This window comes from Paenirhodobacter sp. (genome assembly GCF_041916475.1).
GTDB lineage: Bacteria > Pseudomonadota > Alphaproteobacteria > Rhodobacterales > Rhodobacteraceae > Rhodobacter.
The window spans coordinates 1-53379 of the sequence record NZ_JAYRZN010000023.1 but is presented as its reverse complement, the minus strand read 5'-3'; the positions used below and the strand labels follow the sequence as shown (position 1 = coordinate 53379).

The following is a 53379-nucleotide window of genomic DNA, read 5'->3' as shown; positions in this document are numbered from 1 at the left end:
CGAGCTCGGTCCAGTCCGGCCCGGTGAAGACGTCGGCCTTGAAATTCGCGGGGTTGTCCACGAGGATCACATAGATCCCGGCCTGCTGCGCCTTCTTCATCAGCTTGGAATAGCTGTTCAGATCAGGCGACATCACGATCAGCACATCGGGCTTCTGCGCGGCGGAAATCGCCTCGGTGATGGCCTGGGCGCCCGCCTCCACCGACCAGTTCGGGTCGCGGGTCTCCAGCACACCGCCGAAAGCGTCGATCTCGCGCTTCAGATAGGCCTCCCAGCCCTGCGCCAGATCGAAGCCCATCGCCATCGGCACCAGCATGATGCGCTTGCCCTTCAGCGCCTCGGCATAGGCCTTGGGCGCCGGGTCCTCCAGCGCGAAGGCCGGGTGCAGCGCGCCGAACAGGACGGCGCCGGCCGTGAGCAGGGTCTTCAGTGCGGTCTTCATGGTCGTCCCTCTTTGCTTGATGTGTCAGATATCGCCCTGCTGCGCGGTCTGTTCGTCGCGCGGGTTCAGAAGCCCGTCGACGATGATCGCCGCGAGCAGGATCGCGGATTTGATCAGGTTCTGGTACAGCAGCGGAATATCGAGGATCGTCATGGCATTGAGCAGGATCCCGATGAGCGCGGCGCCGACCAGAACGTTGCGCACGCCGCCCTTCCCCCCCGACAGGCCGATGCCGCCGATGACCGCCACCAGAACGATGTCGTAGAGCTGTGTGGAATTCACCACGCGGGTGTTCATGCTCTGCAGGCTGCCCGCAGTGAGCAGCCCGGCCACGAAGGCGATCAGCGCCGAGAGCACATAGCGCAGCACCATCATCGGCCGCACCGGCATGCCGATGTTGCGCGCCGCGGCCGGATTGTCGCCCGCGTAATAGACGTAGCGGCCCCATTTGCTGAAGCGCAGGAACAGGAAGGTGGCGAAGGCCAAAAGCGCGAAGACATAGACCTCGAGCGGCACATCGGCGAGCCGCGCCCCCGCGAGCCCGGCCAGCCAGTGATCCGCCGGGACCGGCACCGCATCCGAGCCGATCATCTGCGAGCGCACCAGCCCGAAGACGAAGGAGGCGCTGGCCAGCGTCACGAAGATCGCCGGGACTTCGGCATAGGCGATGAGGAAGCCGTTCACGAGCCCGATCGCCAGCACCCCGAGCAGCACCAGCGCCAGCGCCGCCCATGGCGCGGTGCCGTCGTTCAGCATCTGCAGATACCAGGCCACAGACATCGCCATCACCGCGACCATCGACAGATCGATGCCGCGGCCGATGATGATCACCGACATCCCGATCGCGAGGATCCCGAGCACCGAGATCGAGCGCACGATCGCCACCAGGTTCTCCTGTGTCAGGAAGCCGGGCAGCAGAGCCGACGCCAGCACGAAGACCGCCGCCGTGATGATCACGACGATCCGTTCCTGATTGAGGCCTTTCAGCAGGGGCATGGCGAAGATCCGGGGTTGGCCGCGCAGAGCTCAGACGCTAACGGCGCCTGGCAAGCGGCGTCCAATGAATAATTGGTCGCGGAATCAATGCGCAGCCGGAATGGATTTCGGCGCTCAGACGGCGTGCAGCCAGCCCGGCCGCGGCGCCATCTCCGGCTCCGGCAGCGCCTGATCGGCGCGGATATGCGCGCCCAGATCGGCGATGAACCTCTCGGCATAGCCGGGCAGGATCGCGCGGCTGCCCCACATGGCGAAAATGTCGAACCGCACCGGCGTGCCGCGCAGCGCGATCGGACGGCAGCTCAGGCGCTCCGGGTCCGGCCGGGTGCAGGAGGGCACGACGGCGATGCCGTTGCCGCCCTGCGCCATGGCGAAAAGCGTATGCGGCGAATGGCTTTCCAGCGCGATCCGCGGATGGGCGCCAAGCACCCGGCAGGCGGCCTCGAACACCTCGCGCGAGGCGTGGCGGCGGTTCAGCGTGAGGATCGGCTGGTCCAGCAGCGCGCCAAGCTCGATGTGCCGCCCGGCCCCCGGATCTGGCATCAGCGCAGGCACGCCCACCGCGAGGAACCCGAGCACGCCCAGCTGCACCCGGGCGATACTGTCATCGAGCATCGGCGGGGCGGCGCTGACCGTCAGGTGCAGGTGGCCCTCGCGCAGCTTCTGCGCGAGCTCCGGGCCGCCGCCGTCCTCGAGCCGGATCTCCACCCCCGGGTTCTGCCGCTGCCAGGGGCCGAGAAAGCCCGACATGTAACGCTCGATCAGCTGCGAACAGGCCCCCACCTTCAGCAGGCCGGAGCTGCCGCGCGACATGTCCTCGGCCAGGGCATGCAGCTTCTGATCGGCCTGGAGCACCGCATTCACCCGCGCCTGCAGCGCCTCGCCGGCCGGGGTCAGGCGGATGTTGCGTCCGGCCTTCTCGATCAGCCGCACGCCCAGATGCGCCTCCAGCGCCTTGATCTGGCGCGAGAGCGCCGATTGCGTCTGGTTCAGGCGCTCGGCGGCTCGGGTGATGTTCTGCAGGCCCGCCACGGTGGCAAAGGCGGTATAGGTGCGGATGTCCATGCGGTCTCCGGAGCTGGGCGCTCAGGCTAGAGCGCCGGGCGGCGGGCCGTCAATCAGATTGGGAAGCGCCCCGCCCCGGGGCGCCAGCTGCCCGCGAAACAGGCAGATTTGCGGGCGGAAGCGGCGCTCAGCGCCCGCCCGCATCCGGATCGGCCTTGCCGACGCCGCGGAACACCGGGCGCAGCGGCAGCGCCCAAAGCAGCCCCAGCCCGACATAGACCAGAAGCGCCGCCCAGATCGGCAGCGCCCCCCAGCGGGCCTCGGCCCAGTTCACCACGCTCACCGCCACCACGATATAGAGCGGCAGCCCGACAACCAGCGCGAGCAGCGACAGGCGGCGGCGGGCGCGATAACTGAGCATTACTCCGCCCCCCTCAATCGGCGAAGGGATCGGTGACGAGGATGGTGTCGTCGCGTTCGGGGCTGGTCGAGAGCATAGCGACCGGGCACTGGATCAGCTCCTCGATGCGGCGGACGTATTTCACCGCGGCCCCCGGCAGCTCGGCCCAGGAGCGCGCGCCCTGCGTCGAGTCCGACCAGCCTTCCATTTCCTCATAGATGGGCTGCGCCTTGGCCTGCAGCGCCGCCTGCGTGGGCAGGTAGTCGTAATGCACGCCATCGACCTCGTAGCCGACGCAGATCTTGATCGTCTCAAAGCCGTCGAGCACGTCGAGCTTGGTCAGCGCGATGCCTTTCATCCCCGAGAGCGCGCAGGTCTGGCGCACCAGAACCGCGTCGAACCAGCCGCAGCGGCGCTTGCGCCCGGTGACGGTGCCGAATTCATGGCCGCGGGTGCCGAGGCGCTCGCCATCGGCGTCATTCAGCTCCGAGGGGAACGGGCCCATGCCGACGCGGGTGGTATAGGCCTTCACGATGCCCAGCGAGTAATCGACCGCATTCGGCCCGAGGCCGACGCCGGTCGCGGCCTGGCCCGCGATCACGTTCGAGGAGGTCACATAGGGATAGGTGCCGAAGTCGATATCCAGCAGCGAGCCCTGCGCGCCTTCGAACAGGATGCGTTTGCCGGCGCGGCGCATCTCGTTCATCACCTTCCACACCGGGGCGGCATATTTCAGGATCTCGGGGGCGACCGCGCGCAGATCGTGCAGCAGCGCCTCGCGGTCGATCGCTTCGAGCCCGAGGCCCGCGCGCAGCGCATTGTGGTGCACCAGAGCGCGGTCCACCCGGCTTTGCAGCGTTTCCTCATCGGCCAGATCCGCGACCCGGATCACCCGGCGGCCGACCTTGTCCTCATAGGCCGGGCCGATGCCGCGGCCGGTGGTCCCGATCTTGGAGCCGGAATTGGAGCGCGCGGCCTGCTCTTCGCGGGCGCGATCCAGCTCGCCGTGGAACGGCATGATCAGCGGCGTGTTCTCCGCCACCATCAGCGTCTCGGGGGTGATCTCCACGCCCTGCTCGCGGATCGAGGCGATCTCCTTCAGCAGGTGCCAAGGGTCCAGCACGACGCCATTGCCGATGACCGACAGCTTGCCGCCGCGCACCACGCCCGAGGGCAGCGCGTTCAGCTTGTAGACCTTGCCGTTGATGACGAGCGTATGGCCCGCGTTGTGCCCGCCCTGAAAGCGCGCGATCACATCGGCCCGCTCGGACAGCCAGTCGACGATCTTGCCCTTGCCCTCGTCGCCCCATTGGGCGCCGACCACCACGACATTGGCCATTTGCCACTCCTGATAGGTTCGTGAAACCGTGCGTTCTATAGCGGGGCCGGGCGTCCGGGGAAACCGGTTTTTCCCGCAGCCCCGTATATCCGAGGCTTGCGCCCCGGGCGCCATGCGCATAGATAGGCGCGTCGGTTGAAAGAAGGCCCCGCCCCCCTATGGAAAACGTCGTCCTGTCGGTCCACCTGATCCTTGCGCTGCTGTTGATCGGCGTCGTGCTACTGCAGCGCTCCGAAGGCGGCGGCCTCGGCATGGGCGGCTCGGGCACCGGCGTCATGACCGGGCGGCAGGCGGCGAACGCGCTGACCAAGCTGACCTGGGCGCTGGCGGCGGGCTTCATCGTGACCTCGCTCACGCTGACGGCACTGGCCGCGCACAAGGCGGGCGGCAGCTCGATCCTCGACCGGATCCTGCAAGAACAGCCCGCACCGCAATCCACCGGCGTGCCGAATGTGGAACTGCCGCCGCCGTCGGCGGATGCACCCGCCACGCCGCCGGCCGCAGATGCGCCGGTGACGCCGCCTGCGGCAAACTGACACCAGACCTAGCGGCGTCAGCTTTACTTCATCTCAAATTGTAGCGGGGCGGTTGCGGGCGCGCCCCGAATCGGATAGATATCTAGTCCCGTGATCCTGAATCCCTGCGGTTCAGGACATCCATGCTATTTGCTGATTCACGGGGGCTTCCATGGCACGATATGTCTTCATTACCGGCGGTGTCGTCTCGTCGCTGGGAAAGGGCCTCGCCTCCGCGGCGCTCGGGGCGCTTTTGCAGGCGCGCGGCTTTTCGGTCCGGCTGCGCAAGCTCGATCCCTATCTGAACGTCGATCCGGGCACGATGTCGCCCTTCGAGCATGGCGAGGTCTTCGTCACCGATGACGGTGCGGAAACCGACCTGGATCTCGGGCATTACGAGCGCTTCACCGGGGTTTCGGCGCGCAAGACCGATTCCATCTCCTCCGGCCGGATCTATTCGAACGTGCTGGAGAAGGAGCGCAAGGGCGCCTATCTCGGCAAGACGATCCAGGTGATTCCGCATGTCACCAACGAAATCAAGGACTTCCTGACCATCGGCGAGGACGAGGTCGATTTCATGCTTTGCGAGATCGGCGGCACGGTCGGCGATATCGAGGGCCTGCCGTTCTTCGAGGCGATCCGCCAGTTCATCCACGAGCGCCCGCGCGGGCAATGCATCCTGATGCACCTGACGCTGCTGCCCTATCTGGCGGCCTCGGGCGAGCTGAAGACGAAGCCCACGCAGCACTCGGTCAAGGAGTTGCAATCCATCGGCCTTGCGCCCGATGTGCTGGTCTGCCGCTCCGAGCATCCGATCCCGGACAAGGAGCGCGCCAAGATCGCGCTGTTCTGCAACGTGCGCCCGGATGCGGTGATTCCCGCCTATGACCTGAAATCCATCTACGAGGCGCCGCTGGCCTATCACCGGGTCGGCCTCGATCAGGCGGTGCTGGATGCCTTCGGCATTTCGCCCGCGCCCCGCCCCGACATGGGCCGCTGGGAAGACGTGATGGACCGGCTGACCAATGCCGAGGGCGAGGTGAAGGTCGCCATCGTCGGCAAATACGTTCAGCTGGAGGATGCCTACAAATCCATCGCCGAGGCGCTGACCCATGGCGGCATGGCGAACCGGGTCCGGGTGAAGGCCGAATGGATCGATGCCGAGATCTTCGAACACGAGGACCCGGCCCCGCATCTGGAGAATTTCAACGCGATCCTGGTGCCCGGCGGCTTCGGCGAGCGCGGCACCGAGGGCAAGATCCGCGCCGCGCAATTCGCGCGCGAGAAGGGCCTGCCCTATCTGGGGATCTGCCTCGGCATGCAGATGGCGGTAATCGAGGCGGCGCGGAACCTCGCGCGGATCAACGATGCGGGCTCCGAGGAATTCGACCACGAGGCCGGCAAGAAGCGCTTCACCCCCGTGGTCTATCACCTGAAGGAATGGGTGCAGGGCAACCACCGGGTCGAGCGCAAGCTCGAAGACGACAAGGGCGGCACCATGCGGCTTGGCGCCTATTCCGCGGTGCTGAAGGAGGGCTCGAAGGTCGCCGAAGTCTATGGCGGCACCCAGATCGAGGAGCGCCACCGCCACCGCTACGAAGTCGACATCAAGTATCGCGAGCAGCTCGAAGCCTGCGGCCTCGTGTTCTCCGGCATGTCGCCCGATGGCCGCCTGCCCGAAATCGTGGAGCATCAGGGCCATCCGTGGTTCATCGGCGTGCAGTTCCACCCGGAGCTGAAATCGAAGCCCTTCGCGCCGCATCCGCTGTTTGCGGGCTTCGTGAAAGCGGCGAAGGAGCAGAGCCGCCTCGTCTAGGGCTCCAGATAGGCGCGCAGCCGCGGCGTCATGAAATCGAGAAAGGCCCGCACCCGGTGCGGCAGCCTTTCTCCGCCCAGAAACAGCGCGTGGATATCCTCGGTATCGCCCACCACCGCCTCGGGCAGCACCTCCACCAGCCGGCCCGCGCGCAGGTCCTCGCGCGCATGGAATTCGCCAATCCGGCCCAGCCCCATCCCCGCCAGCGCCATCCGCCGCACGGTTTCGCCATTATTGGCCAGCAGCGGCCCGGAAACGCTGCGGTCCACGATCCGGCCGCTGTCGCGCAGGGGCCACATCGGGGCGGAGCGGCGGAAGTTGAAGCCGAGGCAGCTGTGCCGCGCGAGGTCCTCCACCGTCTGCGGCGTGCCGCGCCGGGCCAGATAGGCGGGCGCCGCCACGATCTTGCGCTGCGCCGAGCCGAGCTTGCGCGCTGTCAGGCTGGAGCTTGCGAGCGCGCCCACGCGGAAGGCGATATCGGTGCGGTCCAGATACAGATCGACGATCTCGTCCGACAGCGACAGATCCACCACCACATTCGGATAGGCCTCCCAGAAGGCGGGCAGAAGCGGCTCCAGCCCGTGAATGCCGAAGCCCACCGAGGCATTCACCCGGACCGTGCCGCCCACACGTGCCGCGCCCTGCGACAGCTCGCGCTCGACCTCGTCCAGCTCCGAGAGCAGCGCCTGGCTGCGCTCGTAATAGACCTGCCCCTCGGCCGTGAGCGACAGCCGCCGGGTGGAGCGCTCGAGCAGCCGCACCCCCAGCCGCGCCTCGATCCGCCCGATCAGCTTGCTCACCGTGGAGGGTGTCATCCGCATCTGGCGCGCGGCCTCGGAGAAGCTCTGCGCCTCCACCACCCGCTGGAAGACCTGCATTTCACCCGCGCGATTGTCCATTCCCGGCCCCATCTGTGAATTTTATTCACGGATGATGTGCCCTGCGCGGCAATTATCAACCCCTGCCGTTTGCGCTATCTCTGGCCCCTCGCTGCGCTGCAAGGCCCTCCCCGCCGCGCAGGGCAGGATGTCCGCCCGAAAGGATTTGAGAATGCAGACCGTCAAAGCCCATGGGGCAGAGATACCGGCGCTCGGCCTCGGCGTCTTCCGCATGTCGGAAGCCGAGGTTGAGGCGATTGTGCCCGCAGCCCTCGATGCGGGCTTCGCCCATTTCGACACCGCGCAGATTTACGAGAACGAAGCCGCCCTCGGGCGCGCCCTGGCCGGCGCTCCGCGCGAAAGCCTGTTCCTGACCACGAAGGTCTGGGTCAGCAATTATTCCGATGCGCGCTTCCTGCCCTCGGTGGACGAAAGCCTGGAGAAGCTGCAGGTCGATCAGGTGGACCTGCTGCTCGCGCATTGGCCGGGCGACAGCGTGCCCGTTGCGGATCAGATCGCCTGGCTGAATGCGGCGCAGGCGGCGGGCAAGACCCGCTTCATCGGCGTCAGCAACTACAACCGCACAGAGCTTCGCGCCGCCATCGCGGCCAGCGACGCCCCGCTCATTACCAACCAGATCGAGATCCACCCCTATCTCGATCAAGCCCCTATGGCCGCCCTGGCCGCGCAGACGGGCACCGCCCTCACCGCCTATTACGGCATGGCCAATGGCGCCGTGCCGAAGGACCCCGCGCTGCAGGCCATCGGTCGCAGGCATGGCAAGACCGCCGCGCAGGTTGTGCTGCGCTGGCTGCTGCAGCAGGGCTTCGTGGCTCTGTCGAAAACCGCCCGGCCCGAACGCCTGGCCGAAAATGCGGCGCTGTTCGATTTCGAGCTCCCGCCCGAAGACATGGCGGCCATCTCCGCCCTCGCCCGGCCCGATGGCCGCATCGTGAACCCCGCGGGCCTCGCGCCCGACTGGACCTTGTGAGGCCACATGACACCGCAACCTACCGGCCGGATGAACTGGCCCCTCCTCGCGCTGGCGATCGGCGCCTTCGGAATCGGCGTGACCGAATTCTCGCCGATGGGCCTCCTGCCCGTCATTGCCGAAGGCGTCGATGTCTCGATCCCGACCGCGGGCCTGCTGGTCAGCGCCTATGCGGTGGGGGTTACAATCGGCGCGCCGGTGATGACGCTCCTCTTTGGCCGCTTCGGCCGGCGCGGCGCGCTGATGGCGCTGATGGGCATCTTTACCCTCGGCAATATCCTCTCGGCGCTGGCGCCCGATTACTGGACGCTGCTGCTCTCGCGGATCGTCACCAGCCTGAACCATGGCGCCTTCTTCGGCCTGGGCGCGGTGGTGGCCGCGAGCGTGGTGCGGCCCGAACGGCGCGCGAGCGCCGTCGCCACCATGTTCATGGGGCTGACCATCGCCAATATCGGCGGCGTGCCGCTGGCCACCTGGATCGGCCAGCAGATCGGCTGGCGCATGGCCTTCGCCGGGACGGCGGCTCTGGGGCTGGTGGCCATCGCGGCGCTCGGCCTCGCCCTGCCGAAGGGGCTGAGCGGCACCCGCCCCGAAGTCCGGCGCGAGCTGCGCGTGCTGATCCGCCCGGAGGTGCTTGCCGCCCTCCTGACAACGGTGCTGGGCGCGAGCGCGATGTTCACGCTATACACCTATGTGGCGCCGCTGCTGGAAAGCCTGACCCAGGCATCCGGCCGGTTCGTGACCCTGGCCCTCGTGGTGATCGGCCTTGGCTTCAGCATCGGCAACTGGCTCGGCGGGCGGCTGGCGGACTGGTCACTGGATGGCGCCACGGCGATGTTCCTCGCGCTGCTGGCGGCGATCATGCTGGCCATGCCGTTTGCCATCGGCACGCAGTCGGGCGCCCTGATCGTGCTGTTGCTCTGGGGGGCTGCGGCCTTCGCCATCGTGCCGCCGGTGCAGATGCGGGTCATGCAGGCAGCGCATGAGGCGCCGGGGCTCGCCTCCTCCATCAACATCGGCGCGTTCAACCTTGGCAATGCCATCGGCGCGGCGGCGGGTGGGGCGATGATCGGCCTCGGGCTCGGATATGCGGTAGTGCCGGTCTCTGGCGGGCTTCTGGCTGCCGCGGGGCTGGCGCTCGTTTGGCTCGGCCGGCGCCAGGCCGCGGGCAGCATTGCCTGCAACGCCGGCTGACCGGCGCTGTGGGCTCATGGGGGGCGGGTACGCCCGCCCCCATATCGTCAGTCGCTCAGGCCAAGCGCCGCGCGCACATGGGCCACGGCTTCCGGAACCTTGGCCGGGTCCTTAGCTGCCGCAGCCACTTCGGCTTTCAGCGCCGTCTTGGTATCGAGATCGAGCGCGGATTGCGCGATCAGCGCATCGGCCTTCGCCGCATCGAAATGCTCCACCGTCAGTGCATCGGACGCCTCCTGCAGGGCGTTCACCGCCGCCGATTCCGCATTGGAGGCGGCGCTCTGCGCCGCATCGACCGCGGTCGATGCGGCCGAATCCGCGGCCTTCGCGGCGTCGCGCGCATCGTTCATCGCATCGGTCGCGGCGGCCGAGGTGGATTGGCGCGCGGCATTGGCGGCATCCTTGGCGGCCTGCTTGGCCTGATCGGCCTTGTCCACGGCATTCACCGCCGCGTCGTCGGCCGCATTGGCCGCATCGCGGGCCGCCACGGCCGCAGCATCCTGCGCCTGTTCCGCGGTCGCATTGGCGGCATCAACGGCCTGCGCGGCGGCATCCTGCGCGGCGCCCGCGGCATCCTTCGCCGCATCTGCGGCCTGCTGCGCCTTTCCGCCCGCGCTGTCGAGCGTGGTGCTAACGGCATCTTGCGCCGCCACCGCCGCGCCCTTCGCCGCGTCCGCGGCCTGCCCGGCGGCGGCACTTGCCTTTTCCGCCGCAGAGGAAACCGCCTCGGCGCCTTCCTTCGCGGTCTCAGCGACAGCATCCGCCGCCCGCGCCACCGCCCCCTTCGCAGCCTCGGCGCTCTGGCCTGCGGTCTCGGCCGCGCGCTGCCCATCCGGGGTCCGCGTCAGGTACCATGCCCCGCTCGCAACCAGCGCCGCCGCAACGACCAAACCTGCTACCTTGTTCATTCTGCCGTCCTTCCGTTCGGAATGTTCTTCACCGCGGGAACGTTCGCGCCGGTTTCCGGTTCCGTCACCCGCTCATTTTTAGGGCAGCGCCAGACGCGCCCAAGGGCCAAAGGGCCAATTGCGGCCACCTGCGCTGATTCCGGTTGAATACGGTCCATCCGAAACCTATCTTGCGCGCCACTTCCTACTGGCCATACAAGGATCACAGCCATAGCCCGCAGACCGCACAATGCACCGCCGCAACGCGAAACCGGCCCCCGGATCAACGATCGGATCCGTGCGCCCGAAATCCGCCTGATCGGCGCGGATGGGGAAAATGTCGGGGTGGTCACCCCCGCACGCGCGATGGCAATGGCCGAGGAAGCCGGCCTGGACCTGGTCGAGATCTCGCCCACCGCGGTCCCGCCGGTCTGCAAGATCATGGACTTCGGCAAGTTCAAGTATGAGCAGCAGAAGCGCGAGGCCGAAGCGCGCAAGAAGCAGAAGATCATCGAGATCAAGGAAATCAAGTTCCGCCCCGGCACCGACACGCATGACTATGACGTGAAGATGCGCTCGGTGATGAAGTTCCTGACCGAGGGCGACAAGGTCAAGGTCACGCTGCGCTTCCGCGGCCGCGAAATGGCGCACCAGCAGCTCGGGCTGGAGCTGCTCAACCGCGTGGCCGGCGATGTCGGCGAGGCGGGCAAGATCGAAAGCATGCCGAAGCTGGAAGGCCGGCAGATGGTGATGATGATCGCGCCGAAATAGGCGCGGCCGGATCCGACCCGAAGGCCCCTGCCCGCGCGGGGGCCTTTTCACATGTGCTCACCCGTTCGTGAGACCCTGTGAGTTGCCAGCCCTGCCCCATATGCGACATTGAAGGCCAGCCAAAGACAGGAGCGCCCCGCATGACCATCCGCCTGACCCGCCGCGCCGCAGTCACCACAGCAGCCGCCGCCGTTTTTGCCCCCGGCCTGGCCCGCGCCGCGACCCAGGACATTCCGATGGCCGAGCAGGAGGCGCTGATCCCGCCGGCCGAGCGGCGCAACACGTCATCCTACCGCGAAATTTCGTGGGAAGAGCATTTCACGCGGCTGGACCGGGTGACGCTGATCGCAGATACGCGCTCCAAGGCGCTGCATTACTGGTCCGTGGGCGGGACGGATTACCGGCTCTACCCCACTTCGGTGCCGATGAACGAAGAGCTCACCAAGCGCGGCTATACCGAGATCGTGCGCAAGAAGATCGGGCCGAGCTGGACGCCGACGCCGTCGATGATCGCGAACGATCCTTCGCTGCATCCGATGCCGCCCGGGCCCGACAACCCGCTCGGCACCCATGCGATGTATCTGAGCTGGCCCGCCTATATCATTCACGGCACGCATGACACCCGCAAGATCGGCCGCCGCAGCTCCTCCGGCTGTATCGGGACCTTCAACGAGAAGATCGCTGAGCTGTATGAACTCTGCCCGATCGGCACGCAGGTCCTGATCCTGTGAAGAATAAAGCGCTGCGGGTGGGAGGACCCGCAGCGCATTCTGGATGAGACGAGGGAGAACGTCCGATCCTGCCACGGATCGCCGGGCTGATGCCCTTTCAGGGAGAAACAATCCGTAAGCCCTTGTTAGCAGGCGCAGCGCTGCGCGCGTTTGATCCATGTCAAAACCGGATGCAGCTGCGGCATCCCGCCGCAACCCGGCCTCAGGCGTTGGAGCCGCGCGCCGCAGGATCGCTCGGCGCATAATCATCCGGATCATGCGACACATGGGTATGGACGCCCCGGCGCGGCGCGGAGGCTTCGGGCGGGAAGAACGGCACCGGCGTGAACGGCGCCTCGACCGGATCCACCTTCAGACCCAGGGTTTGCAGCACCTGTCGCAGCGGCCCGTCGGCCTGCACCAGCAGGCGCTCCGCCTCGATCTGGCAAGGCGCATGGAACTGGCCCACACAGAGCGCCGCCAGCACCAGGTCGCCCTGCACCGCGATCAGCTGTCTGTCTTGCGTTGTTTCGTGCTCGGACATGGCCCTACTCCGACCGGTTGCACGCCCTTTATCGGGCGCGGCCGGTACGGACGCAAGATCTCAGTAACAGAACCGGTTGCCCAGCACGCTGCCGGCGATCCCGCCGCGGCGCAGCCCCCTGGCGGCGAGTTCGGCATCGCTGAGTGCCGACAGCCGGTCAATCTCGGCGAATTGCGGCTCTCGGTCGAGCTTGCGCAGGAGCGCACCGGAAACCTGGGCAACGAAGGGCAGGCGCTTGTCAGTTGTCACAATGGCGAGTGTCATGGAAACCTCCTGAAAGTTGCAGTCAGGTGTCTCCTCCCATGCGGCAATGATGCGTCAAATATACTGACTTACCTAGCGCGGGCTTTGCATGGCTGCCATGCAGCGAGCAGAATGGCATGGCCGCGCCGCCGGGCTGCGGCACAGCCCTCTGGGGCCGGGCCGGCCGCCAAAGAGGCAAGCGTTTCATGCGCGGCGCAGGCCCGGGCGTACTCCCGCGCCAAGCCGATGTGCCGCCCATCCGCCGCGATGGCCCTGCGCGCGCCAGCCTGCGCCGCCCGGACGGCTTCGGGCCGAGACATGGACAGCCCCACGGGAGCTGCTGCGCCAGATGAGGGCCGCAGATCGCAGCAATGTGCCAACATTGGCGCCGCGGGGGGATTGTCCCCGCCGCAGTGCTTTGGCACTTTGGGCGCACCTGACCGGAGAAGTTCCATGCGCCTGATCGCCGCCCTTGTTCCTCTGTCCCTGCTGGCGAGCTGCAGCGACCCCGGCTTTCGCGGAGTTCCGAGCGTACGCACGGCCGAGGCGAGCGAAGTGGGCGCCTGCCGCTTCGTGACCAATATCAACATGAAGCCCGGCGTATATGGCCCGGTTCTGGGCGATCAGGGCGTCAAATACGCCCGCAACAAGGTGCTGGAGAGCGCGCGCGACGATGGCGCCAATACGGTCGTCTTCGCCCCGGTCGAACCCGGCGGGGACGTCTATGTGCTGAAGGCGCAGGCCTACGCCTGCTAGGCGAGCAAACCGCGGCGTGCGGGCGGGAATACCGCGAAACTTCGAGGGCAGCCCTCCCCCGGCGCTATACCGCCCGATCGCATCGGAGCGCGGGCCCGCCTCTCACTCCTGCGGCGCGCTTGCGGGGCTGGGCTGCGGTTTCACCCCCTGGGTGCCCCAGGCGAGCGCGAGCTGATAGAGCACCGACATCAGCGCCGGGCCGAGATAGGCCCCGATCAGCCCCCAGGACAGGATCCCGCCAATGCCGCCGAGAAAGGCGAGAAGCCCCGGCAGCGCGGCGCCACGCTGGGTGAAATAGGGCTTGATGAAATTGTCGCATGTGATCGCCGCTCAGGATCAGGATGCAATCGGCCACCACCAGGGTCACGATCGGACCGATCTGGATCAGCGAGGCGAGGAATGTCAGGCCCATGAACAGGATGATGTTCGGCAGCCCGACGAGCCATAGCGCGACCGAGGCCAGGATCGCCTGCGCCGTGGCCGAGACGATCACGCCGAGGAAGGCCGTCCGCATCGTGTTGAACGCATTCGCCGCCACGCCGCGGGCAAAATCGCCGCCCACACGCTCCAGAACACCCGAGATATAGCCGCGGATATGAGACCGGTGCGCGAGCAGGAACAGCGCAATCACGGCGCCGAGCGCGAACTGGACGACGAAGGCGCCGAAGGTGCCGATCTGGGCCGCGGCCCAGCCCGCGACCTGGCCGAGATGGCGCACGCCGGTCTGCTCCAGCAGGCTGACATCCGTCGTCGCCGTGGCCCACCAGAGCGCCAGATCCGGCCCGACCAGCGGCACATCGGCGAGCCAGGGCAGCTGCAGGCTTTCGGGATGCTCGGAGAAGGATTGCAACATGTGCAGAAGCGAGGGCGCCGTGCGCAAGAGCTCCCAGGCGAAGAATATCGCCGGGCAGATCAGGGCGAACAGGTAGATCAGGCCGAAGAGCAGCACAGCCAGAGACCGGCGCGCGCCGAGCCGGTTCGTCACCGCCTCGAACGGGCGCGCGCAGATGACGGCCAGCGCCCCGCCCCAGAGGATCGACGGCATCAGCGGGACCAGGATCCGGTAGCCGACGACGATGGCCCCGATGATGAGCGCGAGCCCGATGATGTCATCGAGGCTCCGGCTTCGGACACGTTCGCTCACTCTGGCTTCCTCCTGGATCGCCCTTTTTCGGTGCCCCTGCGGGCGCGGCAGCCTCGCCACCGCAGGAAATCATGCCTGGCGGATGCCACTGGCGCAATATCGGCCTTCCGCATCATAGCCCTGTGCGGGCCGGCCCCATGGCGCTGGCGCCACGGCAGGGGATCAGTTGCAGGCCGGGTATTTGTACCGATCGGCCTGCGAGACATCCGCCGGGCAGCCGCCCTCCACATTGCGCCAGAAATGCGCGACGCCCTTGCCGTTGGAGTGGAAGTTGCACTGGAAGGTGGTTTTCGGATTGGTCTCGGTATCGCCGTTGACCGCGAAGGTGCCATCGGTGCGCTGGCCCTCGAACTTGACGTTCACGACGCCCGGGGGCACGTGCATATGTTGGACCACATAGGCTTGGCGCTGCTCCATCATGCTATTGGCGTTCGCTTCGGCGAAGGCCGCACTCGCCGAACAGCCGATCGCCAGGGTGGCGCACAGGATCAGGGTCTTCATCTTGGTCTCCTCGTGAAATCGGGGTGACGCCCCTAGGGAACGTGATGACGGCCCCGGAGCCACCGGCACAGGGCAGCACACAGGGTAAGGTTCACCGCAGGGGCCAGCACCCCGGCGGCCAGCGGCCATGGGTCCGGCAGCGGCGGCACCCACAAGGTCCAGGGGAGCCCCAGCAGGATGACATAGGCCCCGGAGAGCGGATCGCGCTCCTGCCCGAACAGGCCGAAGGTCCCGATCGCCAGCACGGCCAGCGCAGCCGCATAGGCCAGGGCGAAGAGCGCTGTCGCGATACGGCAGAGCATCAGCCACCCGTCATGATGGCCTCGACCAGCTCGAAGCGGTCCTCGCCGATGGTGACGACGAAGATATCGCCGTGCTGCGCCACGCGCATTTCGCCATCGGCCTGGCTCGCATCGGACCAGGCTGGCCGGTTATTCTCATAGCCGATCACCCGGCGCAGGCCGCCGTCCGGCCCGAAGAGGGTGATCGTCCCGCGCCCGGGCGCCTCCCGGCGCACGCCGAATTTGCAGGTGCCCGTCGGTGCTCCGCCGAGCGCGCAGGTCACCATGCCCGTCGCATGGAAATCCGTCCCCGGAACCAGCGCATCCCCTGCCTCAGGCGGCGCGCCCTCGACGAGGAAATCTCCCGCAGCCCAGCCTTCGAGCCCCGGATCGGCCAGCGTGGCAACGTGGCACCAGCGCCGCCCCTCGCTTATCCGGCAGCCGAGGTTGCGCACTGTGGCGCGCGGCTCCAGCCGCCCAATGGAGGCCGCAGCGACGCCCGGGCCCGCGCGCAGGGCAAGCGGGCCGCCGGAGGTGTCTACCCGGAAATAATCCGGTCCCCCTTCGAGCCCATCGGCATAATCCCCCTGCACCGGCGCCGCCGCACTCCCGAGAGCCGAGACCGAGACATCGAGCGTGAAGGCCGCATGCTCTCCCCGGCGCGCGGCCGCACGATAGAGGAACACATTGATGGTATAGGTTCCCGAAGCCGGCAGCACGCCGGAGACGAGGTTCATCTCCGGCACCATCTCCGTTCCGGCCATCTCGCTCACGGCCAGCGCCTCATCGCCCGGCCCCCGGCCCGGCCCATACAGGTTGAAATAAAGCGAATCGCTCGGCGATTTCAGCCGCACGGTGATCTTCTGGCCCGCCTGCGCACCGACCGTATACGAGACCGACTCGCGCCCCCTGATCTCGCCTTTCAGCGTCGCTCCGGTCGCCCCGGCGGCGAAATGCACCGGCACCTTGCGGGTGCCGCCATCTTGCGCCACAGCTGGCCCCCCGGCCGCGAGGCCGAGCAGCGCGCATATAATCCAGTGTTTCATCGCAGCCTCCGGCGATCGCCTCGGCACTCGTCTGCGGCGCGCATCTGAACCGAGGAATACCGCCCGTTCGACGTGGTGATCTCGGCGCAGGCGCCGGTCGAGCGGTTGAACCACCAGGTCGTCAGCCCGCTGCTGCGGACGGGTTCATAGCCGAGGTTGCGGATGCCCATCTCGGCCTGCCCGGCCTTCGCGCCTTCGAAGGAGGCGAGGCTGTATTCGCTGCCGGTCGCGGGGCGGCCAGCGCTGGAGGCCATCTCATCCTCAGCCTCCACACAGCCGCCCAGAAGGCCGAGGGCTGCGAGAACGACAACAGAAACGCGGGTCATGAGGGTATCCTTCCGGGAAATTCATTCAACAGGCGGCCGCGGGCACAGCAGGCTCCGGCCGAATTTTCATGCGCCGCAAAGGCGGCCAAACCACAGCCTCCCGACGCAGCAGGATTTCTGGAAATGGGCAGTCTGAACGGCCCGCGCCGACCTTGGCGCGGCGCTTACCCGCGCGAGCCTCCACACTGCCTCGAGCCGTGACGCAGCCTCGCCCCCCCCTTTTCACAACGCCGCCCCCACCCTGCGAAAGCGCAATATAATAAGCAAGATCAATATTTTACAGGAAAAGCTCCTCCGCAGCCTAGGCTCAGGTAAAACGAATTATTCACGCTGACATGAGCACTGCTCATGTCTTGGCACCTGCCCTGCATTCCTCTGCCGATGCCGCTTCGCGGCGCAGCCAGCCGATCAGCTTGCGCAGCGGGGCCTCGCCCGAGCGCGCCTCCTTGAAGCAGGCCCGTTAGATCCGCGCGGAGGCGACCGCCCCGGGAAAGCAGATCTGCAGCGCCCCGGATTGCAGATGCTCCGCCGCGAGGAAATCCGGCACGAGCGCCACCCCCGCCCCGCTCCGCGCCAGGCTGAGCGCCAGCACATAATGCGTGCAATACACCAGCGGCGAGGTCAGAACCCGCTCCATCCCGACCCGGCCCGCTTCGGCAAAGCCGCACCAGTCCCCGGCCTCCCTGCCGGGCTCGGGATGCGCGGTGATCAGGGGCACAGTGCCCGCCGCGGCCCGGCGGCACAGCTCCGGGCTGGCCACGGCCAGAAGCCGCTCCTCGAACAGATCGCAGGCGCTGAAGCCGGTCTTCACCCCGCGGGCGGTAATGATGCAATCGGCAATGGCCTCGCTATGCTCTGGGTCGCGCGCATAGAGCCGCAGCTCCACCTCTACGCCTGGGTTTTCCGCATGGAACCCGGCCAGCCGCGGCGCAAGCCATCCGGGCCCGAAGGCCGAGCACACCGCCACCCGCAGCCGCGGACGGGCTTTGCCGATCACCAGGCCGAGACAGGAATCGAGCACCGAAAACCCCGTGGCCAGCTGCGCGGCCAGGTGCTGCCCGGTTTCGGTGAGGGTGATCCCCTTGCCGCGGCGCACGATCAGGTCTTCGCCGACCACCTTGCCCAGTTCGCGCAACTGGTGGCTGACGGCACTCGGCGTCACCCCGAGCTCTTCGGCGGCGGCGATCATCGAGCCGCGCCGGGCGACCGCGTCGAAATACTGCAGGCTGCGCAGCAGCTTCGGATCACGGCTTCTGAAGTGCATGGGCTGGCTCCGAGACTTTGGCGGGATGCGCTGGCGGCTTCAGGATCGCACGGGAGGGGGCAAAAGCGCCGCAGGGATCGTGAACGCGCGTCTTGCGGGCTTTGGGCGCCGCAGCCGCAGGACCCGCGAGCCGGCATCCGCTCCGGGCCGCAGCGCTCCACGGCGCATTTCTGCGCGGCCTTTCGCGGCGACTCTCCGGCCCTGGCCGCCGGCGCCCGCTCCCGGCGCTGGAGGGGCCGGATCGTGCGAAAGAGACACGGCCGCTCCGGTCCCGGCGCAGGCTGCCCGCGGCGCGAAGCGCGCGGCGCGGCTGCGATGGCTGCGCTAGCCGCCGCGCCGCGGTCCCAGCCGCGCCCGAACATGCTCCAGCCGCGCCGTGCCAAACATGACCGACGCGCCCCAAGAACGAGGGCTGCGCGAAAGGCCGCGCGCCCGAATCCACACTGGATTCGCGCGCGGGGCCGGTGTAGGCGAAACCCATGACTCAGATCACCATTCCCCGCCCCGACGACTGGCACCTGCATCTGCGCGACGGCGCGATGCTGCAAGGCATCGTGCCGGAAACCACGCGCCACTTCGCGCGCGCGATCATCATGCCCAATCTGGTGCCGCCGGTGGTGACCGGCGCCCAGGCCGCCGCCTACCGCGACCGCATTCTGGCCGCCCTGCCCGAGGGCGCAGAGTTCGAGCCGCTGATGACGCTTTATCTGACCGAAGACACCGATCCGGCCGATGTGGCCGCCGCGGCCGCTTCGGGGCTGGTGAAGGCGGTGAAGCTCTATCCCGCCGGGGCCACCACGAATTCGGCCTCGGGTGTGCGCGATTTCGGCAAGGTCCGCCCGGTGCTGGAGAAGATGGCCGAGATCGGCCTGCCGCTCTGCGTGCATGGCGAAGTCACCGATCCGGCGGTCGATATCTTCGACCGCGAGGCGGTGTTCATCGACCGCGTGCTCGATCCGGTGCGGCGCGCAACGCCGGGGCTGCGGGTGGTGATGGAGCATATCACCACGAAAAACGGCGTCGATTACGCCCGCGCGCAGGGCGATGACCTCGGCGCCACCATCACCACGCATCACCTGATCATCAACCGCAACCATATCCTGGTGGGCGGGATCAAGCCGCATTACTATTGCCTGCCGGTCGCCAAGCGCGAGGAACACCGGCTTGCGCTGGTGGAGGCTGCGACCTCGGGCGATGCGCGTTTCTTCCTCGGCACCGATTCCGCGCCGCATGCGGATCCGGCGAAGGAATGCGGCTGCGGCTGCGCGGGCTGCTTCACCGCGACGAATACGATGGCGCTGCTCGCGCATGTATTCGAGGCCGAGGGCAAGCTCGGCAATCTGGCGAAATTCGCCTCCGTCAACGGGCCTGCCTTCTACCGGCTTGCGGTGAATGCGGACACGCTGACGCTGGAGAAGACCGAGGCCGCCGCCACCTGGCCCGCCAAGATCCTCACCGGCGCCGGCCCCGTCACCGTTTTCGACCCGGGTTTCCCGGTCTACTGGCATGTGAAAGGCTGAACCATGATCCCGAGCTCCTACCCCGCCAAGGAAGAGATCGCGCGGCTGACCGCGCGGATGCTGCTGGAAATCAAGGCGGTGCATTTCAACGCCGAGGAGCCCTTCATCCTGGCCTCCGGCCTGCCCTCGCCCACCTATATCGACTGCCGCAAGCTGATCTCCTATCCGCGGATCCGCTCCACGCTGATGGATTTCATGGCGGTGACGGTGCTGCGCGATGCGGGCTTCGAGGCCTTCGACAATATCGCGGGCGGCGAGACGGCGGGCATTCCCTTCGCGGCGATGGTGGCGGAGCGGCTCGCCCTGCCGATGACCTATGTGCGCAAGAAGCCGAAGGGCTACGGCCGCAACGCCCGCATTGAGGGCGCGATGACCGAGGGCCAGCGCGTGCTGTTGGTGGAGGACCTGACCACCGACGGCGGCTCCAAGCTCTCCTTCGTCGATGCGATCCGCGAGGCCGGCGCCAGCTGCGCCCATACGGCGGTGATCTTCTACTACGGCATCTTCCCGGAGACGGTGGGCAAGCTCGCCGATCACGGCGTGAACCTGCATTACCTCTGCACCTGGTGGGACGTGCTGGCCGAGGCCCGCGCGCAGGGCGCCTTCGATGCCAAGACCCTCGACGAGGTCGAGAAGTTCCTGCAGGCGCCGCGGCCCTGGCAGGAAGCGCGCCAGAAATAATCTGGGGATAACCCTGTGGGCAGGATGTGGGCGGGCTGTGGAGTGGCCTGCCCCGACTCAGGCGCCCCTCGCCTGCCTGTGCCATCCGTGGTAGGCTGCGGGCAGGCAGCCACAAGAAGAACCCGAAATGCGGCGCCCGCAGGCCGGTTATCCCCAGAGTTATCCCGATTGGGATTTGCGGGCGGATCGGCTATGTGGGCGGCCCATGCACGAGGCCGAGATGAACGAGACCACCGCGATCCGCAATGCCGAGGCCGACCCCGCCACGGCAGAGACCGATGCCCTGCCGCACAATATCGAGGCCGAGCAGCAGCTGCTCGGCGCGATCCTGACGAACAACGACATTTTCGACCGGATTGCCTCGGTGGTGAAGCCCGAGCATTTCTTCGAGCCGGTGCACCGCACCATCTATGAGACCGCGATCGCGCGGATCCAGAAGAATGCGCTGGCCTCCCCGGTCACGCTCAAGGCCTATCTGGAGGACGACCTGGGCCTGCAGGCGCTTGGCGGGGCGGCCTATCTTGCGCGGCTCGCGGGGGCGGCGATCTCGGCCTATGCGGCGCGCGATCTGGCGCAGATGATCCACGACCTCGCGCTGCGGCGCGAGCTGATCCGGCTCGGCAAGGACCTCTCGGCTTCGGCGCAGAAGGTGGAGGTGGGCATCGAGCCCGAAGAGCTGATCGTGCGCACCGAAGGCGCGCTCTACAAGCTCGCCGAAACCGGCACCGCCGAAAAGGGCTTCGTCAGCTTCCTGAAAGCGGTGACGGAGGCCGTGCATTCCGCCAATGCCGCCTATCAGCGCGACGGCGGCATGGCCGGTGTCTCCACCGGGCTGCGCGACCTCGACAAGAAGCTCGGGGGCCTGCATCCCTCCGACCTTCTGATCCTCGCCGGGCGCCCCTCGATGGGGAAGACCTCGCTCGCCACCAACATCGCCTTCAACATCGCCAAGGCCTACAAGCGCGGCCAGCGCCCCGATGGCTCCGAAGGCGCGGTCGAGGGCGGCGTGGTGGGCTTCTTCTCGCTCGAAATGTCGGCCGAGCAGCTGGCGGCGCGGGTGCTTTCGGAGGCCTCCGAAGTCCCTTCCGAGCAGATCCGCCGCGGCGACATGACCGAATCCGAATTCCGCCGCTTCGTGGAGGCGGCGAAGGCGCTCGAGACCTGCCCGCTCTATATCGACGACACCCCCGCCCTGCCGATCAGCCAGGTGGCGGCGCGCTGCCGCCGGCTGAAGCGCACGCATGGGCTTGATGTGGTGATCGTGGACTATCTGCAGCTGCTGCGCGGCACCGGGCGCACCGACAACCGCGTGCAGGAAATCGGCGAGATTTCCATGGGCCTGAAGGCCATCGCCAAGGAGCTGAACATCCCGGTCATCGCACTGTCGCAGCTGAGCCGGACGGTGGAAAGCCGCGAGGACAAACGCCCGCAGCTCTCGGACCTGCGGGAATCGGGCTCCATCGAGCAGGACGCCGACGTGGTGATGTTCGTCTATCGCGACGAATACTACCACGAGCGCATGAAGCCGCCGGAGGACGACCCGAAATTCGCTGAATGGCTGCAGAAGGCAGAGCGCGTCCATGGCAAGGCCGAGGTGATCCTCGGCAAGCAGCGCCACGGGCCGATCGGCACCGTGGAGGTCGCCTTCGAGAGCCGCTTCACCCGGTTCTCGGACCTCGCGAAGCCCTGGCAGGGCGAAGGCGGCGAGAGCTACTGACGCAGCACGGCCCCGGGGTTCAGGATCCCCTCGGGGTCGAAGGCCGCCTTCAGCGCCCGCATCAGCGCCATCTTGGCCGGGTCGGCGTAGCGTTCCAGATCACCGACCTTCAGCCGCCCGATACCATGTTCGGCCGAAACCGAGCCGCCGAAGCGCACCACCAGGTCGTGGATATCGTGCTTCACCGCCGCCGCATCATAGCCGTCGCGGGCGCGGCCCTCGGCCGGGAAGACGTTGTAGTGCAGGTTGCCATCGCCCACATGGCCGAAGCAGTTCACCCGCACATCGCGCCCTGCCAGAACGGCATCCGCCTCGGCGATGAAGCCGGGCAGGTCTGCCACTGGCACCGAAATGTCGTGGCTGCTGATCGCGCCGATGCGCCGGTTCGCATCCGGGATGCTCTCGCGCAGGGCCCACATCGCGCGCGCCTGCCCCACGGATTGCGCGATCACCGCATCGGTGACCAGATCCTCCGCCGCCTCGAACAGCCCGGCGAAGGCCTCCTCGATGTCCATGCCCGCAGGCAGGCCGAGCTCCACCAGAACGATCCAGGGCGGATCTTCGGCGAAGGGGAACTGCACCTCGGGCCCGACCGCACGCAGGAACGCAAGCCCCTGCGCCGCGATGAGCTCGAACGCCGAAACGCAGCCCGCGAACAGCCCCTGCGCGAGCCCCAGCAGCGCCACCGCCGCCGCAGGCGATGGCACCGCGAACATCGCCACCCCCTCCACCGCAGGCGGCTCGAAGAGCCGCAGCGCCGCCGCCGTGATCACGCCCAGGGTGCCCTCGGCGCCGATCATGAGGTCGCGCAGGTCGTAGCCCGTATTGTCCTTGCGCAGCCGGGTCAGCCCGTTCCACACCGTGCCATCGGCCAGCACCGCCTCCAGCCCGAGGCAGAGCGCGCGCGCATTGCCATAGCGGATCACATTGACCCCGCCCGCATTGGTGGCAAGGCAGCCGCCGATCTGCGCCGTGCCCTGCGAGGCGAGGCTCAGCGGAAACCGCCGCCCAACGCCTTCGGCCGCATGGTGCACCGCCTCCAGCGTGGCGCCCGCCTCGATCACCAGGCTCTGGCTGTCCACGGCGCGCACCGCCGTCATCCGCTCCAGGCTCAGCAGAAGCCGCCCCGGCTCGGGTGTGACCTGCCCGCCCACGAGCCCGGTGCCGCCGCCATAGGGCACCACGCCCACCCGCGCCGCATGGGCCGCGCGCAGCACCTGCGCCACCTCCGCCGTGCTGCGCGGGCGCGCCACCGCGGCCGCCTGCCCGGGCCAGCGGCCGCGCGGCTCCTCCAGGTAGCGCGGCTCGGGCGGAGCCACGTCGATTCCCTGCCCCCGCAGCCCCTCCAGAAATGCCGTATCCGCCGTATTCATCATCCCACATCCGTCTTGCCGCGCCGATCCGCCCGCAGGTTCGAATACAGCACATGATTGCGCCAGCGGCCATTGATCTGCAGATAGGCCTGGGCCACGCCCTCGTATTTGAAGCCGGATTTCTCCAGCGCCCCGCGCGAGGCGAGGTTCTCCGGCAGGCAGGCCGCCTCGATCCGGCTCAGGTCGAGCTGGTGGAAGGCATAATGCACCACCGCCCCGATCGCTTCGCGCATATAGCCCTGCCGGGCATGGCGCGCGCCGATCCAGTAGCCCAGCGTGCCCGCCTGGGCCGGGCCTCGGCGCACATTGTCGAGCGTGATCGCCCCCAGCACCCGGCCATCCTCGCGCCGGATCATGAAGAACGGCACCGCCGTACCCGCGGTTTCCGCCCGCTGCGCCCAATAGACGCGGTTGGTAAAGGCCTTGCGGGTCAGATGGTCGGAAGACCACGACGGCTCCCAGGGCGCCAGGAACTCCCGGCTTTCCTCGCGCAGGAGCGACCAGTCCCGGAAATCGCCATGCTGCGGCAGACGCAGGGTCATCCGCTCGGTCTCGACCACCGCTTTGCGACGGCGCCCCAGCAGCATCAGGCGGCGAGCCTGCGCCGCAGCCCCTCCAGATCGGGCGCCGCCTGCGCCGGGCCATAGAGCGCCAGCGCTGCGCGGTCCTGCACGATCATCTTCTCGGCATAGGCCCGGACATCGGCGGTGGAGACCGCGTCGATCTGCTGCGAAATCTCGTCGAGCCCCGGCACCCGGCCCCAGACGGCCAGATTGCGCGCCAGCCGCTCGGCCCGGCTCGACGGGCTTTCCAGCCCCATCAGCAGCCCCGCCTTCATCTGCGCCCGCGCCCGGGCGACCTCGGCATCGGTCATGTCCTCGGTGGCGCGCTTCAGCTCGTCGATGGTCAGGTTTTCCAGCTGTGCCACCTCCTCCTCGGAGGTGCCGGCATAGATGGTGATCATGCCGGTATCGTCATAGGCCCCGGCCTGGGCGAAGATCGAATAGCACAGGCCGCGCTCCTCGCGGATCTTCTGGAACAGGCGCGAAGACATGCCCCCGCCCATCGCCGTCGCATAGACCTGCGCGGTGTAGAGATCGGCATCGGTATAGCACGGCCCCTCGAAGGCCAGCGCGAAATGCACCTGCTCGAGCGCCTTCAGCTCCCGCCGCTCGCTGCCCTGCCAGCGCGCGCCCTGCGGCGCGGCCTGGCGCACCGGCGCCAGCGTCCCGAAAATCGTCTCGGCCTGTTTCACGATGGCATCGTGGTCCACCGCGCCGGCCGCCGCCAGGATCATCTGGTCGGGCCCGTAATGCCCGCAGACGAACCGCTGCAGGTCTTCGCGCCCGAAGGCCGCCACCTTTTCCGAAGGGCCGAGGATCGTGCGCCCCATCGCCTGGTCCGGATAGGCCGCCTCCTGCAGCCAGTCGAAGATGATGTCGTCGGGCGTGTCCAGCGCCTGGCCGATTTCCTGCAGGATCACGTTGCGCTCGACCTCGATCTCGCGCTGGTCGAAAACCGGGTTGAGCACGATATCGGACACCACATCGAGCGCGAGCGGCACATCGTCCTTCAGCACGCGGGCGTAATAGGCCGTCATCTCGCGTGAGGTATAGGCGTTGATATAGCCGCCCACATCCTCGATCGCCTCGGCGATCTGCAGGGCGCTGCGCGTATTCGTGCCCTTGAACGCCATATGTTCAAGGAAATGCGCAATGCCGTTCTGCTCGGGCGCCTCGTGCCGGCCCCCCGCCATCACCCAGATGCCCACCGAGACCGAGGCGAGGCTCGGCATCTTCTCGGTGATGATCCGCAGGCCGTTCGGCAGGGTGGTGGTCCGGATCATAGGCGGCGTTCCTTGCGGATCAGGGTTTCGAGCGCGGCCAGATCATTGGCCACACGGGTCACGCGTTCGGGGCGCTCGAACAGGTCCGCCATGCGCGGCGGCAGCCCCGGGCGGATGCCCGTCGCCTCCTCCACCGCATCGGGGAATTTCGCCGGATGTGCGGTGGCAAGCGTGATCATCGGCGTGGCCGGATCGCGCGCGAGCGCCCCGGCCGCGACCCCGATCGCCACGGCGCTGTGCGGGCAGACGAGCTCGCCCGTGGCCTTCAGCGTCTCGCCGATCACCTCGAGGGTGCGCCCCTCCCCGACCGCGCCGCTGTCATAGACGGCGCGCAGCGCCCCGATGGCATTGGGCGAGACGGTGAAGCTGCCCGTCGTCTTCAGCTCTTCCATCAGCGCGGAAATGGCGGCGCCGTCGCGGCCATAGGCCCAGTAGAGCGCGCGCTCGAAATTCGAGCTGACTTCGATATCCATGGAAGGCGAGATCGAGGGTTTCACCCCGTGCTTGGTGTAATCGCCGCCGCGGATGCAGCGGTCCAGAATGTCGTTCTGGTTGGTGGCGATCACCAGCCGCTCGACCGGCAGGCCCATCTCCTTCGCGAGGAAGCCTGCGAAAATATCGCCGAAATTGCCGGTGGGTACGGTGAAGCTCACCTTGCGCGCGGGCGCGCCGAGCGCCACGGCGGAGGCGAAGAAATACACGATCTGCGCCAGAACCCGGGCGAAGTTGATCGAATTCACGCCCGCCAGCCCGACTTCGTCGCGGAAGGTGAAATCGTTGAACATTTCCTTCAGGCGGGCCTGGCACTCGTCGAAATCGCCATCCATGGCGAGGGCATGGACATTGCCCTCCACCGGCGTGGTCATCTGCCGGCGCTGCACCTCGGAGACCCGGCCATGCGGGAACAGGATGAACACATCGACATTGTCGAGCCCGCGGAAGGCCTCGATCGCGGCCGAGCCGGTATCGCCCGAGGTCGCGCCCACGATGGTGATGCGCTGGCCACGCTTCGCGAGCTCAATCTGGAACAGCTGCCCGATCACCTGCATCGCGAAGTCCTTGAAGGCCAGCGTCGGCCCGTGGAACAGCTCCAGCAGGAAATGGTTCGGCCCCAGCTGCACCATCGGCGCGCGCGCGGCATGGCCGAAGCCCGCATAGGCGCGCTGGATCGCGCCTTTCAGCTCAGCATCGGTGAAGGTCTCGCCAGTGAAGGGCTTCATCACCCGGAAGGCGATCTCCTCGTAGCTCAGCCCGGCCAGCGCCGCGATTTCGGCCTCGGTGAAGGTCGGCACCGTTTCGGGCACATAAAGCCCGCCGTCACGCGCAAGGCCGGTCAGCATCGCGTCGCCGAAGCTCAGGGCCGGGGCCTGCCCCCGGGTAGAAACGTATCGCATCCGTGATCCTTCAGGTCTGTTGCCGCCTGATACGCCAGAACAGGAAGGCTGTCATCCCCGCCCATACCGCCGCCAGCGAAAACCAGGTCAGCGCATAGCCCAGATGGTCGTTCGGGATGCCCTCCGTGCCCAGCGGCACCGGCTCCACGCCCTGCATCTCGCCCTCGACGCGGCGCGCGACGATGAGGATCGGCTCCGCCTGCAACGCCGCGGCCATGGCGGGCACGTCGCGGGCGAACCAGATCCCGGTCTTGCTGTCGGGGGGCGGGGTATAGAGGTCCGCCTCCTCCGGCCAGTGCAGGTTCCCCGTCACCTTCAGCGCCACGCCCGGGCGCGGCGTGGTGCGCTCCGGATCCGGCACGAAGCCGCGGTCGATCAGGATCCGCCGGCCCTCCGCCTCGAAGGCCGAGATCACCTCATAGCCCGGCCCCTGCCCCTTGCGCCCGGTGAGCACCAGCACCTCCTGGCCGGTGGTGCGGCCCTCCACCTTCACCGGCGTATACTTGCGCTCGGGCGTGCCGCGCTCGGGCAGGCCCTCGGGCGCGGCTGCCAGCCGCGCCTCGATCCGCGCCAGCATCGCCTGCTTCCAGTGCAGCCGCTGCATCTGCCAGAGCCCGAGCCCGATCAGGATCGAACAGCCCGCAAGCCCCAGGATCAGCGGAAACAGGTAGCGCCGCAATTCCGCTTAACGCCCCCAGATGTAGATCGAGGTGAACAGGAACAGCCAGACCACATCGACGAAGTGCCAGTACCAGGCCGCCGCCTCGAAGCCGATATGCTGCTCCGTCGTCATCTGCCCGCGGATCAGCCGGATCATGCACACGAGCAGGAAGATCGTGCCGATGATCACATGCGCACCGTGAAAGCCCGTGGCCATGAAGAAGCTGTCCCAATACAGGTTGCCGGTGCCGATCGCCTGCTGCGCATGGGTGTATTCATAGAACTGCAGCACCGAGAAGAACACCCCGAGCACCACCGTGAGCGCGAGCCCGTTGATCGCATCGCGCCGGTTGTTCTCATGGACCAGCGCATGGTGCGCCCAGGTCAGCGTGCAGCCCGACAGCAGCAGCACGACCGTGTTGATCAGCGGCAGGTGCCAGGGGTCGAAGGTCTCGGTCCCGGCGGGCGGCCAGATCCCATCCACCAGCGGATAGGCCGGCCCGAGCGGATACATCGCGTTCTTGATGAAGTTCCAGAACCAGACGACGAAGAACATCACCTCGGACATGATGAACAGGATGAAGCCGTAGCGCAGCCCGATCCGGACGACGGGGGTATGCTCGCCCTCCTCACCCTCCTTCACCACATCGGCCCACCAGCCATACATGCAGTAGAGCAGGATGATCAGCCCGCCGAAGAACGGAAAGGGCGAGACTTTGTGGATCCAGAGCACCGCCCCGAACAGCATCACGAACGCGCCGAGCGCGCTGAGAAACGGCCAGATCGAAGGCGGCACGATCTGATAGTCGTGGTTGCGGGCGCCGGACATTGAGCTCCTCCTCTCAGGTGACCGTCAGTTGACCTTCGCTGCCGCATCCTCCTTCGGCAGCTCGGTCTCGAAGAACGTGTAGGACAGCGTGATCGTGTGGATCCGCGCCGTATCCGGGTCGCGGGCCATGCCCGGATCCACGAAGAACGACACCGGCATCTCCACCCACTGCCCCGGCTGCAGCACCTGTTCGGTGAAGCAGAAGCATTCGATCTTGTCGAAATAGGCCCCGGCGGTATCGGGGGCCACGTTGAAGGCCGCGGTGCCGCCGATGGGGCGGTCGGTCGGGTTGTAGGCCTCATAGAGCGCGAGCTGCGGCTCGCCGATGCGCACCGTCATCCGGGTCTGTTTCGGGCGGAACTGCCAGGGCATGTCCTTGGCGACATTGGCATCGAAGCGGATTTCCACCGTCTGATCGAGCACCTCGCCGCCGGCGGCATCGGCGCGCTGCGTGGTGCCGCCATAGCCGGTGGCGCGGCAGAACCAGTCGTAGAACGGCACCGCAGCCCAGGCCGCAGCCCCCATGAACACCACCAGCGCCAAGAGGCGCGCCACGATGCGGCCGTTCGCGCTCATGGCCGCCCCTCCGCCACCGGCTGATGCGGGGGCCGCTGCACCTTGACGATGGTCAGCGCGAAGACCAGCACCACGAAAGCGGCCAGAACCAGGCCAAGGCCGATATTGCGCGAGAGCCGCCGCCGGTGAAGCTCGTGTTCCCGCGCAAGCCCCATGCTACCCCCCAAAGGCCACGATCCCCCGCTCCACCAGCAACGCGGCGAAATGCCCGAAGAGATAGAGCAGGGAGAACCAGAAGAATTTCTTTTCGGCGCGGTAGCCGTCGGCCTGGGCCGCAGCCTCCGGGCGCCGCATCAGATGCCAGGCGCCGCCGATAAACAGCAGGTTCAGCACCGCCGCCGCCGCCAGATAGACCACCCCGCCGATGGACGTGAACCCGAGCCCCACCGCCACCGGCGCCAGCACCAGCGCATAGCCGAAGATATGGCGCCGCGTGGTGCGCCGGCCATGGGTCACGGTCAGCATCGGCACGCCGGCCTTGGACTAATCGTCCTTCATGAACAGCGCGAGCGACCAGAAATGCGGCGGCGTCCACAGGAAGATCAGCAGGAACATCGCGACCGATTCCACGCTGATGCCGCCAGTGGCGCAGGCCCAGCCGATCATCGGCGGGAAGGCCCCGGCCGCGCCGCCGATGACGATGTTCTGCGGCGTGCGCCGCTTCAGCCACATCGTATAGACAACGGCATAGAAGAAGATGGTGAAGGCAAGGAAGGCCCCGGCAAACAGGTTCGCGGCGAGCCCCAGCATCACCACCGAGAGCACCGAGAGCAGCAGCCCGAAGCCGAGAGCATCGCCCTCCGTCACCCGGCCCGCGGGCACCGGGCGATTGGCGGTGCGCCGCATGACCCGGTCGATATCGGCATCGTACCACATGTTCAGCGCACCCGAGGCGCCGCCGCCGAGCGCGATGAACAGGATCGCGGCGAAGCCTACCAGCGGATGCACAGGTACCGGCGCAACCGCCAGCCCGACAAAGGCCGTGAACACGACAAGCGACATCACGCGCGGCTTCAGTAGGGCGAAGAAATCGCCGAAGCCGGCCTCGCCCTGGCTTTCCCGCTGGGTGAAGGTAATGTCGCTCATCGCAGTCCTCAGTTCGCCGCCGTCCTGACGGTGCTGCGCAGATCCGCGTTGATCGTCTCACCGTCCGGGAAGCCCGCTTTGGCCCGTTCGAGCCAGCGCGCATAGACTTCCTGCGGCACGACCTTCACGACGATGGGCATGTAGGCATGCCCCTGACCGCAAAGTTCCGAACACTGGCCGAAGAAGACGCCTTCCCGCTCGGTGTCGAACCACAGCTGCGCGATCCGCCCCGGCACCGCGTCCTGCTTAACCGCGAAGGCGGGTATCGTCCAGCTATGGATCACGTCGAGCGCCGTCGCCTGCATCACAATCGTCTTGCCCACCGGCAGCACCACGGCATTGTCGGTCGCGAGCAGGTATTGATCGGGGGTGTAGCCGTGGCTCTCCAGATCGGCCTTCTCCAGCGGCAGCGCATCGAAGCTCACGCCCTCATCGGGGTATTCATAGCTCCAGAACCACTGGTTGCCGGTGACCTTCACCACGATGTCGCCCTTCGGGATCTCCTGCTGCTTCCACAGCGTCGGCAGCGAGAACGCCCCGATCACCACCAGGATCAGGATCGGCACCAGCGTCCAGGCGATTTCGAGCGGCGTGTTGTGGGTGAAGCGCGCGGGCTTCGGATTGGCCTTCGCATTGAAGCGGATCATCACATAGATCAGCAGCGCAAACACGAACAGGCAGATCGCGGTGACGATAATGAGCAGCATGTGGTCGAGCCACTGCTGATCCTGCGCGATGCCTGAGGAGGCAGGCTGGAAGCCGATCCCCTGCGCATGCGGCTGGCCCACCGTCGGCAGCCCGAGGATCATGTCCTGCGCCTGCACCGCCGTGGCGGCGATGAACGCGGCAGCAGTTACCGCACCGGCGCGGCACAGTCTTTTCAGTCCCATTTTTCCTCCCTCGGACGGTTCTCCCTGCCGTCAGCCTCCTGCACCGCTTCCCTTCGGCGCAGGGGACTATATGTAAGGGAACAGCATTCGCCCCGATCCGGCAAGAAAAAGCTTTGCTGTGCCGCAGCATGACCCGGGGGCCAAGGAGGATAGGATGGACGACCGCTTCGCGCCCTTCGAAACCAAACTGGACGAGGCCGCTGCGCTGGCCACGCTGCGCGCGGCCACGGCCGGGGCAGAGGATGGCGAATTGTTCCTGGAGCGGCGGCGGTCGGAATCGCTCGTGTTCGACGATGGCCGGGTGAAGAACGCCTCCTACGACGCCTCCGAAGGATTCGGCCTGCGCGCGGTGAAGGGCGAGGTCGCGGGCTATGCCCATTCGACCGAGATTTCCCAGGCTGCGTTGACGCGCGCGGCAGAAACCGCCCGGCTCGCGGTGGGCGATGGCGGCGGCGTTCTGGCCCCGCCGCCCCCCGGCACGAACCTGCGGCTCTATTCCGATGCGGATCCGATGGCCGATGCCTCCTTCGCCGCCAAGATCGACATTCTGGCCGAGATCGACGCCTATGCCCGCGGCCTCGATCCGCGGGTGGTGCAGGTCTCGGCCTCGATGGCCGCATCGCATCAGGAGGTATTCATCCTGCGCCCCGAAGGCGGGCTGGTGAGCGACACCCGCCCGATGGCGCGGCTGAACATCTCGGTCATCGTCGAGGCGAACGGGCGGCGCGAATCGGGCGGCCATGGCGGCGGCGGCCGATTCGGGCTGAGCGGCCTGATCGAGCCCGCGCATTGGCAGCCGGTCGCGCGCGAGGCGCTGCGGATCGCGCTGGTCAATCTGGAGGCCGAGCCCGCCCCGGCCGGGCAGTTCGACGTGGTACTCGGCCCCGGCTGGCCCGGCGTGCTGCTGCACGAGGCGATCGGCCACGGCCTGGAGGGCGATTTCAACCGCAAGAAATCCTCGGCCTTCGCCGGGCTGATGGGCCAGCGCATCGCCGCCCCCGGCGTCACGGTGCTGGACGACGGCACCATTCCGGACCGGCGCGGCTCCATCAGCGTGGACGACGAAGGCACCCCCTCGGGCAAGAACGTGCTGATCGAGGACGGCATCCTCGTGGGCTACATGCAGGACCGCCAGAACGCCCGGCTGATGGGCGTGACGCCCACCGGCAATGGCCGGCGCGAAAGCTACGCCCATGCACCGATGCCGCGGATGACCAATACCTACATGCTCGGCGGCACCGCGGACCCGAAGGCGATCCTCGCGGATCTGAAGGACGGGATCTATGCCGTGGGCTTCGGCGGCGGCCAGGTAGATATCACCAACGGCAAATTCGTGTTCAACTGCACCGAGGCCTACCGGGTGAAGAACGGCATCGTGGGCGCGCCGGTGAAGGGCGCCACGCTGATCGGCGATGGCGCCACCGCGCTGAAGCATATCCGCGCCATCGGCAACGACATGGCGCTCGACCCGGGCATCGGCAATTGCGGCAAGCAGGGCCAGTGGGTGCCGGTGGGGGTGGGCATGCCCACGCTGCTGATCGGCGGGCTGACGGTGGGCGGTTCGGCCGCCTGAGGCCTTGACCCGCGCGGCGCCGCGGGTGAGGCTCCCCGCGATGGCACGCTATTTTCTCAGCCGGACGCTCTCGCTCGTGGCCAGCCTCCTGGCCGCGAGCATGGTGATATTCGCCGCGATCGAGGTGGTCCCGGGCGATCCGGCCGCCTTCATGCTGGGCATGAATGCCGCGCCCGACACGCTGGCCGCGCTGCGCGAGCAGATGGGGCTGAATGCCCCCCTGCCGCTGCGCTACCTGCACTGGCTGCAGGGGCTGCTCAGCGGCGATCTGGGGCTGAGCTATACCTACAAGGCGCCCGTGGCCGGGCTGATCGCGGACCGGCTCGCGGTATCGCTGCCGCTGGCGGGGCTGGCGCTCATGCTGGCGGCGGGTGTGGCGGTGCCGCTCGGGCTCATTGCGGCGGCGCGGCGCGGGCGGGCGGCGGATGCGGCGGTGATGGGGGTGGCGCAGGTGGGCGTGGCGGTGCCGAATTTCTGGTTCGCAATGCTGTTGGTGCTGGTGTTCGCGCTCCGGCTGCGCTGGCTGCCTGCGGGCGGGTTTCCGGGCTGGGCCGATCCCGTAGCCGCGCTGCGCGCGCTGATCCTGCCCGCGGTGGCGCTGGCCCTGCCGCAGGCCGCGATCCTCGCCCGCGTGCTGCGCTCCGCCCTGATCGAGACCCTGGGCCAGGACTATATCCGCACCGCCCGCGCCAAGGGCCTCAGCCGCGGGCAGGCGCTGCGCCGCCATGCCCTGCGCAACGCCCTGATCCCGGTGCTGACGATCCTCGGCATGCAGTTCGCCTTCCTGCTCGCGGGCGCGATCATCATCGAGAACGTGTTCTATCTGCCCGGCCTCGGGCGGCTGATCTTCCAGGCGATCACGCAGCGGGACCTGATCGTGGTGGAATCTGCGGTGATGGTGCTGGTGGTGGCGGTGATCCTGGTGAGCTTCCTGACCGACCTCGCCTATGCGCTGGTCGATCCGCGGCTGCGGAGGCCGGCATGAGGCCCGCGCTGGCCCTGGGCTGCGGGCTTGCGGGCATGGCGCTCGCGGCCGCAGTGGTGTCGCTCGTCTGGACGCCCTGGGACCCGGGCGCGCTCGCCATCGCGCAGAAGCTGCGCCCGCCCTCGGCCCTGCACTGGCTCGGTACCGATCAGCTCGGCCGCGACATCCTCTCCATGCTGATGACCGGGGCGCGCACCTCGCTTGCCGTGGCGGCGCTGGCGGTGATCATTGGCGCCGGGGTGGGCATACCGCTCGGGCTCGCGGCGGCGGCGCGGCACGGCGGCTGGCTCGACGGCGCCATTGCCCGGCTCAACGACCTGATCTTCGCCTTCCCGGCGCTCGTCACCGCGATCCTGATCACCGCGACCTTCGGCCCCTCCGCCACCAATGCGATCCTGGCGATCGGCCTGTTCAACATCCCGGTCTTCGCCCGCGTCGCGCGCGCAGGTGCGCTGAGCCTCTGGAGGCTGGATTATATCCGCGCCGCGCGGGTGGCGGGCAAGGGCACGGCGCGGATCAGCGCCGAACATGTGCTGCCGAATATCGCGAGCCTGCTGATCGTGCAGGCGACGATCCAGTTCAGCCTCGGCATCCTCGCCGAAGCGGGGCTGAGCTATGTGGGCCTCGGCGCGCAGCCGCCCACGCCCAGCTGGGGCCGGATGCTGGCAGAGGCGCAGACGCTGGTGACGCTCGCGCCGCATGTGGCGCTGTTTCCGGGGCTCGCGATCGTGCTCACCGTGCTCGGGCTGAACCTGCTGGGCGACGGGCTGCGCGATGCGCTGGATCCGCGCCTGCGGGAGCGGGTGGCATGAGCCTGCTGTCGCTCGACGGGCTCTGCGTCCGGATCGGGGCGCAGAGCGTGCTGTCCGGGGTGAACCTCGCGCTCGCGCCAGGCGAGATCCTGGCGCTGGTGGGCGAATCCGGCTCCGGAAAATCCATGACCGCGCTCGCGATCATGGGCCTGCTGCCGGAGCGCGCCCGGGCCGAAGGCGCGGTGCGGTTCCAGGGCGATGACCTGCTCAGCCTGCCCGAACGGCGGATGTGCAGGCTGCGCGGCAACCGGATCGGGATGATCTTCCAGGAGCCGATGACGGCACTGAACCCGCTGATGAGCATCGGCGATCAGGTGGCCGAAACGCTCATCATCCACGGCCGCGCGCGCCGCCCCGAGGCCCTGCGGATCGCGCGCGAGCGGCTGAACCGGGTCGGGCTCGGCGCGGAGCGCTTCCCCCTTGGGCTCTATCCGCATGAGCTTTCGGGCGGGCAGCGGCAGCGGGTGGCGATCGCGCTCGCGATTGCGCTGCGCCCCGAGCTTCTGATCGCCGACGAGCCCACCACGGCGCTCGACGTGACCACCCAGGCGGGCGTCCTGCAGCTCCTGCGCGGGCTCGCGCGGGAGGAGGACATGGCGCTGATCCTGATCACCCATGACCTCGCGGTCACCGCGGGCCTCGCCGACCGGGTCGCGGTGATGCAAGACGGCCGGATCGTGGAGGAGCGCCGGACGGCGCGGCTGTTCCGCGCCCCCTCGGAGCCCTATACGCAGGCGCTTCTGGCGGCCTCGGTCCCGCGCCCCGCGCCTCCGCTGCCGGTGCAGGACCGGATCTTGCTGCGGGTGGAGGAGGCCCGGCGCAGCTACACCCTGCCCCGCCCGGGCCCCTTCGCGCCGCATCCGGTGCTGCCGGCGCTGGATGGGGTGAGCTTCACCCTGCGCGCGGGCGAGGCGCTCGGGCTGGTGGGCGCTTCGGGCTGCGGGAAATCCACGCTTACCCGCGCGGTGCTCGGGCTGGAGCCGCTGCAGGCGGGGCGGATCACGCTGGACGACAGGCCGGTGCATCCCCGGATGGCCGCCGCCGCGCGCGCCGCGATGCAGGTGGTGTTTCAGGATCCCTACGGCTCCTTCGATCCGCGCCAGCGGGTGGAGGCCCTGATCGCGGAGCCCTTCCACCTGACCGGCCGCCCGCCCGACTGGCGCACCCGCGTGGCCGATGCCATGGCGGAGGTCGGGCTGAACCCCGATCACCGGCACCGCTACATCCACGAATTCTCCGGCGGCCAGCGGCAGCGGCTGGCCATCGCGCGGGCGCTGATCACCCGGCCCCGGCTGATCGTGCTCGATGAGGCGGTCTCAGCGCTGGATGTGCGGGTGCGCGAACAGGTGCTCGATCTGCTCGCCCGGCTGCGGCGCGCGCATGGCCTCGCCTATCTGTTCATCTCGCATGACCTCTCCGTGGTGCGCGCCGTCACACAGCGCTGCCTGGTGATGGAGGCCGGGCGCATCGTCGAGGAAGGCCCGACCGAGACCCTGTTCACCGCGCCCGCGCACCCGGCAACACAGCGCCTCGTGGCCGCGGTCCCCCGGATCCCCGAAGCCTGGAAGGAGCCCGCATGACCCCCGGCCCGCGCAACCTGATCACCGATGTACCCGGCCTTCTGGTGGGCAATGCGGCCGATACGCGGCTGCGCTCGGGCAGCACGGTGCTGACGGCGGCAGAGCCGTTCACCGCCGCCGTCCATGTGATGGGCGGCGCCCCCGGCACAAGGGAGACGGACCTCCTCGCCCCCGACCGGCTGGTCGCGCAGGTGGATGCGCTGGTGCTCTCGGGCGGCTCCGCCTTCGGGCTCGATGCGGCTTCGGGGGTCGCCTCCGGGCTGCGGGCGGCGGGGCGGGGCTTTGCCGTGGGCGGGATGCGGGTGCCGATCGTGCCCGGCGCGATCCTGTTCGACCTGCTGAACGGCGGCGACAAGGGCTGGAGCACCAATCCCTATGCCGATCTCGGCCGCCGCGCCTTCGAGGCCGCCGCGCCCGAGTTCGAGATCGGCACCGCCGGGGCGGGCTATGGCGCCATGACCGCCACGCTGAAGGGCGGGCTCGGCTCCGCCTCCGCGGTGCTGGCGAACGGGATGACGGTGGGCGCGCTGGTGGCGGTGAATGCGCTCGGCTCCGCCACCGTGGGCGCGGGGCCGCAGTTCTGGGCCGCGCCCTGGGAGATGGGCGCGGAATTCGGCGGCCTGGGCGCGGCGCAGCGCTACCCGCAGGAGGAACCGAAGCCCGCGAAGCGAACGGGCGAGGCCACCACCATCGCCATCGTCGCCACCGATGCCGCGCTGACGAAAGCGCAGGCGCAGCGGATGGCCACGGCCGCGCATGACGGCATGGCCCGCGCGCTGGTGCCCTCGCACACGCCGCTCGATGGCGATCTGGTCTTTGCCGCGGCCACCGGCGCGCGCCCGATGGCCGATCCGGTGGCCGAGAGCTTCGCACTCTGCCATGCAGCGGCCTGCTGCCTCGCGCGAGCCATCGCCCGCGCTGTCCATGCCGCGCGCCCCCTGCCCGGCGATCTGCAGCCCTGCTGGCAGGCGCGCTTCGGCTGACCGCCGCTTTGGCATCTGGCTGCCCTGTCCGGCAAGCGCGGCCACCCTAACTTGCCAATCGGACGGATGGACATCGCCGCCCCCGCATGATTGGCTGGCGCGAAAATCCGAATGCCTCTTCGACCGGGAGAATGCTCATGCTCGACGCGACCACGAACCTGAAATCGCTGCTGAAGGACCCGTCGCTGCTGGCCACGCAGGCCTATGTGGCGGGCGAATGGATCGACGCGGACGACGGCGCGACCTTCGACGTGACCAACCCCGCGCGCGGCGATGTCATCGCCCGTGTGGCCGACCTGGGCCGCACCGAAACCGCCCGCGCCATCGAGGCCGCCCGCATCGCGCAGAAGGAATGGGCCGCGCGCACCGCCAAGGAGCGCGCCATTGTCCTGCGCAAATGGTTCGACCTGATGATGGCGAACCAGGAGGACCTCGCGCTGATCCTCACCGCCGAGATGGGCAAGCCGCTGGCCGAGGCCAAGGGCGAGATCGCCTATGGCGCCTCCTTCATCGAATGGTTCGCCGAAGAGGCGAAGCGCATCAACGGCGAGACCATCCCCGGCCATATGCGCGACAAGCGCATCACCGTGCTGAAGCAGCCGATCGGCGTGGTGGGCTCGATCACGCCGTGGAACTTCCCGAATGCGATGATCACCCGCAAATGCGGCCCGGCGCTGGCGGTGGGCTGCGCCTTCGTCGCGCGCCCGGCGGAGCTGACGCCGCTCTCGGCGCTGGCGCTGGCGGTGCTGGCGGACCGGGCGGGCCTGCCGAAGGGGATCTTCTCGGTGGTGACCTCCTCGCGCGCCTCCGACATCGGCAAGGAGTTCTGCGAGAACCCGACCGTGCGCAAGCTGACCTTCACCGGCTCGACAGAAGTCGGCCGGATCCTGCTGCGTCAGGCCGCCGATCAGGTGATGAAATGCTCGATGGAACTGGGCGGCAATGCCCCCTTCATCGTGTTCGACGACGCCGACCTAGACGAGGCGGTCAAGGGCGCGATGGCCTCGAAATTCCGCAACAACGGCCAGACCTGCGTCTGCGCGAACCGGATCTATGTGCAGTCGGGCGTGTATGATGCCTTCGCCGAAAAGCTCGCGGCCGCGGTGAAGGCGCTGAAGGTCGGCGACGGGCTCGAGGCCGGGGTCGAGGAAGGCCCGCTGATCAACGAAAAAGCCGTGGCCAAGGTGGAAAGCCACATTGCCGACGCGACCGCGAAGGGCGGCAAGATCCTGACCGGGGGCAAGCGCCACGGCCTCGGCGGCACCTTCTTCGAGCCGACCGTCGTCACCGGCGTGACCCAGGAGATGAAGGTCGCGACCGAGGAGACCTTCGGCCCGGTCGCGCCGCTGTTCCGCTTCGATACCGAGGACCAGGCGATCGAGATGGCCAATGCCACGATCTTCGGCCTCGCCTGCTATTTCTATGCGCAGAACGTGGGCCGCATCACCCGCGTGCAGGAAGCGCTGGAATACGGCATCGTCGGCGTGAACACCGGGCTGATCTCCACCGAGGTGGCGCCGTTTGGCGGGGTGAAGCAATCGGGCCTCGGCCGCGAGGGCAGCCATCACGGCACCGAAGATTACCTGGAGCTGAAATATATCTGCCTCTCGATCTGACGTGGCGGCAGGGCCTGACGCAGGTTAAGGCATCATTAACGCGACCATGCTATGGAACGGCGGCCGGAGAGAATGCCGGTCGCCGTTCCATAGGTCATGTATGTCCCTGACGCCTTCCGCAGCACCCTCTGTCCCGCAGGACCGCATCGCCCTGTCGCGCAGGCTCTATGAGCTCGCCGATACGATCAATGCCCGCGGGGCCGATGCCCTGCGCGCCCGGATCGAGCTGCGCGCCCTTCTGGCCATGTTCCGGGACGACATACCGCGGCAGTAGGCCCCGGCGAATTCGCTGGCGCAGCGCCTCCCGGCGCGGCTAGGGTCGCGGCACCCTGCCCCGTGGAGATTGCCGATGCCTGCCCCGCTCAACATCCTGAAACAGCGCCTTGCCGCCGGCACCGTGAGCCACGGGATCTGGCTTGGCCTGGCCGACAGCTATACCGCCGAAATCGCCGCGACGGCGGGGTTCGACTGGCTCCTGATCGACGGGGAGCATGCGCCGAACGACATCCGCTCGCTCTCGGCGCAGCTCGCCGTGGTGCGGGCCTCGGGCAGCGCGGCGATCGTGCGCCTGCCCGATGACGACCCAGCCAAGATCAAGCAGGCGCTCGATATCGGTGCGCAGAGCCTGCTGATCCCGCTGGTCGATTCCGCCGAACAGGCCGCGCGGGCCGCAAAGGCCTGCCGCTACCCGCCCGAAGGGTTCCGCGGCGTGGGGTCTGCCCTGGCCCGGGCTTCGGATTTTTCCGCGATCCCGGATTACCTCACGACCGCGAATGCGGAAATCTGCCTGATCGTGCAGGTGGAGACCCGCGCAGGCCTCGCGGCCCTCGACGAGATCCTGACGGTCGAGGGAGTGGACGGGGTGTTCATCGGGCCGGCCGATCTCGCGGCCGACATGGGCCATCTCGGCGATGCCGAGCACCCCGAGGTACGCGCCGCGATCCTCGACGCGCTGGCCCGCATCCGCGCGGCGGGGAAAGCGCCCGGCATCCTGACGCTGGAGCCCGGCTTCATCGCCGAATGCGAGGCGGCCGGGGCGACCTTCGTCGGCGTCGGCATTGACGTGTTGCTGTTCGCGGGCGCATTGCGGAGCCTGGCCGCGCGGCATGTCCGGCGCGGCTGAGATCAGCGCATCACGAAGGGGTCGGGGATCGGTTCCTCCGAAGTGCGCAGCCAGACGGTCTTGACGGTGGTGTAATCGAGCGCCGCCGCCAGCCCGCCTTCGCGGCCATGCCCCGAAAGCCCATGCCCGCCGAACGGCGCGATCGGGGATACGGCGCGATAGGTATTGACCCAGACGATTCCCGCCCGCAGCGCGCGGATCATGCGGTGCGCCCGGCTCAGGTCGCGGGTGAACAGGCCCGATGCGAGACCATAGGCGGTGTCATTCGCGATCCGCAGCGCCGCCTCCTCATCGGCGAAGCCGACGACAGACAGCACCGGGCCGAACATTTCCTCATGCAGGCAGGGCGCTTCCGGCGCGGCCGAGCAATCGAGGATCGTCGGCGGGTAATAGGTGCCCGGCCCCTCGGGGATCACGCCGCCGCAGACGAGCCGCGCCCCCGCCGCGACCGAGGCGGTGACGATCCCGTGCAGCCGCGCGCGCTGACGCGCGGTGCACAGCGGGCCCATCTCGGTCGTCATCTCGCCCGGGGCGCCGATCACGATCCGGCCTGCGCGCGCGGCCAGCTCTGCCAGCATCCCGGCCTTGATGCTCTCCTGCACCAGCAGCCGCGAGCCCGCGACGCAGCTTTGCCCCGTCGCCGCGAAGATCCCGGCGATCTGGGCATTCACCGCGCTCTCGAGATCCGCATCGGCGAAGACGATGAAGGGCGATTTGCCGCCAAGTTCGAGCGAGGTGGAGGCGAGATTTTCGGCCGAGGCCCGCAGCACATGGCGCGCCGTCTCCGGCCCGCCGGTGAAGGCGATATGGTCGATGCCGGGATGCGCGGTGAGTACCGCCCCGCAATCCGGCGCAAACCCGGTGATCACATTGACGACGCCGGGCGGGAAGCCCGCCTCATGCACCAGCCTCGCAAAGGCCAGAAGCGGCGCCGGGCCGTCCTCCGAGGCCTTCAGAACCACGGTGCATCCTGCCGCGAGCGCCGGGCCGAGCTTCACCGCGCTGAGGAACAGCTGGCTGTTCCAGGGCACGATGGCGGCGACGGTGCCGATCGGCTCGCGCCGCAGCCAGACCTCCATGTCGGGCTTGTCGATCGGCAGATGCGCGCCCTCGATCTTGTCGGCCAGGCCCGCGTAATAGCGATAATAATCGGCCACATAGGCGATCTGGGCCGATGTCTCGCGGAGGATCTTGCCGGTGTCGCGGGTCTCGATCTGCGCCAGCTCAGGCGCCGCCGCCTGCACCAGATCAGCCAGCCGCATCAGCAACTTGCCGCGCTGCGTGGCGCTCATCGCGGGCCAGGGCCCGGTGCGGAACGCCCGCCCCGCCGCCGCGACCGCCCGGTCCACCTCCGCCCGGCGGGCCTCGGCGATCTCGGCCCAAGGGGCGCCGCTGGCCGGATCGAGGCTTTCGAACCAAGCGGCACCGGGCAGGAATTCCCCGTCGATATAAAGTTCGAAACGTTGCATCGCACCCTCAGGCAAAAGCCGGATTTTCAGGAAAAGGCGGGCATCACATCGCGGATGAACCGCTCGAGCGACGCCTTCTTGCGCGCGAAGCTCATGCCGGTGTCGATCCAGAACGAATATTCATCATAGCCCATCTCCTCATAGCGATTCAGCCGGGCGATCACCTCATCGGCCGGGCCGATGACATTATTGGCCCGCATCGCCGCCGGCGAATAGAACGGATGCGCGGCGATCTCGGCCTCGGTCAGCGGCTGGATCAGCCCCATGGAAATCTCCCGCTCGTTTCTGAACCAGGCGCCGAAATAATTGTAGAAGCGGTTCACCTCCTCCGCGCCGCGTTCGGCATCGGCCTCGTCCGCCGCCACATAGGTATGGCGCAGAAGCATGATCTTCGGCCGCGGTACCTCGGCGAATTTCGCGCAGGCGGCGTCGAAATGGCCGATCAGCTTCTCCACTTCTTCATCGCCCAGATGCAGCGGCGTGACCTGCACATTGTAGCCGTGCGACACGGCGAATTCATGGCTGTTCGGATCGCGCGCCGCGACCCAGATCGGCGGATGCGGCGCCTGCACCGGCATCGGCGCCGAGGTGGATTTCGGAAACGTCCAGAACTGGCCATCGTGGGTGTAATCGCCCTGCCACAGCTTCTGCACCGCCGGGATCAGCTCGCGCATCATCTGGCCCGCATTCCAGGCATCCAGCCCCGGAAGCATCCGTTCATATTCGAACATATAGGCGCCGCGCGCCACCCCCAGCTCCAGCCGCCCGTCCATCATGATATCGGCCATCGCCGCCTCGCCCGCGAGCCGGATAGGATGCCACAGCGGCGCCATCACCGTCCCGGTGCCCAGCCGCACGTTCTTCGTGCGCCGCGCCAGATCTACCAGCGTCAGGAAGGGGTTGGGCGCGATGGTGAAGTTCATCGCGTGGTGCTCGCCCGACCAGATCGCATGCATGCCGCCGCGATCCGCGATTTCGCACAGCGCGATCATCTCCTCGTAGAGCTGGCGCTGATCCTCGGTCGGGTCGACGCGCTCCATATGGATGAACAGCGAGAATTTCATTATCTCAACCTTTCGCGAAAGGGCGGACCTGTCCCTGCTCATGCGAGCCGAGATATTGCCCGAAATTGCCAAGCCGGTATTCCCCGGCGAACCGCGCCAGCATCGCGCGCTGCGCCGGGTCGGTCACATCGCTCATGCCCGCCGCGTCCAGCGTGACGAAGGCGCCCCCGGTGCTCTGGCCGCTATCGGCCGGGCAGAGATGGACGATGTACTGCACGCCGCGTTCGGTATCGTCGTAGATGGCATAGACGAGGCCCGGCGCCGCCGAGCAGCCGCTGCGGGCGATCAGGGCCTCCAGCGCCAGGCGCGCGCCGCCGCGCCCCCCCCGTGCCTCCGGCAGGCCGATGCCGCCCGCGCCATCGTCGATCAGCAGCACCCGGCCCTCATGCTCGATCAGCGCGGCGATCACCACATGCGCGCCATGATCGGCGCTGAGCGCGGTGCTGGCGGGGGTCATGTAGGCACCCCGGCAGTAGCCGAGGCCCGGGGCGGTGCCCGCCTCGAAGGCCGCGATCCGGCCGATCAGGATCGTATGGTCGCCCGCGGGCACCGCCTGCTCCAGCCGGCAATCGAACCAGGCCGACACCCCCTCAAGCACCGGCGCGCCGACCGGGCCCGGCTGCCAGGCGATGCCGTCGAAGCGGTTCTCGCTCGGGCGGGCGAAGGTGTTGGAAATGGCTTTCTGCCCCTCCGACAGGATGTTCACCGCGAAGCCCCGCCCCTGCGCGAAGGCCGCAAGATTGGCCGAGCGGTTCGCGATCGAGACGAGCAGCAGCGGCGGATCCAGCGAGACCGAGGCGAAGGAATTCGCGGTGAAGCCCAGCGGCACCCCGCCCTGCACCGTGGTCACGACCGTGACGCCGGTCATGAAACAGCCGAAAGCATCGCGCAAAAGGCGGTTTTCATCGAGGCTCATGCGGCATCTCCCCGTCCACGCGCATCCCCCGGCAGGCCGAGCCAGAGCGCGAGCTCTGCATTCACCGCCTCTGGATGCGTCAGCGACGCCATGTGCCGCGCGCCTGGCACGACGACGGAGCGCCCGCCCGCAAGGCCTGCCGCGATTGCCTGGGCCATCTCCGGGCTGGAGTTCGCATCCTGCGCGCCGGTGAGCACCAGCGCCGGGCAGCGCACGGCGGCGAGGCGGCCTGCATAGACATCGTCCCCGGCCGCGAAGGCCGCATAGGTGCGCGCATAGCCGAGCGGATCCACTGCGCGGAGCCAGCCGCCGACGCGCGCCCGGATATCTGGCGCATCTTCGGGCCCGAACCAGCGCGCCAAAGGCGCCTCCGGGTCGCCACCGCCCGCGGCCAGATCGCGGGCGCGGCCCAGCACCGCCGCCCGCGCCTTCGCATCGCGGCGATGGACCGGGTTCAGCAGCGCCACGCGGTCCAGCAGATCGGGATGCTCCACCGCCACCCCGAGCGCGATCAGCGCGCCCATCGAATGCCCCGCAAGCGCCACCGGGCCCGCGCCGAGTGCGCGGATCGCAGCCGCCGCCCAGGCGACATAGTCGGGCAGAAGCGGCGCGCCCGGCAACATGTCCGTGCCACCATGGCCCGGAAGATCGAGCGCGAAGACATGCCGGGCGGGCGCGAAGGCCTCGATCTGCGGCGCCCAGGCCGCGGCGCACATGCCCACCCCGTGCAGCAAGACGAGCGGCGCCCCCGCCCCCGCCTCGATCAGCCCGAGGCGGCCGCCCTCAGACCCCCGCAGGGTTTTCGAGATCATGGCCCAGATCCTTCAGATCCTGATAACGATCGCCAATGCGGTGATGCGGGCGCCCGCCGATGGAGGCCCCGAGCGCCACAACGATTTCGTCCGCCGCCGGCGCATCCGGGATCGCGAACTGGATCGTGAGGTAATGCGAGCGCCGGCCCTCGTCGTTCTTGTCCATCAGCGGGATCATGACCGGCGCATTCGCCCCGCCCCGGGTGTTGCAGAAGGACAGATAGCTCTTGGCGCCCACTGCCGTGCGGTAATGATTGCCGAAGCGCAGCGTGTGGATGAGCGCGGAGGCATGCTCGACCTCACCGTCGAGCCCGACCACCGCGGCCTTGCCATAGGCCTCCACCTTGTCGCCCCCGCCCGCCGCATCGAGGATCATGCCCGTCAGCAGCGCGCCGAGCTCGGGCGCCACCGCATGGATCTCCGGCTTCAGATTCTCCACGAAGCCCCGCCCGGCCCAGGGGTTCTTCAACACCGCCGCCGCAGCGATCAGCTTCAGCGGAACCGGAGCCGCACGCCCGCCCTCGATCAGGGTCGTCTCGACATGCAGCAGCGTCTTGCGCAGGACGGTGTTCATTTCCGAATCCTCTGTTGACCTTGATGTATGTTGGTATACCATACTATGCTATGTCAAGCAATTCTCACAGCCCCGAGGCCACCATGACCGCCTACTGGATCGCCCATGTTACCGTGACCGAACCGGAGGCCTACGCCCGCTATCAGGCCGCCGCGCAGGGCGTGTTCGCGGCACATGGCGCGCAGATCCTCGCTCGTGGCGCCGGGGAGACGATGGAAGGCGCCGCCTTTGCGCGCCATGTGGTGATCGCCTTCCCGAGCATGGCGGCCGCCCACGCCTGCTACGCATCCGCGCAATATGCCGCCGCACGCGCACTCCGCGCCGGCGCGGCGGAGGTCCAGATCACCTTCGTGGAGGGCGTGTGACCCGGCGCGGTTGTCTTCCCTGCCTGTGCCGCACTACAGTCCGCGCATGACCACAGCTCCCGCCAGCAGCCTCCGCATCGAACAGCCGCCCCAGACCCTGCGCGAAATCGCGACGGAACGGGTGCGGGACGCCATCCTGAACGGCTATTTCAAATCCGGCGAGCGGCTGGTGGAGCGCAACCTGTGCGATCAGCTCGGCGTGTCGCGCACGGTGGTGCGCGAGGTGATCCGCTATCTGGAGGCGGAGGGGCTGGTCGAGTTTCTGGCCAATCGCGGCCCGATCGTGGCGCGGCTGGACTGGCCGCAGGCGCGGCAGATCTACAAGATCCGCATGCTGCTGGAGAGCGATGCCGCGGCCGATTGCGCGCGGGCGGCCGATGCGGCGGTGAAGGCGACGCTGGCCGAGGCGCTGCAGGCGCTCGGCGCGGCCTATGACGGCGGCTCGGCGCATGAGTTGTTCGAGGCCTCGACCGAATTCTACCATCGGATCTTCGTCGCGGCGGGCCATGCGGTGTCGTGGGACGTGGTGAACCGCCTGAACGGCCGGATCAGCCGGCTGCGCGGCATGACCCTGTCCACATCGGACCGGCACCGCACCGGCTTCGCGCGCATGACCCGGATCTACGAGGCCATCGCCGCGAACGACCCGGAGGCCGCGGCCGCGGCCGTGCGCGCCCATATCGAGGAAGTGTCGGAGATCGCCCGGCAGCAGCTGGCCGCGCAGGACTGATCCCCACGAAAAAACCCGGCCGAAGGATCGGCCGGGCCCGGATCGGATGGAGGGCCGCTCAGGCGCGGTGATCCTCGTCGTCTTCTTCGTCATCCTCGCCATGGGGCAGGTTGAAGAAGCTGTCGGCATCCGAGAAGTCCTTGGGTTCCTTGGCCTCTTCGTCATTGCCGAGGGTGAAGCCCGCAAGGCCCGCGATCGAGGACGGCAGGCGCGGCTCGGTATCCATGCCGAGCGATTGCTCGGTGGAGACCAGCTTGCGGCGCTCGTCGTCGCTCATCACGCCTTCGGCCGCGCGCTTCTTCGCCGCCTTCTGCACTTCGCTGTCCAGCTCGGACTGACGGCACAGCCCGAGCGCGACCGGATCGATGGCGGTCATGTTCTGGATGTTCCAGTGGGTCTTGTCGCGGATCGAGGCAATCGTCGGCTTCGTGGTGCCGACGAGGCGGGCGATCTGCGCATCGGCCAGCTCCGGGTGGAACTTGACCAGCCACAGGATCGCATTCGGGCGGTCCTGACGCTTCGAGAGGGGCGTATAACGCGGGCCGCGGCGCTTGTCCTCGCCCAGGGCCGCCGCGTTGTACTTCAGTTTAAGCTTGTAGAGCGGATCCTTCTCGCCCTTGTCGATTTCCTTCTGGTCGAGCTGATTGTGCCCGATCGGGTCGAAACCCTTCACGCCCGTGGCCACATCGCCATCGGCGATGCCCTGCACTTCGAGCTCATGCATGCCACAGAAATCCGCGATCTGCCGAAAGGTCAGCGTCGTGTTGTCCACGAGCCAGACGGCGGTGGCTTTGGCCATCAGGGGCTTGTTCGTCGTCATCGGAACGGTCCTTTGCACAAATCTCTCCCGGGCCGGGAAATCGGCTGCGGCGGGGTCTCCCCCCTTCCGCGGTCCATTTCTGGTGGGGAATTGGTCCGGTATATAGGCCGGAACGGGCAAAAGGGAAAGCACAAATGCGATTCGGCGCAATCACGGCCCTGTTTCTTGCCGCGACACCCTTGCATGCGGAGGGCGAGGCCGCCGGAAACTTCGACTATTACGTCATGGCGCTGAGCTGGTCTCCGGCCTGGTGCGCGGGCGAAGGCGCGGGGCGCGGCGCCGCCCAGTGCGCGGCCGGCGCGCGCTTCGTGCTGCATGGGCTCTGGCCGCAAATCGAACAGGGCTGGCCCAGCTATTGCCGCACCGGCATGCGCGATCCGTCGCGCGCGGAATCGGCGGCGATGGCGGATGTGATGGGTTCGGGCGGCAGCGCCTGGTATCAGTGGAAGAAGCATGGCCGCTGCTCCGGCCTGCCTGCCCGCGGCTACTATGCGCTGGCCCGCGCGGCCTATGGCCGCATCGCCATTCCGGAGGTTTTCACCCGCCTGCAAAAAGAGGTGCGGTTACCTGCGGCGGTCGTCGAGGAGGCCTTCATCGAGGCCAATCCGGGGCTAAAGCCCGATATGGTCACCGTCACCTGCGACCGGCGCCGGATCGACGAGGTGCGGATCTGCCTGAGCAAGGCGCTGGAGCCGCGGCCCTGCGCCCCCGATGCCCGCCGCGACTGTCAGATGACCGACGCGCTGATGGCGCCGCCGCGCTAGCCAACCCGCAGCACGATCTTGCCGATATGGGCCGAGCTTTCCATCCGCGCATGGGCGGCGGCGGCCTCGGTCAGGGCGAATTCGCTGTCATGGATCACCCTCAGCCGCCCCGCTTGCAGCATCGGCCAGACATGCGCGCGGATCTCGCGGGCAATGGCGGCCTTGGCGGCGTCGGATTGCGGGCGCAGCGTCGAGCCGGTCACCGTCAGGCGGCGCATCATCACCTGGGCGAAGTTGATGTCGGCTTTCGGCCCCTCCAGGAAGGCGATGAACACCAGCCGCCCGTCATCGGCGAGGGCGCGCAGATCGCGCCCGATATAGCTGCCGCCGACCATATCGAGGATCAGATCCGCCCCGCCCGCGGCCTTCAGCACCTCGACGAAATCCGCCTCGCGGTAATTGATCGCGGTCGCGCCAAGCTCGGCGCAGGCCGCGCATTTCTCGGCGCTGCCCGCAGTGGCGAACACCCGCGCCCCGAGCCCGCGCGCGATCTGGATCGCGGTGGTGCCAATGCCCGAAGACCCGCCATGCACCAGGAACCGCTCCCCCGCCCTCAGCCCGCCGCGCATCACCACATTGGACCAGACCGTGAAACAGGTCTCCGGCAGGCAGGCCGCGTCTTTCAGGGGCAGCCATTTCGGCACCTTGATCAGATGCGCCGCCGGGCATGTGGCGAATTCGGCATAGCCGCCCCCCGGCAACAGCGCACAGACCGGATCGCCCACCATCCAGCCGCTGACCCCGGGCCCGATCGCCGCGATCCAGCCCGAACATTCCAGCCCCGGCAGATCCGATGCACCCAGCGGCGCGCGGTAGCTGCCCGCGCGCTGCAGCGCATCGGGGCGGTTCACCCCGGCATAGGCCACGCGGATCAGGACCTCGCCCTGCGATGGCAGCGGCACGGCGCGCTCCACGGCGCGCAGCACCCCGGGGCCGCCGGGCTCGGAAATCTCCACGGCCGTCATCTGCACCGGCAGGGGCATCTTCATCGCAGGGGTCCTTTCAGGGCTTCAGGGCGTGGTGCGGCCCGGCGCGGGGCGCGGCTCGGGCGCCTGCAGGCAGCCCAGAAGGGATTTCAGCCCCGGCAGACCGGTGACCCGGCCCTTGATCTTCTCGATCTGCATCACTTCGGCGATCCGCCGGTCGAGGAATTCCCAGCTGGCGGCGCGGCCTTCGCTCTCGTCGCCCATCCAGTAGAGCACGGTGCCGGAGATGACCCCGGACAGCGTCAGCCGCTTCGAATACCAGTTATAATCGCGCGAGCTGTCTCCAAGCGCGGTCCAGATCATGTCGGCGCTCTCCCAGACGAGCTTGGCGCCGGTTGCCGCATGCTGCGGCAGCGCCATCAGCGCCGCCGCCCGGCGCACCAGCTCCGGATCGACCAGCTCCAGCCGCAGCCGCACCGCGGCCGCCACCTTCTCGCGGAATTTCAGCCCCGCCCAATCGGCGTCGGCGATGCCGGCCGCAGCCGCGCGATCGGCGGCGCGATGATATTCCACCGCCAGATCGAGCGCGCCGCGCGGGCACACGAGGCGTGCGACACCCGGATCCACCGCGAGATCCGAGACCGCCTGCCGGAATGCAGGCTCCGACCAGCCATCGAAGGGCACATGCGGCTTGAGCGCCTCCAAGAGCTCCGCCTTCATCCGGCCAATATCCAGATGATCGTTCTTCATGGGAACCTCCGGCCGGCGGTGTGGACAAATCTCCGCGGCCCTGCTATATGGCCCGCTCCTGCAATCTGATGCAACTCTAACTTAGGAAGGTGGTGACACCACATGCAGGTCAGCGTTCGCGACAACAACGTCGAACAGGCGCTTCGTGCTCTGAAGAAGAAACTTCAGCGCGAGGGGGTTTTCCGTGAAATGAAGCTCAAGCAGCATTTCGAAAAGCCGTCCGTGAAGAAAGCGCGCGAGAAAGCGGAAGCCGTCCGGCGTGCCCGTAAACTGGCGCGCAAGAAGGCCCAACGCGAAGGCGCTCTCTAAGCTCCTGGATCGCTGGCGGGGGTGACACCTCGCAACCCGGACCCCCGTGGCTTGCGCCCCGGGGGTTTTTGGTTGCCCCGCCCCCGCTGCTTGCGGCAATGTCGCGCCATGCGCGGCGCCCAGAAGACCATCCCCGACCAAGGCATCATGACCGATTTCGGCCCCGTCTTTCACCTGCTCGGCCTGATTCTGATGGCGCTTGGCCTCACGATGGCGGCGCCGGTGGCGCTCGATTTCGCCGATGGCAATGCCAATGCCTTCCCCTTCCTGCAGGCGATGCTGGAAACCGTGCTGTTCGGCACCTTCCTCGCCATGGCCAGCCGCTCGGAGCAGCCCCACCCGCTCACCCTGCGCCAGGCCTATCTGCTCACCGCCGGGATCTGGTTCGTGGTGCCGTTCTTCGGCGCCCTGCCCTTCATCCACGGCGCCCCGCATGCGAGCCTCACCAATGCCTATTTCGAGGCCGTCTCGGGCATCACCACGACCGGCTATTCGGTCTTCGTCAGCATCGACCAGCTGCCCCGCGGCGTGCTGCTGTGGCGCGGCATGCTGAACTGGCTGGGCGGGCTCGGCATCGCCTTCGTTGCGATGATCTTCCTGCCGGTGATGCGGATCGGCGGCATGCGCTATTTCCAGACCGAGGGCTTCGATACATTGGGCAAGGTCCTGCCTCGCGCGCGCGACATCGCGAGCTCGCTGCTGAAGGTCTATTCCACGCTGACGGCGCTGTGCTTCGTCGTCTTCACCGCCTGCGGGATGCCGGTTCTCGATGCGCTGGTGAATGCGTTCTCCTCGATCGCGACCGGCGGCTTTTCCACCCATGATGCCAGCTTCGCGATCTGGTCCCCCTCCGCGCAATATGCGGGCACGGTGTTCATGATGCTGGGGGCGATGCCCTACATCCGCTTCTTCCAGATGATCAACGGCGAGCCGCGGGCGCTGTGGAGCGACAGCCAGGTGCGCGCCTTCGTGCGCTGGTGGGCCTATGCCTGCGCCATGGTGGTGCTCTACCGGCTCTGGCACGAGGACCTGCCGCCCGAGCGCATCGCCCGCGAGACGCTGTTCAACCTGGCCTCGATCATGACCAGCACCGGCTTCGGCATGGGCCCGATCGAGCCCTGGGGGGCATTTCCGCTGGTCGTGGCCTTCATTGTCGGCATCGTCGGGGGCTGCACCAATTCCAGCTCCGCGGCGCTGCAGGTGTTCCGGGTGCAGGTGGTTCTGTCCGTGCTGCGCGCCGCGATCCGGCAGCTGCATTCGCCGCATCGGGTGGTGCAGGCCATGTATGACGGCAAGCCGCTCGACGACACGACCATCGGCCCGCTGATGCAATATGTGACGGCCTATATCCTCACGCTCGGCGCGTTTTCGGTCCTGATGTCGATGGATGCGGGCAACGACATGACCTCGGCGCTGTTCGCCGTCTGGGGGGCGCTTGGCAATATCGGCTTTGCCATCGGGCCGATGACGCGTTCGGGGACGATGACCGAATTCTCCGATGCCTCGACCTGGCTCCTCACGCTGGCGATGCTGCTCGGGCGGCTCGGGCTGCTGTCGATCTTCGTTCTGGTGCTGCCGCGGTTCTGGCGCGACTAGGGCTCAGACCGGCAGCGCGGTGGTCTTGAACACGGTGCGCAGCGCGAAGGAGCTTTGCATCCCCTGCACCCCGGGCAGGCGCGCGAGCTTCGCGCGGTGGATCCGGGCGAAATCCTCGGTATCCTCCGCAACCACCTTCAGCAGGTAATCCGCCGAGCCCGCCATCAGGTGGCATTCCAGCACATCGGGGATCTTCTTCACCTCGCGCTCGAACGCCTCAAGCACCTCATCCGCCTGGCCGGAGAGCGTGATCTCCACGAAAACGGTCGTCGGTCGGCCAAGCTTGCGCGCGTCCAGAAGCGCCACATAATCCTTGATGTAGCCCTCCTCCTCCAGCCGCTGCACGCGGCGGTGGCAGGCCGAGGCCGACAGGTTCACCCGCTCGGACAGATCCGCATTGGAGATCCGCCCCTGCTGTTGCAGCACGGTGAGGATGCGGCGATCTGTGGCGTCTAGGGTCATGGGGGCGCAATATTCTTCGGCTTGGTGGCAGGCAGAGGCGAAGATATGGCCGCAAATCCGCCTCGGACGCAATGCGAAATCAAGAAAATTGCACGGAACCAGGCGCAGTCTGAAGAGACGGTAATCCGGCTTTGGGAGGAGCGGATGAAAATCGGAACACTCAGGGAGATAAAGCCGCAGGAATTTCGCGTCGGGCTGACGCCCGGAGCGGTACGCGATGCGGTATCGCATGGCCATCAGGTGCTGGTCGAGGCCGGCGCGGGCCTCGGCTCGGGCTATACGGATGCGGATTATGCGGCGGCGGGGGCGCGCATTGCCCCCGACGCGGCCGCGGTGCTGGGCGAGGCGGAGCTGATCGTCAAGGTGAAGGAGCCGCAGCCGGAGGAGCGCGCGCAGCTGCGCCCGGGGCAGGTGCTGTTCACCTATCTGCATCTGGCGCCGGATCCGGAGCAGACGCGGGATCTGATGGACTCGGGCGCGACCTGCATCGCCTATGAAACGGTCACCGATCGCGCGGGCGGGCTGCCGCTGCTGGCGCCGATGTCCGAGGTGGCGGGGCGGCTCGCGCCGCAGATGGGGGCCTGGACCCTGCAGAAGGCGAATGGCGGGCGCGGCGTCCTGCTCGGCGGTGTGCCCGGCGTGGCGCCCGGCCGGGTGGTGATTCTGGGGGGTGGCGTGGTTGGCACGCAGGCCGCGCGCGTCGCGGCCGGGATGGGCGCGGAGGTGACGGTGCTGGACCTGTCGCTGCCGCGGCTGCGCCATCTGGACGAGGCCTATCGCGGCCAGTTCCGCACCGCCTTCGCCAGCCGCGCCATGACCGAGGATCTCGTGGCCGCGGCCGATCTGGTGATCGGCGCCGTCCTGATTCCCGGCGCCGCCGCACCGAAGCTGATCACCCGCGCGATGCTGGGCACGATGCGGCCGGGCGCGGCGATCGTCGATGTGGCGATTGATCAGGGCGGATGCACGGAAACCTCGCACCCCACCACGCATCAGGAGCCGATCTATACCGTGGACGGGATCTTGCACTATTGCGTGGCGAATATGCCAGGCGCGGTGGCGCGCACGGCCACCCAGGCGCTCAGTAATGCCACCCTGCCCTTCGTGCTCGCCCTGGCAGACAAGGGCTGGCGGCGCGCCTGCGCCGAGGATCCGCACCTGCGGGCGGGGCTGAACGTCCACGCCGGCGAGATCACTTGCGCCGCGGTCGCCCAGGCGCTCGGGCTGCCCCTTGCCGAGGCCGAACTGGCGCTCGCGGCCTGAGGCCCAAACAAAAGCCTGCCGGAGATACCCCGGCAGGCTTTTCTGTCATCGTCCCGAAAGGGCTTATTTCTTCAGCGCGTCGCGGATTTCCAGCAGCACGTCGATCTCGCTCGGGCCCTTCGGCGCCGCTTCTTGCTTCTGGATCGCCGCGTCCTTGACCTTGTTCACCAGCTTGACCAGCAAGAACACCACAAAGGCGATGATCAGGAAGTTGATGACTGCGGTGATGAACGAGCCATAGGCGAAAACGGGGGCTCCTGCCGCCTTGGCCGCCGCGAGCGAGGTGAAATCACCGGCGCCGAGGTTGATGAACAGGTTCGAGAAGTCGATCCCGCCCGTGATCACCCCGATGATCGGGTTGATCAGATCCGCCACCATGGAGTTGACGATCGCCGTGAAAGCGGCCCCGATGATGATACCCACTGCCATGTCGACAACATTGCCGCGGGCGATAAAATCACGAAATTCCTTGATCATGTCCTGTCCCAATCTGCACCGCATGTTGCGGCATCTTTGCGGCGGAGCCTAACATGATCCGCCCGCCAGTACACTGCCCGATTGCAGCGACACAGTTTGAAATCTGACGGCGCCGCCTCTGCATGCGCGGCGTGCAGCGCGCGAAGCGCGGAAGGGCCAGGACGGCCGCGGCACGAAGCGCTCACGACTGGCGGCCGTGCAGAGTGCCGTTTGTCGTGGCACGCGGCTTATGCGCGCTTCGCGCCGTCAGCGAACGCCACCGGCGGCGATAATGCGGTTCCGTATGCGCTTCGCGCGGGCGATAGAAGCGATCAACAGGATCCGACGCTTCGGCCTGGCTCCGGTGCGCATTCATTCTCCCAATGGGAGCCCGCCTCGCTTTCAGTGGCGAACAGGGGCCCTCACCCGCAAGATCGCGCCAGTTACTGCCTGCCCACTCGATCGAACGGATGATGTGTCTATTTCCAGCCCTGGCCTGAGCGATGGAGCAAGACACCGGCGTCCCAATACGGCTCATCGCCGGCGCAAACGCGCTGAGCGCAACATTCCGATCGGCCTGCCTGCACTGGACAGCTGACAAAGCCAAAGCGCTCGCAAGCCCCCTTCGCCTGCCCGCATACAGGTGCAGCCCGCCAGCCATGCAAAGGGCGCCGAGCGCCACTTCTGAACCTCTCCGGTTTTTCCGGCGGCTTCACCTCCTGAGTAGGATGGAGCATCATGCGCAGGACGATGAACAATTTTCCCCTGAAGTGCGTGAAGGCGCGGTGCGCCTGGTCGACAATGAGGGTC

59 protein-coding genes and 1 pseudogene (1 of these 60 only partly in view) are annotated in these 53379 nt (G+C 67.9%); 25 read left to right on the top strand and 35 right to left on the bottom strand.

All coding sequences use genetic code 11. The features are described 5' to 3' along the window. From ACOMG5_RS11080 to ACOMG5_RS11060, 5 genes are all read right to left on the bottom strand, one after another. Positions 1-442, bottom strand: partial view of a sugar ABC transporter substrate-binding protein gene (locus ACOMG5_RS11080; protein ID WP_420343861.1) — the start only. 581 nt of this gene lie to the left of the window's left edge; only the first 442 of its 1023 coding nucleotides appear in the window; its start codon is at positions 440-442; its stop codon lies off the left edge, out of view. A gap of 24 nt (positions 443-466) precedes the next feature. Next, complete coding sequence (locus ACOMG5_RS11075) at positions 467-1438, bottom strand: ABC transporter permease (RefSeq protein ID WP_420343860.1); 972 nt, start codon at positions 1436-1438, stop codon at positions 467-469. 114 nt (positions 1439-1552) lie between these two features. Next, positions 1553-2503, bottom strand: a complete 951-nt coding sequence (locus ACOMG5_RS11070) for a LysR family transcriptional regulator (protein WP_420343859.1) — start codon at positions 2501-2503, stop codon at positions 1553-1555. Positions 2504-2630: 127 nt separating this feature from the next. Further along, the gene (locus tag ACOMG5_RS11065) at positions 2631-2864 is read right to left on the bottom strand and encodes a DUF2842 domain-containing protein (protein WP_420343858.1); all 234 of its coding nucleotides are present in this window, start codon (positions 2862-2864) and stop codon (positions 2631-2633) included. A gap of 13 nt (positions 2865-2877) precedes the next feature. Beyond that, positions 2878-4182 carry an adenylosuccinate synthase gene (locus ACOMG5_RS11060; RefSeq protein WP_420343857.1) on the bottom strand — a complete coding sequence of 435 codons (1305 nt, stop codon included), beginning with the start codon at positions 4180-4182 and terminating at the stop codon, positions 2878-2880. A gap of 158 nt (positions 4183-4340) precedes the next feature. Here ACOMG5_RS11060 and secG point away from each other — a divergent pair, with 158 nt between their 5' ends. After that, complete coding sequence (gene secG, locus ACOMG5_RS11055) at positions 4341-4718, top strand: preprotein translocase subunit SecG (RefSeq protein ID WP_420343856.1); 378 nt, start codon at positions 4341-4343, stop codon at positions 4716-4718. Between the two features lie 151 nt (positions 4719-4869). Further along, positions 4870-6513 carry a CTP synthase gene (locus ACOMG5_RS11050; RefSeq protein ID WP_420343855.1) on the top strand — a complete coding sequence of 548 codons (1644 nt, stop codon included), beginning with the start codon at positions 4870-4872 and terminating at the stop codon, positions 6511-6513. On the opposite strand, the gene ACOMG5_RS11045 is transcribed toward ACOMG5_RS11050, so the two are convergent. Then, positions 6510-7412, bottom strand: a complete 903-nt coding sequence (locus ACOMG5_RS11045; protein WP_420343854.1) for a LysR family transcriptional regulator — start codon at positions 7410-7412, stop codon at positions 6510-6512. The two genes, ACOMG5_RS11050 and ACOMG5_RS11045, sit on opposite strands and share 4 nt — an antisense overlap. A 151-nt stretch (positions 7413-7563) precedes the next feature. Between ACOMG5_RS11045 and ACOMG5_RS11040 the strand changes: the two genes are divergently transcribed. Both ACOMG5_RS11040 and ACOMG5_RS11035 read left to right on the top strand, forming a co-directional pair. Further along, positions 7564-8382 (top strand): aldo/keto reductase, encoded by an 819-nt coding sequence (locus tag ACOMG5_RS11040; protein ID WP_420343853.1) that lies wholly within the window; start codon positions 7564-7566, stop codon positions 8380-8382. A gap of 6 nt (positions 8383-8388) precedes the next feature. After that, on the top strand, positions 8389-9576 hold the full coding sequence (locus ACOMG5_RS11035) for an MFS transporter (protein WP_420343852.1): 1188 nt from the start codon (positions 8389-8391) through the stop codon (positions 9574-9576). Between the two features lie 47 nt (positions 9577-9623). Here ACOMG5_RS11035 and ACOMG5_RS11030 read toward each other — a convergent pair whose 3' ends face one another. Continuing rightward, positions 9624-10484 carry a hypothetical protein gene (locus ACOMG5_RS11030; RefSeq protein ID WP_420343851.1) on the bottom strand — a complete coding sequence of 287 codons (861 nt, stop codon included), beginning with the start codon at positions 10482-10484 and terminating at the stop codon, positions 9624-9626. 210 nt (positions 10485-10694) lie between these two features. On the opposite strand from ACOMG5_RS11030, the gene infC reads away from it, so the two are divergent. Further along, positions 10695-11234, top strand: coding sequence for a translation initiation factor IF-3 (infC, locus tag ACOMG5_RS11025; RefSeq protein ID WP_420343870.1), 540 nt, complete (start codon positions 10695-10697; stop codon positions 11232-11234). Between the two features lie 140 nt (positions 11235-11374). Continuing rightward, positions 11375-11965, top strand: a complete 591-nt coding sequence (locus tag ACOMG5_RS11020) for a L,D-transpeptidase (RefSeq protein WP_420343850.1) — start codon at positions 11375-11377, stop codon at positions 11963-11965. A 202-nt stretch (positions 11966-12167) separates the two neighbouring features. Here the strand turns inward: ACOMG5_RS11020 and ACOMG5_RS11015 are convergent, their stop codons facing one another. Next, positions 12168-12488 (bottom strand): hypothetical protein, encoded by a 321-nt coding sequence (locus tag ACOMG5_RS11015; RefSeq protein WP_420343849.1) that lies wholly within the window; start codon positions 12486-12488, stop codon positions 12168-12170. A 60-nt stretch (positions 12489-12548) separates the two neighbouring features. Further along, positions 12549-12752, bottom strand: a complete 204-nt coding sequence (locus ACOMG5_RS11010) for a hypothetical protein (RefSeq protein ID WP_420343848.1) — start codon at positions 12750-12752, stop codon at positions 12549-12551. Positions 12753-13184: 432 nt separating this feature from the next. Here ACOMG5_RS11010 and ACOMG5_RS11005 point away from each other — a divergent pair, with 432 nt between their 5' ends. Next, positions 13185-13487 (top strand): hypothetical protein, encoded by a 303-nt coding sequence (locus tag ACOMG5_RS11005; protein WP_420343847.1) that lies wholly within the window; start codon positions 13185-13187, stop codon positions 13485-13487. A gap of 64 nt (positions 13488-13551) precedes the next feature. Here the strand turns inward: ACOMG5_RS11005 and ACOMG5_RS11000 are convergent, their stop codons facing one another. The 6 genes from ACOMG5_RS11000 to ACOMG5_RS10975 form a co-directional block, all read right to left on the bottom strand. Next, positions 13552-14631 (bottom strand): AI-2E family transporter, encoded by a 1080-nt coding sequence (locus ACOMG5_RS11000; protein WP_420343846.1) that lies wholly within the window; start codon positions 14629-14631, stop codon positions 13552-13554. A gap of 162 nt (positions 14632-14793) precedes the next feature. After that, a complete protein-coding gene (locus tag ACOMG5_RS10995; RefSeq protein WP_420343845.1) occupies positions 14794-15132 on the bottom strand; it encodes a hypothetical protein in 339 nt (112 codons plus the stop codon). A gap of 32 nt (positions 15133-15164) precedes the next feature. Beyond that, positions 15165-15434, bottom strand: coding sequence for a hypothetical protein (locus ACOMG5_RS10990; RefSeq protein WP_420343844.1), 270 nt, complete (start codon positions 15432-15434; stop codon positions 15165-15167). Beyond that, positions 15434-16459, bottom strand: coding sequence for an SH3 domain-containing protein (locus ACOMG5_RS10985; RefSeq protein WP_420343843.1), 1026 nt, complete (start codon positions 16457-16459; stop codon positions 15434-15436). Before ACOMG5_RS10985 ends, ACOMG5_RS10990 begins: the two co-directional genes overlap by 1 nt. Continuing rightward, complete coding sequence (locus ACOMG5_RS10980) at positions 16456-16785, bottom strand: hypothetical protein (protein ID WP_420343842.1); 330 nt, start codon at positions 16783-16785, stop codon at positions 16456-16458. Before ACOMG5_RS10980 ends, ACOMG5_RS10985 begins: the two co-directional genes overlap by 4 nt. A gap of 460 nt (positions 16786-17245) precedes the next feature. Continuing rightward, positions 17246-18049, bottom strand: coding sequence for a LysR family transcriptional regulator (locus tag ACOMG5_RS10975; RefSeq protein ID WP_420343841.1), 804 nt, complete (start codon positions 18047-18049; stop codon positions 17246-17248). 479 nt (positions 18050-18528) lie between these two features. On the opposite strand from ACOMG5_RS10975, the gene pyrC reads away from it, so the two are divergent. The 3 genes from pyrC (at position 18529) to ACOMG5_RS10960 (ending at position 21967) form a co-directional block, all read left to right on the top strand. Then, the gene (gene pyrC, locus ACOMG5_RS10970) at positions 18529-19569 is read left to right on the top strand and encodes a dihydroorotase (RefSeq protein WP_420343840.1); all 1041 of its coding nucleotides are present in this window, start codon (positions 18529-18531) and stop codon (positions 19567-19569) included. Positions 19570-19572: 3 nt separating this feature from the next. Beyond that, on the top strand, positions 19573-20250 hold the full coding sequence (locus ACOMG5_RS10965; protein WP_420343839.1) for an orotate phosphoribosyltransferase: 678 nt from the start codon (positions 19573-19575) through the stop codon (positions 20248-20250). A gap of 220 nt (positions 20251-20470) precedes the next feature. Beyond that, positions 20471-21967 carry a replicative DNA helicase gene (locus ACOMG5_RS10960; protein ID WP_420343838.1) on the top strand — a complete coding sequence of 499 codons (1497 nt, stop codon included), beginning with the start codon at positions 20471-20473 and terminating at the stop codon, positions 21965-21967. On the opposite strand, the gene ACOMG5_RS10955 is transcribed toward ACOMG5_RS10960, so the two are convergent. From ACOMG5_RS10955 to coxB, 10 genes and pseudogenes are all read right to left on the bottom strand, one after another. After that, positions 21961-23343, bottom strand: a complete 1383-nt coding sequence (locus ACOMG5_RS10955; protein WP_420343837.1) for an FAD-binding oxidoreductase — start codon at positions 23341-23343, stop codon at positions 21961-21963. The genes ACOMG5_RS10960 and ACOMG5_RS10955 overlap by 7 nt on opposite strands. After that, the gene (locus ACOMG5_RS10950) at positions 23340-23927 is read right to left on the bottom strand and encodes a GNAT family N-acetyltransferase (protein WP_420343836.1); all 588 of its coding nucleotides are present in this window, start codon (positions 23925-23927) and stop codon (positions 23340-23342) included. The genes ACOMG5_RS10955 and ACOMG5_RS10950 overlap by 4 nt, the downstream gene beginning before the upstream one ends. Then, positions 23927-25186, bottom strand: a complete 1260-nt coding sequence (locus ACOMG5_RS10945; RefSeq protein ID WP_420343835.1) for a M16 family metallopeptidase — start codon at positions 25184-25186, stop codon at positions 23927-23929. The genes ACOMG5_RS10950 and ACOMG5_RS10945 overlap by 1 nt, the downstream gene beginning before the upstream one ends. Beyond that, entirely contained in the window at positions 25183-26580 is a 1398-nt protein-coding gene (gene thrC / locus ACOMG5_RS10940) for a threonine synthase (RefSeq protein ID WP_420343834.1), read from the bottom strand. Before thrC ends, ACOMG5_RS10945 begins: the two co-directional genes overlap by 4 nt. 10 nt (positions 26581-26590) lie before the next feature. Continuing rightward, positions 26591-27259 carry an SURF1 family protein gene (locus tag ACOMG5_RS10935; protein ID WP_420343833.1) on the bottom strand — a complete coding sequence of 223 codons (669 nt, stop codon included), beginning with the start codon at positions 27257-27259 and terminating at the stop codon, positions 26591-26593. A gap of 6 nt (positions 27260-27265) precedes the next feature. Then, positions 27266-28069 carry a cytochrome c oxidase subunit 3 gene (locus ACOMG5_RS10930; RefSeq protein WP_420343832.1) on the bottom strand — a complete coding sequence of 268 codons (804 nt, stop codon included), beginning with the start codon at positions 28067-28069 and terminating at the stop codon, positions 27266-27268. A 24-nt stretch (positions 28070-28093) separates the two neighbouring features. Further along, on the bottom strand, positions 28094-28645 hold the full coding sequence (locus ACOMG5_RS10925; RefSeq protein WP_420343831.1) for a cytochrome c oxidase assembly protein: 552 nt from the start codon (positions 28643-28645) through the stop codon (positions 28094-28096). After that, positions 28642-28800, bottom strand: coding sequence for a hypothetical protein (locus tag ACOMG5_RS10920; protein WP_420343830.1), 159 nt, complete (start codon positions 28798-28800; stop codon positions 28642-28644). Before ACOMG5_RS10920 ends, ACOMG5_RS10925 begins: the two co-directional genes overlap by 4 nt. A 1-nt stretch (position 28801) precedes the next feature. After that, positions 28802-29731: pseudogene (gene cyoE, locus ACOMG5_RS10915) on the bottom strand (heme o synthase). Positions 29732-29739: 8 nt separating this feature from the next. Continuing rightward, positions 29740-30621: a cytochrome c oxidase subunit II gene (gene coxB / locus ACOMG5_RS10910; RefSeq protein ID WP_420343829.1), complete on the bottom strand. Its 882-nt coding sequence runs from the start codon at positions 30619-30621 to the stop codon at positions 29740-29742. Between the two features lie 154 nt (positions 30622-30775). On the opposite strand from coxB, the gene tldD reads away from it, so the two are divergent. The 8 genes from tldD to ACOMG5_RS10870 all read left to right on the top strand — a co-directional run bounded on the left by tldD (position 30776) and on the right by ACOMG5_RS10870 (position 39293). Next, entirely contained in the window at positions 30776-32194 is a 1419-nt protein-coding gene (gene tldD, locus ACOMG5_RS10905; RefSeq protein ID WP_420343828.1) for a metalloprotease TldD, read from the top strand. A 40-nt stretch (positions 32195-32234) separates the two neighbouring features. After that, complete coding sequence (locus tag ACOMG5_RS10900; RefSeq protein ID WP_420343827.1) at positions 32235-33179, top strand: ABC transporter permease; 945 nt, start codon at positions 32235-32237, stop codon at positions 33177-33179. Next, positions 33176-33991, top strand: coding sequence for an ABC transporter permease (locus ACOMG5_RS10895; RefSeq protein ID WP_420343826.1), 816 nt, complete (start codon positions 33176-33178; stop codon positions 33989-33991). Before ACOMG5_RS10900 ends, ACOMG5_RS10895 begins: the two co-directional genes overlap by 4 nt. Further along, positions 33988-35571, top strand: a complete 1584-nt coding sequence (locus tag ACOMG5_RS10890; protein WP_420343825.1) for an ABC transporter ATP-binding protein — start codon at positions 33988-33990, stop codon at positions 35569-35571. Before ACOMG5_RS10895 ends, ACOMG5_RS10890 begins: the two co-directional genes overlap by 4 nt. Continuing rightward, entirely contained in the window at positions 35568-36554 is a 987-nt protein-coding gene (locus ACOMG5_RS10885) for a P1 family peptidase (protein ID WP_420343824.1), read from the top strand. Before ACOMG5_RS10890 ends, ACOMG5_RS10885 begins: the two co-directional genes overlap by 4 nt. A 137-nt stretch (positions 36555-36691) precedes the next feature. Continuing rightward, positions 36692-38170 carry an NAD-dependent succinate-semialdehyde dehydrogenase gene (locus ACOMG5_RS10880; protein WP_420343823.1) on the top strand — a complete coding sequence of 493 codons (1479 nt, stop codon included), beginning with the start codon at positions 36692-36694 and terminating at the stop codon, positions 38168-38170. A 100-nt stretch (positions 38171-38270) separates the two neighbouring features. Beyond that, entirely contained in the window at positions 38271-38444 is a 174-nt protein-coding gene (locus ACOMG5_RS10875; RefSeq protein ID WP_420343822.1) for a hypothetical protein, read from the top strand. Positions 38445-38519: 75 nt separating this feature from the next. Next, positions 38520-39293 carry an aldolase/citrate lyase family protein gene (locus ACOMG5_RS10870; RefSeq protein ID WP_420343821.1) on the top strand — a complete coding sequence of 258 codons (774 nt, stop codon included), beginning with the start codon at positions 38520-38522 and terminating at the stop codon, positions 39291-39293. A 2-nt stretch (positions 39294-39295) separates the two neighbouring features. On the opposite strand, the gene ACOMG5_RS10865 is transcribed toward ACOMG5_RS10870, so the two are convergent. Genes ACOMG5_RS10865 through ACOMG5_RS10845 form a run of 5 tightly spaced genes read right to left on the bottom strand, consistent with a single transcriptional unit; the run spans position 39296 to position 44128 of the window. Beyond that, positions 39296-40762 (bottom strand): aldehyde dehydrogenase, encoded by a 1467-nt coding sequence (locus tag ACOMG5_RS10865; RefSeq protein WP_420343820.1) that lies wholly within the window; start codon positions 40760-40762, stop codon positions 39296-39298. 26 nt (positions 40763-40788) lie between these two features. Then, a complete protein-coding gene (locus ACOMG5_RS10860) occupies positions 40789-41826 on the bottom strand; it encodes an LLM class flavin-dependent oxidoreductase (RefSeq protein WP_420343819.1) in 1038 nt (345 codons plus the stop codon). Positions 41827-41830: 4 nt separating this feature from the next. Then, the gene (locus ACOMG5_RS10855; protein WP_420343818.1) at positions 41831-42742 is read right to left on the bottom strand and encodes a flavin reductase family protein; all 912 of its coding nucleotides are present in this window, start codon (positions 42740-42742) and stop codon (positions 41831-41833) included. After that, positions 42739-43554, bottom strand: a complete 816-nt coding sequence (locus tag ACOMG5_RS10850) for an alpha/beta fold hydrolase (protein ID WP_420343817.1) — start codon at positions 43552-43554, stop codon at positions 42739-42741. The genes ACOMG5_RS10855 and ACOMG5_RS10850 overlap by 4 nt, the downstream gene beginning before the upstream one ends. After that, positions 43526-44128 carry an amino acid synthesis family protein gene (locus tag ACOMG5_RS10845; RefSeq protein ID WP_420343816.1) on the bottom strand — a complete coding sequence of 201 codons (603 nt, stop codon included), beginning with the start codon at positions 44126-44128 and terminating at the stop codon, positions 43526-43528. Before ACOMG5_RS10845 ends, ACOMG5_RS10850 begins: the two co-directional genes overlap by 29 nt. Positions 44129-44211: 83 nt before the next feature. Between ACOMG5_RS10845 and ACOMG5_RS10840 the strand changes: the two genes are divergently transcribed. Then, the gene (locus tag ACOMG5_RS10840; protein WP_420343815.1) at positions 44212-44493 is read left to right on the top strand and encodes a DUF1330 domain-containing protein; all 282 of its coding nucleotides are present in this window, start codon (positions 44212-44214) and stop codon (positions 44491-44493) included. A gap of 46 nt (positions 44494-44539) precedes the next feature. Next, positions 44540-45223 carry a GntR family transcriptional regulator gene (locus tag ACOMG5_RS10835; protein WP_420343814.1) on the top strand — a complete coding sequence of 228 codons (684 nt, stop codon included), beginning with the start codon at positions 44540-44542 and terminating at the stop codon, positions 45221-45223. Positions 45224-45281: 58 nt separating this feature from the next. Here the strand turns inward: ACOMG5_RS10835 and ACOMG5_RS10830 are convergent, their stop codons facing one another. After that, positions 45282-46043, bottom strand: a complete 762-nt coding sequence (locus tag ACOMG5_RS10830; RefSeq protein WP_420343813.1) for a DUF1013 domain-containing protein — start codon at positions 46041-46043, stop codon at positions 45282-45284. 134 nt (positions 46044-46177) lie between these two features. Between ACOMG5_RS10830 and ACOMG5_RS10825 the strand changes: the two genes are divergently transcribed. Continuing rightward, positions 46178-46807, top strand: coding sequence for a ribonuclease T2 family protein (locus ACOMG5_RS10825; RefSeq protein ID WP_420343812.1), 630 nt, complete (start codon positions 46178-46180; stop codon positions 46805-46807). Here ACOMG5_RS10825 and ACOMG5_RS10820 read toward each other — a convergent pair. Then, on the bottom strand, positions 46804-47790 hold the full coding sequence (locus ACOMG5_RS10820; protein ID WP_420343869.1) for an NAD(P)H-quinone oxidoreductase: 987 nt from the start codon (positions 47788-47790) through the stop codon (positions 46804-46806). The genes ACOMG5_RS10825 and ACOMG5_RS10820 overlap by 4 nt on opposite strands. Before the next feature lie 27 nt (positions 47791-47817). After that, positions 47818-48483, bottom strand: coding sequence for a COQ9 family protein (locus ACOMG5_RS10815; protein ID WP_420343811.1), 666 nt, complete (start codon positions 48481-48483; stop codon positions 47818-47820). Between the two features lie 102 nt (positions 48484-48585). Here ACOMG5_RS10815 and rpsU point away from each other — a divergent pair, with 102 nt between their 5' ends. Continuing rightward, complete coding sequence (rpsU, locus tag ACOMG5_RS10810; protein ID WP_011748553.1) at positions 48586-48792, top strand: 30S ribosomal protein S21; 207 nt, start codon at positions 48586-48588, stop codon at positions 48790-48792. Between the two features lie 108 nt (positions 48793-48900). Next, positions 48901-50388: a TrkH family potassium uptake protein gene (locus ACOMG5_RS10805; RefSeq protein ID WP_420343810.1), complete on the top strand. Its 1488-nt coding sequence runs from the start codon at positions 48901-48903 to the stop codon at positions 50386-50388. Positions 50389-50391: 3 nt separating this feature from the next. Here ACOMG5_RS10805 and ACOMG5_RS10800 read toward each other — a convergent pair whose 3' ends face one another. Continuing rightward, positions 50392-50850, bottom strand: coding sequence for an Lrp/AsnC family transcriptional regulator (locus tag ACOMG5_RS10800; RefSeq protein ID WP_420343809.1), 459 nt, complete (start codon positions 50848-50850; stop codon positions 50392-50394). A 144-nt stretch (positions 50851-50994) separates the two neighbouring features. On the opposite strand from ACOMG5_RS10800, the gene ald reads away from it, so the two are divergent. Beyond that, the gene (ald, locus tag ACOMG5_RS10795) at positions 50995-52113 is read left to right on the top strand and encodes an alanine dehydrogenase (protein WP_420343808.1); all 1119 of its coding nucleotides are present in this window, start codon (positions 50995-50997) and stop codon (positions 52111-52113) included. Positions 52114-52176: 63 nt separating this feature from the next. Here ald and mscL read toward each other — a convergent pair whose 3' ends face one another. Then, positions 52177-52590 carry a large conductance mechanosensitive channel protein MscL gene (gene mscL / locus ACOMG5_RS10790; RefSeq protein WP_420343807.1) on the bottom strand — a complete coding sequence of 138 codons (414 nt, stop codon included), beginning with the start codon at positions 52588-52590 and terminating at the stop codon, positions 52177-52179. Between the two features lie 482 nt (positions 52591-53072). On the opposite strand from mscL, the gene ACOMG5_RS10785 reads away from it, so the two are divergent. After that, a partial coding sequence (locus ACOMG5_RS10785) for a hypothetical protein (protein WP_420343806.1) occupies positions 53073-53379 on the top strand: 307 nt, incomplete at its 3' end.

What these genes read in the sequence shown, in the direction of transcription:
- ACOMG5_RS11075 (WP_420343860.1), bottom strand. Translation starts at nt 1,438, where the DNA reads ATGCCCCTGCTGAAAGGCCTCAATCAGGAACGGATCGTCGTGATCATC.
- ACOMG5_RS11070 (WP_420343859.1), bottom strand. Translation starts at nt 2,503, where the DNA reads ATGGACATCCGCACCTATACCGCCTTTGCCACCGTGGCGGGCCTGCAG.
- ACOMG5_RS11065 (WP_420343858.1), bottom strand. Translation starts at nt 2,864, where the DNA reads ATGCTCAGTTATCGCGCCCGCCGCCGCCTGTCGCTGCTCGCGCTGGTT.
- ACOMG5_RS11060 (WP_420343857.1), bottom strand. Translation starts at nt 4,182, where the DNA reads ATGGCCAATGTCGTGGTGGTCGGCGCCCAATGGGGCGACGAGGGCAAG.
- secG (WP_420343856.1), top strand. Translation starts at nt 4,341, where the DNA reads ATGGAAAACGTCGTCCTGTCGGTCCACCTGATCCTTGCGCTGCTGTTG.
- ACOMG5_RS11050 (WP_420343855.1), top strand. Translation starts at nt 4,870, where the DNA reads ATGGCACGATATGTCTTCATTACCGGCGGTGTCGTCTCGTCGCTGGGA.
- ACOMG5_RS11045 (WP_420343854.1), bottom strand. Translation starts at nt 7,412, where the DNA reads ATGGACAATCGCGCGGGTGAAATGCAGGTCTTCCAGCGGGTGGTGGAG.
- ACOMG5_RS11040 (WP_420343853.1), top strand. Translation starts at nt 7,564, where the DNA reads ATGCAGACCGTCAAAGCCCATGGGGCAGAGATACCGGCGCTCGGCCTC.
- ACOMG5_RS11035 (WP_420343852.1), top strand. Translation starts at nt 8,389, where the DNA reads ATGACACCGCAACCTACCGGCCGGATGAACTGGCCCCTCCTCGCGCTG.
- ACOMG5_RS11030 (WP_420343851.1), bottom strand. Translation starts at nt 10,484, where the DNA reads ATGAACAAGGTAGCAGGTTTGGTCGTTGCGGCGGCGCTGGTTGCGAGC.
- ACOMG5_RS11020 (WP_420343850.1), top strand. Translation starts at nt 11,375, where the DNA reads ATGACCATCCGCCTGACCCGCCGCGCCGCAGTCACCACAGCAGCCGCC.
- ACOMG5_RS11015 (WP_420343849.1), bottom strand. Translation starts at nt 12,488, where the DNA reads ATGTCCGAGCACGAAACAACGCAAGACAGACAGCTGATCGCGGTGCAG.
- ACOMG5_RS11010 (WP_420343848.1), bottom strand. Translation starts at nt 12,752, where the DNA reads ATGACACTCGCCATTGTGACAACTGACAAGCGCCTGCCCTTCGTTGCC.
- ACOMG5_RS11005 (WP_420343847.1), top strand. Translation starts at nt 13,185, where the DNA reads ATGCGCCTGATCGCCGCCCTTGTTCCTCTGTCCCTGCTGGCGAGCTGC.
- ACOMG5_RS10995 (WP_420343845.1), bottom strand. Translation starts at nt 15,132, where the DNA reads ATGAAGACCCTGATCCTGTGCGCCACCCTGGCGATCGGCTGTTCGGCG.
- ACOMG5_RS10990 (WP_420343844.1), bottom strand. Translation starts at nt 15,434, where the DNA reads ATGCTCTGCCGTATCGCGACAGCGCTCTTCGCCCTGGCCTATGCGGCT.
- ACOMG5_RS10985 (WP_420343843.1), bottom strand. Translation starts at nt 16,459, where the DNA reads ATGAAACACTGGATTATATGCGCGCTGCTCGGCCTCGCGGCCGGGGGG.
- ACOMG5_RS10980 (WP_420343842.1), bottom strand. Translation starts at nt 16,785, where the DNA reads ATGACCCGCGTTTCTGTTGTCGTTCTCGCAGCCCTCGGCCTTCTGGGC.
- ACOMG5_RS10975 (WP_420343841.1), bottom strand. Translation starts at nt 18,049, where the DNA reads ATGCACTTCAGAAGCCGTGATCCGAAGCTGCTGCGCAGCCTGCAGTAT.
- pyrC (WP_420343840.1), top strand. Translation starts at nt 18,529, where the DNA reads ATGACTCAGATCACCATTCCCCGCCCCGACGACTGGCACCTGCATCTG.
- ACOMG5_RS10965 (WP_420343839.1), top strand. Translation starts at nt 19,573, where the DNA reads ATGATCCCGAGCTCCTACCCCGCCAAGGAAGAGATCGCGCGGCTGACC.
- ACOMG5_RS10960 (WP_420343838.1), top strand. Translation starts at nt 20,471, where the DNA reads ATGAACGAGACCACCGCGATCCGCAATGCCGAGGCCGACCCCGCCACG.
- ACOMG5_RS10955 (WP_420343837.1), bottom strand. Translation starts at nt 23,343, where the DNA reads ATGATGAATACGGCGGATACGGCATTTCTGGAGGGGCTGCGGGGGCAG.
- ACOMG5_RS10950 (WP_420343836.1), bottom strand. Translation starts at nt 23,927, where the DNA reads ATGCTGCTGGGGCGCCGTCGCAAAGCGGTGGTCGAGACCGAGCGGATG.
- ACOMG5_RS10945 (WP_420343835.1), bottom strand. Translation starts at nt 25,186, where the DNA reads ATGATCCGGACCACCACCCTGCCGAACGGCCTGCGGATCATCACCGAG.
- thrC (WP_420343834.1), bottom strand. Translation starts at nt 26,580, where the DNA reads ATGCGATACGTTTCTACCCGGGGGCAGGCCCCGGCCCTGAGCTTCGGC.
- ACOMG5_RS10930 (WP_420343832.1), bottom strand. Translation starts at nt 28,069, where the DNA reads ATGTCCGGCGCCCGCAACCACGACTATCAGATCGTGCCGCCTTCGATC.
- ACOMG5_RS10925 (WP_420343831.1), bottom strand. Translation starts at nt 28,645, where the DNA reads ATGAGCGCGAACGGCCGCATCGTGGCGCGCCTCTTGGCGCTGGTGGTG.
- ACOMG5_RS10920 (WP_420343830.1), bottom strand. Translation starts at nt 28,800, where the DNA reads ATGGGGCTTGCGCGGGAACACGAGCTTCACCGGCGGCGGCTCTCGCGC.
- coxB (WP_420343829.1), bottom strand. Translation starts at nt 30,621, where the DNA reads ATGGGACTGAAAAGACTGTGCCGCGCCGGTGCGGTAACTGCTGCCGCG.
- tldD (WP_420343828.1), top strand. Translation starts at nt 30,776, where the DNA reads ATGGACGACCGCTTCGCGCCCTTCGAAACCAAACTGGACGAGGCCGCT.
- ACOMG5_RS10900 (WP_420343827.1), top strand. Translation starts at nt 32,235, where the DNA reads ATGGCACGCTATTTTCTCAGCCGGACGCTCTCGCTCGTGGCCAGCCTC.
- ACOMG5_RS10895 (WP_420343826.1), top strand. Translation starts at nt 33,176, where the DNA reads ATGAGGCCCGCGCTGGCCCTGGGCTGCGGGCTTGCGGGCATGGCGCTC.
- ACOMG5_RS10890 (WP_420343825.1), top strand. Translation starts at nt 33,988, where the DNA reads ATGAGCCTGCTGTCGCTCGACGGGCTCTGCGTCCGGATCGGGGCGCAG.
- ACOMG5_RS10885 (WP_420343824.1), top strand. Translation starts at nt 35,568, where the DNA reads ATGACCCCCGGCCCGCGCAACCTGATCACCGATGTACCCGGCCTTCTG.
- ACOMG5_RS10880 (WP_420343823.1), top strand. Translation starts at nt 36,692, where the DNA reads ATGCTCGACGCGACCACGAACCTGAAATCGCTGCTGAAGGACCCGTCG.
- ACOMG5_RS10875 (WP_420343822.1), top strand. Translation starts at nt 38,271, where the DNA reads ATGTCCCTGACGCCTTCCGCAGCACCCTCTGTCCCGCAGGACCGCATC.
- ACOMG5_RS10870 (WP_420343821.1), top strand. Translation starts at nt 38,520, where the DNA reads ATGCCTGCCCCGCTCAACATCCTGAAACAGCGCCTTGCCGCCGGCACC.
- ACOMG5_RS10865 (WP_420343820.1), bottom strand. Translation starts at nt 40,762, where the DNA reads ATGCAACGTTTCGAACTTTATATCGACGGGGAATTCCTGCCCGGTGCC.
- ACOMG5_RS10860 (WP_420343819.1), bottom strand. Translation starts at nt 41,826, where the DNA reads ATGAAATTCTCGCTGTTCATCCATATGGAGCGCGTCGACCCGACCGAG.
- ACOMG5_RS10855 (WP_420343818.1), bottom strand. Translation starts at nt 42,742, where the DNA reads ATGAGCCTCGATGAAAACCGCCTTTTGCGCGATGCTTTCGGCTGTTTC.
- ACOMG5_RS10850 (WP_420343817.1), bottom strand. Translation starts at nt 43,554, where the DNA reads ATGATCTCGAAAACCCTGCGGGGGTCTGAGGGCGGCCGCCTCGGGCTG.
- ACOMG5_RS10845 (WP_420343816.1), bottom strand. Translation starts at nt 44,128, where the DNA reads ATGAACACCGTCCTGCGCAAGACGCTGCTGCATGTCGAGACGACCCTG.
- ACOMG5_RS10840 (WP_420343815.1), top strand. Translation starts at nt 44,212, where the DNA reads ATGACCGCCTACTGGATCGCCCATGTTACCGTGACCGAACCGGAGGCC.
- ACOMG5_RS10835 (WP_420343814.1), top strand. Translation starts at nt 44,540, where the DNA reads ATGACCACAGCTCCCGCCAGCAGCCTCCGCATCGAACAGCCGCCCCAG.
- ACOMG5_RS10830 (WP_420343813.1), bottom strand. Translation starts at nt 46,043, where the DNA reads ATGACGACGAACAAGCCCCTGATGGCCAAAGCCACCGCCGTCTGGCTC.
- ACOMG5_RS10825 (WP_420343812.1), top strand. Translation starts at nt 46,178, where the DNA reads ATGCGATTCGGCGCAATCACGGCCCTGTTTCTTGCCGCGACACCCTTG.
- ACOMG5_RS10820 (WP_420343869.1), bottom strand. Translation starts at nt 47,790, where the DNA reads ATGCCCCTGCCGGTGCAGATGACGGCCGTGGAGATTTCCGAGCCCGGC.
- ACOMG5_RS10815 (WP_420343811.1), bottom strand. Translation starts at nt 48,483, where the DNA reads ATGAAGAACGATCATCTGGATATTGGCCGGATGAAGGCGGAGCTCTTG.
- rpsU (WP_011748553.1), top strand. Translation starts at nt 48,586, where the DNA reads ATGCAGGTCAGCGTTCGCGACAACAACGTCGAACAGGCGCTTCGTGCT.
- ACOMG5_RS10805 (WP_420343810.1), top strand. Translation starts at nt 48,901, where the DNA reads ATGCGCGGCGCCCAGAAGACCATCCCCGACCAAGGCATCATGACCGAT.
- ACOMG5_RS10800 (WP_420343809.1), bottom strand. Translation starts at nt 50,850, where the DNA reads ATGACCCTAGACGCCACAGATCGCCGCATCCTCACCGTGCTGCAACAG.
- ald (WP_420343808.1), top strand. Translation starts at nt 50,995, where the DNA reads ATGAAAATCGGAACACTCAGGGAGATAAAGCCGCAGGAATTTCGCGTC.
- mscL (WP_420343807.1), bottom strand. Translation starts at nt 52,590, where the DNA reads ATGATCAAGGAATTTCGTGATTTTATCGCCCGCGGCAATGTTGTCGAC.